At 62.5% G+C, this 55821-nt stretch carries 56 protein-coding genes and 1 tRNA gene (2 of these 57 only partly in view); 43 read left to right on the forward strand and 14 right to left on the reverse strand.

All coding sequences use genetic code 11. From position 1 onward, the window contains the following. From G4223_RS12715 to G4223_RS12785, 15 genes are all read left to right on the forward strand, one after another. Nucleotides 1-621 carry the end of an NCS2 family permease gene (locus G4223_RS12715; protein ID WP_163680138.1) on the forward strand. The gene continues 672 nt to the left of window position 1, outside the view, so only the last 621 of its 1293 coding nucleotides appear in the window; its start codon lies beyond the left edge, outside the window; it ends in the stop codon at nt 619-621. Between the two features lie 299 nt (nt 622-920). Next, nucleotides 921-1004 (forward strand) — tRNA-Leu (locus tag G4223_RS12720). A 23-nt stretch (nt 1005-1027) separates the two neighbouring features. Continuing rightward, complete coding sequence (locus tag G4223_RS12725; protein WP_163680140.1) at nt 1028-2356, forward strand: tyrosine-type recombinase/integrase; 1329 nt, start codon at nt 1028-1030, stop codon at nt 2354-2356. Nucleotides 2357-2534: 178 nt separating this feature from the next. Then, nucleotides 2535-2861, forward strand: a complete 327-nt coding sequence (locus G4223_RS12730; RefSeq protein WP_163680142.1) for a DUF3768 domain-containing protein — start codon at nt 2535-2537, stop codon at nt 2859-2861. Between the two features lie 118 nt (nt 2862-2979). Next, a complete protein-coding gene (locus G4223_RS12735) occupies nt 2980-4674 on the forward strand; it encodes a hypothetical protein (RefSeq protein WP_163680145.1) in 1695 nt (564 codons plus the stop codon). Nucleotides 4675-4904: 230 nt separating this feature from the next. Continuing rightward, nucleotides 4905-6467, forward strand: a complete 1563-nt coding sequence (locus tag G4223_RS12740) for an LA2681 family HEPN domain-containing protein (protein ID WP_241004091.1) — start codon at nt 4905-4907, stop codon at nt 6465-6467. A 229-nt stretch (nt 6468-6696) separates the two neighbouring features. Beyond that, nucleotides 6697-8283, forward strand: a complete 1587-nt coding sequence (locus G4223_RS12745; RefSeq protein ID WP_163680147.1) for an MASE1 domain-containing protein — start codon at nt 6697-6699, stop codon at nt 8281-8283. Beyond that, complete coding sequence (locus tag G4223_RS20250) at nt 8280-8900, forward strand: response regulator transcription factor (RefSeq protein WP_163680150.1); 621 nt, start codon at nt 8280-8282, stop codon at nt 8898-8900. The genes G4223_RS12745 and G4223_RS20250 overlap by 4 nt, the downstream gene beginning before the upstream one ends. 84 nt (nt 8901-8984) lie before the next feature. Beyond that, nucleotides 8985-10544 (forward strand): competence protein CoiA family protein, encoded by a 1560-nt coding sequence (locus G4223_RS12755; protein WP_163680153.1) that lies wholly within the window; start codon nt 8985-8987, stop codon nt 10542-10544. A gap of 111 nt (nt 10545-10655) precedes the next feature. After that, nucleotides 10656-11801, forward strand: a complete 1146-nt coding sequence (locus G4223_RS12760) for a glycosyltransferase family protein (protein ID WP_163680156.1) — start codon at nt 10656-10658, stop codon at nt 11799-11801. A gap of 11 nt (nt 11802-11812) precedes the next feature. Continuing rightward, a complete protein-coding gene (locus G4223_RS12765; protein WP_163680159.1) occupies nt 11813-12142 on the forward strand; it encodes a hypothetical protein in 330 nt (109 codons plus the stop codon). Next, on the forward strand, nt 12133-13743 hold the full coding sequence (locus tag G4223_RS12770; protein WP_163680162.1) for a tRNA guanosine transglycosylase family protein: 1611 nt from the start codon (nt 12133-12135) through the stop codon (nt 13741-13743). The genes G4223_RS12765 and G4223_RS12770 overlap by 10 nt, the downstream gene beginning before the upstream one ends. A gap of 18 nt (nt 13744-13761) precedes the next feature. Further along, on the forward strand, nt 13762-14106 hold the full coding sequence (locus G4223_RS12775; RefSeq protein WP_163680165.1) for a hypothetical protein: 345 nt from the start codon (nt 13762-13764) through the stop codon (nt 14104-14106). After that, nucleotides 14103-14714, forward strand: coding sequence for a 6-pyruvoyl trahydropterin synthase family protein (locus G4223_RS12780; RefSeq protein ID WP_163680168.1), 612 nt, complete (start codon nt 14103-14105; stop codon nt 14712-14714). Before G4223_RS12775 ends, G4223_RS12780 begins: the two co-directional genes overlap by 4 nt. Continuing rightward, nucleotides 14711-15484, forward strand: coding sequence for a hypothetical protein (locus tag G4223_RS12785; protein ID WP_163680171.1), 774 nt, complete (start codon nt 14711-14713; stop codon nt 15482-15484). The genes G4223_RS12780 and G4223_RS12785 overlap by 4 nt, the downstream gene beginning before the upstream one ends. Here G4223_RS12785 and G4223_RS12790 read toward each other — a convergent pair. The 4 genes from G4223_RS12790 to G4223_RS20255 form a co-directional block, all read right to left on the reverse strand. Beyond that, a complete protein-coding gene (locus tag G4223_RS12790; protein ID WP_163680174.1) occupies nt 15481-15948 on the reverse strand; it encodes a hypothetical protein in 468 nt (155 codons plus the stop codon). The genes G4223_RS12785 and G4223_RS12790 overlap by 4 nt on opposite strands. Nucleotides 15949-15956: 8 nt before the next feature. Further along, complete coding sequence (locus tag G4223_RS12795; RefSeq protein WP_163680179.1) at nt 15957-16190, reverse strand: hypothetical protein; 234 nt, start codon at nt 16188-16190, stop codon at nt 15957-15959. Between the two features lie 37 nt (nt 16191-16227). Continuing rightward, a complete protein-coding gene (locus G4223_RS12800) occupies nt 16228-16542 on the reverse strand; it encodes a hypothetical protein (RefSeq protein ID WP_163680183.1) in 315 nt (104 codons plus the stop codon). Between the two features lie 72 nt (nt 16543-16614). After that, on the reverse strand, nt 16615-17244 hold the full coding sequence (locus G4223_RS20255) for a response regulator transcription factor (protein WP_163680186.1): 630 nt from the start codon (nt 17242-17244) through the stop codon (nt 16615-16617). Nucleotides 17245-17576: 332 nt separating this feature from the next. On the opposite strand from G4223_RS20255, the gene G4223_RS12810 reads away from it, so the two are divergent. The 3 genes from G4223_RS12810 to G4223_RS12820 are packed head-to-tail and all read left to right on the forward strand — an operon-like array spanning nt 17577 to nt 19416. Next, the gene (locus G4223_RS12810) at nt 17577-18149 is read left to right on the forward strand and encodes a tyrosine-type recombinase/integrase (protein WP_163680189.1); all 573 of its coding nucleotides are present in this window, start codon (nt 17577-17579) and stop codon (nt 18147-18149) included. A 56-nt stretch (nt 18150-18205) separates the two neighbouring features. Continuing rightward, a complete protein-coding gene (locus tag G4223_RS12815) occupies nt 18206-18952 on the forward strand; it encodes a hypothetical protein (protein ID WP_163680192.1) in 747 nt (248 codons plus the stop codon). Continuing rightward, nucleotides 18952-19416 (forward strand): hypothetical protein, encoded by a 465-nt coding sequence (locus G4223_RS12820; protein ID WP_163680195.1) that lies wholly within the window; start codon nt 18952-18954, stop codon nt 19414-19416. The genes G4223_RS12815 and G4223_RS12820 overlap by 1 nt, the downstream gene beginning before the upstream one ends. Here the strand turns inward: G4223_RS12820 and G4223_RS12825 are convergent. Beyond that, nucleotides 19409-19678 (reverse strand): hypothetical protein, encoded by a 270-nt coding sequence (locus tag G4223_RS12825; RefSeq protein WP_163680198.1) that lies wholly within the window; start codon nt 19676-19678, stop codon nt 19409-19411. The two genes, G4223_RS12820 and G4223_RS12825, sit on opposite strands and share 8 nt — an antisense overlap. Before the next feature lie 977 nt (nt 19679-20655). Here G4223_RS12825 and G4223_RS12830 point away from each other — a divergent pair. Continuing rightward, nucleotides 20656-20949 carry a DUF6626 family protein gene (locus G4223_RS12830; protein ID WP_163680201.1) on the forward strand — a complete coding sequence of 98 codons (294 nt, stop codon included), beginning with the start codon at nt 20656-20658 and terminating at the stop codon, nt 20947-20949. A 319-nt stretch (nt 20950-21268) separates the two neighbouring features. On the opposite strand, the gene G4223_RS12835 is transcribed toward G4223_RS12830, so the two are convergent. Together G4223_RS12835 and G4223_RS12840 are read right to left on the reverse strand one after the other, a co-directional pair. Then, nucleotides 21269-22015, reverse strand: coding sequence for a response regulator (locus G4223_RS12835; protein WP_163680203.1), 747 nt, complete (start codon nt 22013-22015; stop codon nt 21269-21271). Next, complete coding sequence (locus G4223_RS12840; protein WP_163680206.1) at nt 22012-23388, reverse strand: ATP-binding protein; 1377 nt, start codon at nt 23386-23388, stop codon at nt 22012-22014. Before G4223_RS12840 ends, G4223_RS12835 begins: the two co-directional genes overlap by 4 nt. A gap of 166 nt (nt 23389-23554) precedes the next feature. Between G4223_RS12840 and G4223_RS12845 the strand changes: the two genes are divergently transcribed. The 5 genes from G4223_RS12845 (at nt 23555) to G4223_RS12865 (ending at nt 30236) form a co-directional block, all read left to right on the forward strand. After that, the gene (locus G4223_RS12845; RefSeq protein WP_163680208.1) at nt 23555-25228 is read left to right on the forward strand and encodes an efflux RND transporter periplasmic adaptor subunit; all 1674 of its coding nucleotides are present in this window, start codon (nt 23555-23557) and stop codon (nt 25226-25228) included. Nucleotides 25229-25232: 4 nt separating this feature from the next. Continuing rightward, nucleotides 25233-28349 carry an efflux RND transporter permease subunit gene (locus G4223_RS12850; protein WP_163680211.1) on the forward strand — a complete coding sequence of 1039 codons (3117 nt, stop codon included), beginning with the start codon at nt 25233-25235 and terminating at the stop codon, nt 28347-28349. Nucleotides 28350-28390: 41 nt separating this feature from the next. Further along, a complete protein-coding gene (locus tag G4223_RS12855) occupies nt 28391-29122 on the forward strand; it encodes a cytochrome c (protein WP_163680214.1) in 732 nt (243 codons plus the stop codon). 11 nt (nt 29123-29133) lie between these two features. Continuing rightward, the gene (locus G4223_RS12860) at nt 29134-29574 is read left to right on the forward strand and encodes a c-type cytochrome (protein WP_163680216.1); all 441 of its coding nucleotides are present in this window, start codon (nt 29134-29136) and stop codon (nt 29572-29574) included. Between the two features lie 125 nt (nt 29575-29699). Then, the gene (locus G4223_RS12865; RefSeq protein WP_163680218.1) at nt 29700-30236 is read left to right on the forward strand and encodes a Spy/CpxP family protein refolding chaperone; all 537 of its coding nucleotides are present in this window, start codon (nt 29700-29702) and stop codon (nt 30234-30236) included. Nucleotides 30237-30621: 385 nt separating this feature from the next. Here G4223_RS12865 and queE read toward each other — a convergent pair whose 3' ends face one another. From queE to G4223_RS12885, 4 genes are all read right to left on the reverse strand, one after another. Next, entirely contained in the window at nt 30622-31248 is a 627-nt protein-coding gene (queE, locus tag G4223_RS12870) for a 7-carboxy-7-deazaguanine synthase (protein WP_163680221.1), read from the reverse strand. Between the two features lie 232 nt (nt 31249-31480). Then, on the reverse strand, nt 31481-31924 hold the full coding sequence (locus G4223_RS12875; RefSeq protein ID WP_163680223.1) for a hypothetical protein: 444 nt from the start codon (nt 31922-31924) through the stop codon (nt 31481-31483). Between the two features lie 364 nt (nt 31925-32288). Further along, the gene (locus G4223_RS12880) at nt 32289-34151 is read right to left on the reverse strand and encodes a hypothetical protein (protein ID WP_163680226.1); all 1863 of its coding nucleotides are present in this window, start codon (nt 34149-34151) and stop codon (nt 32289-32291) included. 80 nt (nt 34152-34231) lie between these two features. Beyond that, nucleotides 34232-34693: a hypothetical protein gene (locus G4223_RS12885; protein ID WP_163680229.1), complete on the reverse strand. Its 462-nt coding sequence runs from the start codon at nt 34691-34693 to the stop codon at nt 34232-34234. A gap of 220 nt (nt 34694-34913) precedes the next feature. Between G4223_RS12885 and G4223_RS12890 the strand changes: the two genes are divergently transcribed. Beyond that, entirely contained in the window at nt 34914-35528 is a 615-nt protein-coding gene (locus G4223_RS12890; RefSeq protein ID WP_163680232.1) for a hypothetical protein, read from the forward strand. 398 nt (nt 35529-35926) lie between these two features. Here G4223_RS12890 and pdxR (G4223_RS12895) read toward each other — a convergent pair whose 3' ends face one another. Continuing rightward, entirely contained in the window at nt 35927-37399 is a 1473-nt protein-coding gene (gene pdxR / locus G4223_RS12895) for a MocR-like pyridoxine biosynthesis transcription factor PdxR (protein ID WP_163680235.1), read from the reverse strand. Beyond that, on the reverse strand, nt 37396-38151 hold the full coding sequence (locus tag G4223_RS12900) for a hypothetical protein (protein ID WP_163680238.1): 756 nt from the start codon (nt 38149-38151) through the stop codon (nt 37396-37398). The genes pdxR (G4223_RS12895) and G4223_RS12900 overlap by 4 nt, the downstream gene beginning before the upstream one ends. Before the next feature lie 212 nt (nt 38152-38363). Between G4223_RS12900 and G4223_RS12905 the strand changes: the two genes are divergently transcribed. From G4223_RS12905 to G4223_RS12965, 13 genes are all read left to right on the forward strand, one after another. After that, nucleotides 38364-39923, forward strand: coding sequence for a nitrite reductase (locus tag G4223_RS12905; RefSeq protein ID WP_163680241.1), 1560 nt, complete (start codon nt 38364-38366; stop codon nt 39921-39923). Between the two features lie 134 nt (nt 39924-40057). Beyond that, nucleotides 40058-40387 carry a c-type cytochrome gene (locus G4223_RS12910; RefSeq protein WP_163680244.1) on the forward strand — a complete coding sequence of 110 codons (330 nt, stop codon included), beginning with the start codon at nt 40058-40060 and terminating at the stop codon, nt 40385-40387. 25 nt (nt 40388-40412) lie between these two features. Continuing rightward, complete coding sequence (gene cobA, locus G4223_RS12915; protein WP_163680246.1) at nt 40413-41201, forward strand: uroporphyrinogen-III C-methyltransferase; 789 nt, start codon at nt 40413-40415, stop codon at nt 41199-41201. Further along, a complete protein-coding gene (locus tag G4223_RS12920) occupies nt 41198-41527 on the forward strand; it encodes a c-type cytochrome (RefSeq protein ID WP_163680249.1) in 330 nt (109 codons plus the stop codon). The genes cobA and G4223_RS12920 overlap by 4 nt, the downstream gene beginning before the upstream one ends. Next, nucleotides 41524-42669: a cytochrome D1 domain-containing protein gene (locus G4223_RS12925; RefSeq protein WP_163680252.1), complete on the forward strand. Its 1146-nt coding sequence runs from the start codon at nt 41524-41526 to the stop codon at nt 42667-42669. Before G4223_RS12920 ends, G4223_RS12925 begins: the two co-directional genes overlap by 4 nt. 3 nt (nt 42670-42672) lie before the next feature. Continuing rightward, a complete protein-coding gene (locus G4223_RS12930; protein ID WP_163680255.1) occupies nt 42673-43113 on the forward strand; it encodes an Lrp/AsnC family transcriptional regulator in 441 nt (146 codons plus the stop codon). A 5-nt stretch (nt 43114-43118) separates the two neighbouring features. Then, the gene (gene ahbB / locus G4223_RS12935; protein WP_163680260.1) at nt 43119-43634 is read left to right on the forward strand and encodes a siroheme decarboxylase subunit beta; all 516 of its coding nucleotides are present in this window, start codon (nt 43119-43121) and stop codon (nt 43632-43634) included. Continuing rightward, the gene (locus G4223_RS12940; protein ID WP_163680263.1) at nt 43607-44050 is read left to right on the forward strand and encodes an Lrp/AsnC family transcriptional regulator; all 444 of its coding nucleotides are present in this window, start codon (nt 43607-43609) and stop codon (nt 44048-44050) included. The genes ahbB (G4223_RS12935) and G4223_RS12940 overlap by 28 nt, the downstream gene beginning before the upstream one ends. A 1-nt stretch (nt 44051) precedes the next feature. Then, entirely contained in the window at nt 44052-44561 is a 510-nt protein-coding gene (ahbB, locus tag G4223_RS12945; protein ID WP_163680265.1) for a siroheme decarboxylase subunit beta, read from the forward strand. Then, nucleotides 44561-45700 carry a radical SAM/SPASM domain-containing protein gene (locus tag G4223_RS12950; RefSeq protein ID WP_163680269.1) on the forward strand — a complete coding sequence of 380 codons (1140 nt, stop codon included), beginning with the start codon at nt 44561-44563 and terminating at the stop codon, nt 45698-45700. Before ahbB (G4223_RS12945) ends, G4223_RS12950 begins: the two co-directional genes overlap by 1 nt. A 49-nt stretch (nt 45701-45749) precedes the next feature. Beyond that, the gene (gene pdxR / locus G4223_RS12955) at nt 45750-47180 is read left to right on the forward strand and encodes a MocR-like pyridoxine biosynthesis transcription factor PdxR (protein WP_163680272.1); all 1431 of its coding nucleotides are present in this window, start codon (nt 45750-45752) and stop codon (nt 47178-47180) included. 102 nt (nt 47181-47282) lie between these two features. After that, the gene (locus G4223_RS12960) at nt 47283-48353 is read left to right on the forward strand and encodes an FAD-binding oxidoreductase (protein WP_163680274.1); all 1071 of its coding nucleotides are present in this window, start codon (nt 47283-47285) and stop codon (nt 48351-48353) included. Between the two features lie 27 nt (nt 48354-48380). Then, nucleotides 48381-49058, forward strand: a complete 678-nt coding sequence (locus G4223_RS12965; RefSeq protein ID WP_163680277.1) for a M24 family metallopeptidase — start codon at nt 48381-48383, stop codon at nt 49056-49058. Nucleotides 49059-49344: 286 nt separating this feature from the next. On the opposite strand, the gene G4223_RS12970 is transcribed toward G4223_RS12965, so the two are convergent. After that, nucleotides 49345-50250, reverse strand: coding sequence for a DUF3426 domain-containing protein (locus tag G4223_RS12970; RefSeq protein ID WP_163680424.1), 906 nt, complete (start codon nt 50248-50250; stop codon nt 49345-49347). A 122-nt stretch (nt 50251-50372) separates the two neighbouring features. On the opposite strand from G4223_RS12970, the gene ftsE reads away from it, so the two are divergent. The 5 genes from ftsE to G4223_RS12995 all read left to right on the forward strand — a co-directional run. After that, nucleotides 50373-51065, forward strand: a complete 693-nt coding sequence (ftsE, locus tag G4223_RS12975; RefSeq protein ID WP_163680280.1) for a cell division ATP-binding protein FtsE — start codon at nt 50373-50375, stop codon at nt 51063-51065. Then, complete coding sequence (locus G4223_RS12980; RefSeq protein ID WP_163680282.1) at nt 51065-51955, forward strand: cell division protein FtsX; 891 nt, start codon at nt 51065-51067, stop codon at nt 51953-51955. The genes ftsE and G4223_RS12980 overlap by 1 nt, the downstream gene beginning before the upstream one ends. Before the next feature lie 41 nt (nt 51956-51996). After that, the gene (locus G4223_RS12985) at nt 51997-52593 is read left to right on the forward strand and encodes a YdcF family protein (protein WP_241004093.1); all 597 of its coding nucleotides are present in this window, start codon (nt 51997-51999) and stop codon (nt 52591-52593) included. After that, nucleotides 52590-53321, forward strand: a complete 732-nt coding sequence (locus tag G4223_RS12990; protein WP_163680289.1) for a 1-acyl-sn-glycerol-3-phosphate acyltransferase — start codon at nt 52590-52592, stop codon at nt 53319-53321. The genes G4223_RS12985 and G4223_RS12990 overlap by 4 nt, the downstream gene beginning before the upstream one ends. 279 nt (nt 53322-53600) lie before the next feature. Continuing rightward, a protein-coding gene (locus G4223_RS12995) for an adenosylcobalamin-dependent ribonucleoside-diphosphate reductase (protein ID WP_163680293.1) crosses the window boundary here: on the forward strand, nt 53601-55821 show its 5' portion. Its footprint extends 92 nt past the window's final position; only the first 2221 of its 2313 coding nucleotides appear in the window; its start codon is at nt 53601-53603; the stop codon falls past the right edge of the window.

Consider the following 55821-nt stretch of genomic DNA (forward strand, 5'->3'; position numbering starts at 1 on the left):
CCGACCCTGGGACAACTGGACATCAGCGGCGCGCTGGGCCTGGGGCTGGTCACCATCGTCTTCGCCTTTCTGTTCGTCGATCTGTTCGACAACACCGGAACCCTGATCGGACTGGGCCATCGCGGCGGATTGCTGGACGAACGCGACCGCCTGCCGCGCCTGCGCCCGGCCATGGTGGCCAACGGCATCGCCAACATGGCCTCGGGCCTGGTCGGAACCTCGCCGGTCACCAGCTACATCGAAAGCGCCGCCGGCATCAAGGCGGGCGGACGCACCGGGTTGACGGCGGTGGTGGTGGCGGTTCTGTTCCTGGGCGCCCTGGCGTTCAGTCCTCTGGCCGCCTCGATCCCGGCTTACGCCACGGCACCGGCGCTGTTGTTCGTCGCCTGCCTGATGGCCCGCGGCCTGACCGAAGTGGCGTGGGACGACATCACCGAGGCGGTGCCGGCGGTGATCACCGCCATCGCCATGCCGCTGACCTTCTCCATCGCGCATGGCATGAGCTTCGGCTTCGTGTCCTATGTGGGCATCAAGCTCCTGTCCGGCCGCTGGCGCGAGGTTTCGCCCACCGCCGCGCTGTTGGCCCTGGCCTTCGCCGCCAAATACTGGTGGCTCGGCTGACAAAGTTGGAAAAGCGACGAAATCAACGCCGCTTTCCCATTGACCGCGACCAATCCTTGGCTATGATCTCGCGACCAATCCCACGGTGCCCCAGTGGCGGAATTGGTAGACGCAGTCGACTCAAAATAGGTCGCTGCTAGCGCAAATGCGCACGCAAACCGCAGTTTTGCGCGCTTTCTATCCCGTTGACGTTATCGCACACTTATAGCACAATTCCATTTGTGTGCTGTTCGCAGTGTTTTTCCTCTGGCGACGACAAGCGCCTTGTGTTAAATACTTGCGCCGCTGCATACCGCTGTGCCCCGGTGGTGAAATGGTAGACACGCCTGACTCAAAATCAGGTGCTGAGAGGCGTGCTGGTTCGAGTCCGGCCCGGGGCACCAACCTTTAGAGTTGGGTGCAGCACATGCCCAGACGCATTGACGACCCTTGGCGCAAACTGCGCGATGGCAATGTCGTCCTCAAAATCCGCAAAGGCTCATCTTATTGGCAAGCGCATCTGAAGGTGCGCGGCGAATGGATCAGGCTGTCCACCGGCAAGACCGACATCCGCGATGCCGGGCAATGGGCCTGCGACCAATACGACGACATGATGTATCGGGTGCGGCACAAGCAGGTGCCACGCACGAAGCTGATCCGGGACGCCACGGCGCAGTACATCCAAGACCTGGAAAGCAGCAACCTCGTCAGCGCGGACGATTACCGCCGCACGATCAAGAAATGGATCGACCCGCACCTTGGCGGCAAGAAACTCGACGAAATCAGCCCGCAGGACATTATCGGCTGGAACGCCTGGAAGCGCCTGCAACACGGCAAACCGTTCAGCAAATCGACGGTCACCAGCCATAACGCCTGCCTCAGCAACGTCTTCAAGACAGCGGTGCGCTACGGCTGGATGAACGAATGGCAGGTTCCCAAGCTCGTCAATGACGGCGAGCCGGGCATGCGCCGCCCCCACTTCGACGAAGACGAAATCGCGCCCTTGCTGGTCAAGATGTGGGATCTGATCCCCGAAGGCCGGAAGCAGAAAACCCGCGAAATCCGCCAGTTGCTCTACTACTACGTCAGCATCTTGCTGCTGACCGGCGCACGCCCCGGCAAGGAATTGGATAACCTTCGCTGGCGGCAGGTGGACCTTGCCTGGGAACGGGAAGGTCAGAAGTTCGTCAAGATCATCATAACCGCAGGCAAAACCATCAAATACAGCCGGGTACGTCAGCGGGCGATCACCGCACCGGCTGGGGTAGCGGCCCCGCCCTTCAAGGCGCTGATGGCATGGCAAGGCCCCGGCAAGGATGATGACGATTTCGTGTTCCGGCTGCCCGACGGAAGCCGGATCGGCAACATGCAGTCGTCGTTCCGGACGGTCCTGGAAAAGATCGACATGCTGTACGACAAGGGCGACCCACCAACGCGGCGGACCCTGTACTCGTTCAGGCACTCCTACGCGACGACGCAGATCGTCCACGGCACCATGTCGCTGATCGAGCTGGCAACCCACATGGGCACCAGCGTCGCCATGCTGGAACAGCACTACGCCCATTTGGGGCCACTGGCGATTGCCCCGAAGGTGGCGGCGAACGCGGTCTTGATCAGCCCTCACGTTGCGGCTGGTGCGTTCAATGACGGCCAGCCCCACGATACCAGCAAGAAGCGGCAGAAGCCCGAAACCCGCAAAGCATCTCCCGCAATCCCGAAGAGCTTGGCCGCCGCGCTGGCCGAGAAAGAGGATTAATCCTACCTCCGTGCAGCCCTGCCGTGCTCGCACGCTGCTCGTCGCTGTGTGCCCAGCACCAAGGTACTGGGGATGGGAAACGTAGCCCGTAGACGCCCCGCGCATCCCGCCGCTATAGCAGCAGCACCGGGCGCAATGCCCAATCCCGGAAACGTGCCCGCGCAACAGCGAGGGCCGCATGGACCGGACGGAACGTATCGCCGCACTCAACGACCAACTTCGCCGTGACCATAATCGCGGCAAGGTGGTTATCACCAGGGGCATCCAGGCCCTCGGCCATCAAGCCATTCTGGAAGTACTCGCTGCCGTCGCAGCGTTTTCCGATTTCACGCCAGACAACGATCCCTATGCCGAGCACGATTGCGCGGTCATGAATGTTGGCGACCACCGCATCATCTGGAAGATCGACTACTACGACCCGAACCTGAACTTCGCCTCCGATGATCCGGCGAACCCTGCCGTGACCATCCGCGTGCTGACCATCATGCTGGCCGACGAGTACTGAAATTCACCGCCGCCGCCATCGCGAAAATTCGCGAACTTACGTCATGTAAGCTCGTTGCCAATTTCCAAAAATTCCGTAACATCCGCATTTGAATTTTTGTGAATGATGGAGCCATTCGATGGACGGCGCGAACGTTGTGGAACCGGGCTTTGAGGACGCGATCAAGGAAGTCGAGGCCGTCGTCGCCGAGTTCGATGAGCGGACCAAGGACGAGCACCAATCCCAGCGTGAGAAGAACCTCGCCCTCTATGCCGCCTTGGAGCGCGCCTTCGTGTTCCACAACACCTGGGGCGATAAGCCCCAATATGCTGATCTGCTTCAGCGCAAGGGCGTGAAGGCGGCGGCGCGCGGCAAGAAGGCCAGCCGCTTCCTTCCCACCGTGAAGGCGTTCTTCGATCCTGACCTGGATGGCTTTGCCCCCATCGACGAAGACGGAAAGGCCGCGAAGAACCGCCGCCAGAAAGCGGTCAGCACCTATAGCGCCGCGTTGGAACTTGCTGCCGCTAAACGCCCCAACGATGTCGCCGCCTTCATTGAAGACGTGCGCGGCGTTGAAGAGGCACGAAAGCTGTGGGGGCAGCTTCAGAGCGAAACCGACGAAGCCAAAAAGGCCGTGGCCGAGGCCAAGGAAACCCGACAGAAGACCTTCGATGCCGGGCTTGCCGCATTGATGGCGACGAAGACCGCATCCCTTCCCCGCGATGAGGCGTTGAAGGGCAAGGTCGCTTTGGCGGCGGTCTATTTCGACGATGCGGGTGTCGCCCATTTCCTCGGCACGCCCGCCGAGGATGACAGCAAGACGCTGCTTGAGAAATTCGTCATTGCCAATGCGCCGGAAAAGGCCAAGAGCAAGCGTGGGCGCAAGCCGGGCACCCTGAACAGCAACAGCAGCAAGACCGCGCTGGATCGGCTGCTAAAGCTGTTCAACGCCAGCAAGCTGTCCCAGACCAAGGTGATGATCAAGATCATCAACGGGGAGGATGGCTGCGAGGTCCGGGTGTCGCAGAACAGCCGCAACACCTGCATGCTCAAGGCCCGGCTAATCCGCCAGGACTACCTGCCGCCGGGCACCTACTGGTTCGGCACGCGCGCCATCGGCTTCATGAAGAAGTTCGCGCTGCTCGGCAAGTTCGGCGCCAAGTTCACCATCGACGGCCCCAGCGAATTGGATTCCGTCCGCGCCACGGTGGCGATCACCGCCACCAACTACGATGCGGCGGTCGCGGCGTATGACGAGGCCAAGAGCATCAAGTGGTCGGAACGCGACCTTGTTCCCGGAACCACGTCCTACATCACGCGCGGCGAGGACAGCCTGACCGTCCGCTTCGAAACGGTTATCGACAAGATGGCCCGCGTCGAGGTGGACGAGGCGAAATGGGCGACTGTCCCATTGGAGGGTGCGTTCGCCGATTGGTACGCGGCGACGTTGGGGATTGCCAAGGACAAGGCCGATAGCCGTTTGCGGAAGGCCATCCATGGCGAGGCCACATTGATGAAGGTCACCGCGCATGAATGGGCGCTGTTGGACGAGCAGGGGACGATAGAGCCTGTCCACCATTTCACCTCGCCCATCGGTGACGGCAAGCTCGCTACCGAGATCAAGGTTGCCGCTGGCGAAATCCAGGCGGCGATCAAGAGCGTCAAGGAACTGGCCCCTGGTGGCGAGGTCACGCTGTCCTTGGTCAACAAGCTCGTCCGCGTCAGTGCGGCGACGGACAGGAACGCGGCGGAAATCTTCATTCCGTCCCAGACCAACAACAAGCGGCATGCGGAATACACGGTGTTTGAGCCTGTGCCTGTTGCTTCAACGTAGTAGTGGTTTGACCGATTTGCGGGGAGATGCTCTTGCGCCGCTCCCTTGCCTGCCGCTTGCCCCGAAGCTTCCTGGCCGTCGCCATCGTCCTCGTCCCTGCTGTCGTGTTCGACAGGGGAATTGAAGGTCGCCGCCGAGTCGGTGCTAAGGCCGGTCCTTACGCGATTGCTCCCAATCCTATTTACGCAATAACATCCTTGAGGCGTGCGATCTGCTGTTGGATCAACTAAATGACTGAAGAGCTGAAGCGGCTGTCTGAGCGGTCAATTCGGAAATTGAACAACGAGGAGGCATTCGACCATATAGGTCGACTTATTGATCTTTCAGGGGATGCCGCCTTTGCTCGTGGATTAGAGCGCGCCCTTACTTTGCTCGACGAGTTGGAAAAGCGCGATGTGACGATCGGACAGGGCGCTGTGATCCACTATTTCCGGGCCAATGTTTGGAGCCTCAAGGCTGAACTCGCCGGTCATAAACGGTCTTGGGCTTGGGAGCAGCCTGAAACGCAGCAAGAGATTTTGTCTCTGTCGCATGCGGTGTCGCACGAAGGCTTTGAAAAACTGCATCCGATACGGCAATGCCAAATACTTACAAATCGGGCCAATCTTCTTAACGGCGTCGGTCGTTTCGTTGATGCGTTAGAAAGTTGGGATCGTGCGCTGCGGATACTGCCGAAATTTGCGATGGCACTTGGCAATCGCGCCCGGGGGCTTGGCTTTTACGCACGTGCCCTGCATGACCCTGGCCATCAAGGGCTTTTCTGGCTGCATGCTCACGACGCTGCTGTAAAGGCAGGCGCTGATGATGCGTTGTTCGACAGCTTTTACCCTGGGCTGAGTGAGCAATTCGGAGCGATGGCGGTCAGTATCGCACAGAATGTCCCTGTGGACATGATCCGCGAGAGCCAGAACCTGGATGGGTTTTCACTTGGCCGCAGCAAGCGCGAGAAAGCTTATCGGCGCTGGTGTTTGGAGGAACGTTTGTTTCTCAACCCCCTTAATGACTTAGGCGCACATTCAATCGCAGCCAACGATGTTCTGACCCTGCCATCGCTAACAGAGATCAAGCCGCCAACGCGGCCCGGATTTGCGCCGCCGATTATTGGTTTTTTCAATCAAATGAAGCAGGAGTTTGCGTCGGCGCGTTTCATGCTGTTCGAAGGGCTGATCGCTGAAGGCGTTCATTTCTCCGACAAAGATGTGCTCCTCTATAATACCCTGGATTATCCTAGTTACTCTCTTGCTATGGAGCGCGTGCGAACAAGCTTTCGTATCGCTTATTCATTGCTCGATAAGACTGCCTTCCTTATCAATGACTATTGGTGCCTGGGGAAGCGACCGGATCAAATAAACTTTCGTAACGTGTGGATGGTGGAAGGCAAGAAAACTCTGCTTCCGGCTTTCGAGGAATATGAAAACTGGCCCTTGCGCGGTTTGTTCTGGCTTTCCAAGGAAATTCATAATGAGGCTCTGAAGGGTGCGACCGCCCCTGATGCTCGGGAGTTGCATGATTTGCGTAATCACCTTGAGCATAAATACCTACAGGTGCATGAGGGATGGGCTGTGGCAGGGTTTGTGGACGCCTTTGCCACCGGCGAACTCGGCAAATCGCTTTCGAGCCACGAAATGGAAGCGAAGGCGCTGAGGGTCATGAAGATCGCGCGGTCTGCCCTCTGCTATCTTTCGCTCGCAATCGGCCGTGAAGAGGAATTGCGCGACAGCAAGCGGCCAGACGGCCCGGTGTTCTCGATGCCACTTTCCACATGGGATGATGCTTGGAAGCGTTCCCGGTAGGGTGGCAAGGGGGGGCTCCAGGCATCAGCAAGAGCAAATCCACCCCGGCTGTGGCTGGTTTGTGCCGTTGGCGAAGTCGCCCCAGCAAGCCGCGACGGCGGCGCCTCGGAACGGGCGCGGCCGTCCCCAATGTTCTTGTGCGGATTGGTGCGACCAGCTCATGACAGGCCAACTTACAGCATGTAAGTTTGCGGCCTGGGGTTCAGCGGGAAAATCATAGAGGTCGTTCATGGTGCCGCCGTCGAACCGCGATGAGCTGCGCAAGGCAGTTATTATTGCGCTTTACCCCGTTGTCTGGGTTCTGGCCCACAAGGCGGCGGTGGCGATGAATGTTGGCCCCGGCGTCAGCATTTGGTATCCGCCCGCTGGACTGACCTTCGCCTTTCTTCTCCGCTTTCCCCGGTTCTGGCCGCTGGCCTATATGGGTATCGGATATGTGGTGCTGCTTGGCCCCTATGCCGTCACCACGCCCGGCGCTTGGCTGTCCTGGCTGATCCCGCCAACCGGCTATGTGGTTGGTGTTGCACTGCTGCGGCGCTGGCTTGGCGAGCCGCTGGACCTCAGCCGTCAGGCCCATATCCATCGCTTCATCGCCGCATCACTGGCGACGCCCGCCATTGTTGCCGCCGTCAACGTCCTCAACTTCTGCGCCGATGGCGCCATCCCGTGGTCGGAATACGGCCCGCTGGCCGCCCGCTTCTTCATTGGCGACGCGCTGGGCATCGTTACCCTCGCGCCCACCTTGTTGCTGCTGAATCGTCCGTGGCGTTCTCATTTTCGTCAACGGGATGGGCGTGTGCTGTTTGTCGGTCTGCTGGCGACCGCCTTGATCCTGTACCTGGAAGTGGCGGAACTGCTGCTGGGGCATGACCAGGGGCGCTTCTCCTATTTCGTCATGCTGCCGGTGGCGTGGAACGCGGTGGCCTTCGGCGTGCTGGGTGCGGCCTTGTCTACCTTGCTCGCCAATGTGTCGATCACGGCGGCCAGCCTGTTGCGGCCCGACCAATCCATCCTGGCTGGTGCTCCCTATTTCATGCTGTCCATCGGCTATCTCAGCCTGATCATCGCTGGAGCAATCGAGGACCGCGAAGGGGCGTTGCGCAAACTGCGCAAACAGGAAACAGCCTTGGACAAGGCATACCGCCACTTCACCACGCACGAAACGGCGTCCAAGCTGGCGCACGAGATCAGGCAGCCCTTGGCCTCGGCCTCCACCTATGCGCAGGCGCTGCACACCATGGCGGAACGGGGACGCGTCGATCCGGTGGAACTGCCGGAAATCACCGGACGGCTGGAGCGCGAGGTACTGCGGGTGCGCGAGATCATCGCCGCCAACCAAGCGCAGTTCGACCAGGCCACCGGCAGACGTGAAATGCTGACGTTGGCGGCGGTGATGGGCGACGTGGTGCCGCTGCTGCGCCAGATTTGCGACGACAGCGGGGTATCGGCTCAATTCGAGTTGGGCGGCTGCACGGCCAAAATCTTGGGCGACCGCGCCACCCTTCAGCAACTGGCGGTCAATCTGGTCCGCAATGCCTGCGAGGCGATGGCCGCTGTGTCGCAGCGGGCATTGCTGGTTGCGCTGACGGAAGAGAGCGGCAAGGCCGTGCTGCGCGTGCAGGACAGCGGCCACGGCTTTGCGGAAGAAACGTTGCGCAACGGCCATGCCCTGTTCGCCTCGGCCAAGCCGGGCGGCAGCGGCTTCGGCCTGCCTATCGCCCGCGCCATTCTGACCGCCCATGGCGGCGATCTTGAGATCGCCAACAACCCCGATGGCGGCGCCTGCGTCACCTGTTGGCTGCCGGTAGCGGCATGACCGAAACGCCCTTTGTTGTGGCTGTCGTCGATGACGACGCCAGCTTCCGCGAGGCCATCGTGTGGTTGTTGCGGACCAACGGCTACGACGCCCGCCCCTACGGCGATGCCGACAGCTTCATCGCCCAGCACAATATCCGCGCCATCGGCTGTGCCCTGGTCGATCTGCGCTTGGGCGAGGATTGCGGCATAGAGGTATTCCTGCGCTCACGGGCACACGGTCACGACATGCCGGTGATCATGATTTCCGGCCACGGTGATATTCCCACCGCCGTCAAGGCGGTGCAGCAAGGCGCGATGGGATTCATCGAAAAGCCCATCGACAACGCCAAGCTGCTGGCCGATGTCGCCAGCGCCAGCGTCTACCATCGTGATTTCTGTGCCCGCTATGGCCGGGCGGTTGATGCGATGCGGCTTTACGGCCTGTTGACCGTGCGTGAGCAGGAGGTGTTCTGGCTGCTGGTCAATGGCAAGGCAACCAAGGAAATCGCGAGCGAACTAGATATCAGCATTCGGACTGCTGAGGTGCATCGAACGCGAGTTTTTGAAAAAATGCGAGTGAACGGATTGGCTGACTTAGTCGGCATGTCAAAGCATTGCACTCGGCAGGCAATCTAGAATTGGCCACAAACGCACAGTTTCAATTTTTTAGGTGTGGCGTGTAAGCTATAGGCTCTGATTAACTCCGTCGGCTCCCCTCTCATGCCCCAAACTGCGTTCCATGGCGATGACCTTCTTGTCGCGGCAGACATCACCGATCCTTTGCAATGGGAACGGGTGCGGAAATGGAGCAAAACCAATCAGCTATTAACGAGTTGCTGCCGGACGCGCGCTACAGCCGTGCAAAATGAAAACGGCTTTAGGTTCTTCCGCCACCATACTGCTCCGAAAAATTGCGAAGCCGGCAAGGAAAGCATTGAGCACGAAAAGTTAAAGGCGGAAGCTTACCTTGTTGCCAAGCGATGTGGCTATCTTGCGCAAATGGAGGCCTCTGGCCCCAACTGGCGTGCTGATGTCCTTGTTACGCACCCCGTGACAGGAGAGCAGTCGGCGATTGAGATACAGAAATCTGACCAGAAAAATCACGAGACTCGTGAACGCGTCGAACGTCACAACGCTTCGGGTGTCAGGAGCGTTTGGTTCTTTCTACGAAAGCAGGATTATGAAGAAGTTCCGCCAGACCTTATCGGGCAAGGACTCCCTGCTTTCCTTCTTCGGGAGAAGAGCACGGAGGAACGGATACGTGAACTCGGAGGTCTTCTGACTGCCCTATTGAAGGGAAGCATGGTTTATGACAAAGGCAGCGATCTCGCCAAGGTTCCGCTTGCATTAATTGGATACAACTATCCTTGCGGACACTGTGGCCAGCAGTGGTTCCGAACGACATTCGCGGTGGCCTATCCAAACCGTGTTCGCGGAGGGAACAAGCCTATGGCCATTCCCTTAGCAGAGGCTTCATTCGGGGAGCAGGCACTAAGCAAGCTTCGTCAGTTGACCCAGCTAACTCCCGGAAAGACGCTTAAAGTCGCCCCCAACGTGGAACAAAACTTGATCTGCCCTCATTGCGGGGCCATGCCAGATCGTGAATTTCTCACCGAGGATGTCGCGCTTCAATGCCCGTACCCTAACTTTGTCGGTGCCATCGATATTCGACAACACTTAGGGTTCAAGCCAGGATGGCGCAAGGTTCGCCCACCAGAGCCTGAGGCAACGATGCCCGTTCAGCAATGGCAGCAAATTATTCAAGAACGGTTGCGGAATATTACTGATGAAAGGGAGCGGCAGGCACAGGAGCGGGAGCGCCAGAGGATAGTGCGTGAGGAGCAGGCTCGCCGCCGCCGCGAGCAAAGGACAGAGGAGCTTTGCAAACGCGAGTTAAGCGCCCTTGAACATCGACTGACCCCCTTAATGTCAGGGACTGAAATTACGACTTGGCTCAACCAGCCCAGTCAAGACCTAGCTGGCCTCTGCCCAATCTCTTCGATCAGAGAACATGCAAATAAACATTGGCAAGAACCATCGGCACCCCAAAGCGAGCCTGTTCGCATTATATCGTCAATTGCGGACGGTTCATTGCAAAATAATGCCGGTATTCTCGGCTTAACCGAAGAACAACAGCTACTTATTCTCCGCAACAGCAGACATCAGCGGCGCGCGCAGCGCCTTGCGTCTGCCGAAAATTTTGGCTCGAAGGTCACTGCATTTGGCGGCCTCCTTATAGGAGCGGCGATCGACAAGATACGCTTCCGCGCAAAAAAGTAGCGGGCGGCGCGCTGGAGCGCCGTCCATTCGTAGATTCCCCCAATATCCGGCCTATCCCGACCGTCATAGCGTGCCCGCCCGAAGCAATTGCCACCAGGGCGGCACGCCACCATGCACACCATCTGGATATTGTCGCTGGAACCCATCGAGACGCGCTACACGGCGCAGTGGTTCGCGGGCGTTCCCCGGCAAATCGCGGCCCATGCCGAGGCCAACGGGATCGTGGCGCAGGTTCACATGGACCCGATGGGCTTCGGCCAGGAAGCCATCGACAGCGGTATGCTCAACATCGTCAACGTGCCGGGTGATGGCGGCACGCAGCGTGCCAGTGCCGGGGCATTCCTCAACTTCGCCACCACCAATCTGTGGAAGAACCAGCAGGTCAACCGCTTCATCGGCATGGTCGAGGCGGGCTTAGTCCGCGATGGAGACAAGGTGCTGGTCACCGATGCGTGGCACCCCGGTATCCTGCAACTCGCCTACATGCGGAACTTACTTGATGTAAGTTGGGAAATTTCGGCGATCTGGCATGCGGGTTCCTATGACCCTTGGGATTTCCTCGGGCGCGCCATCACCGACAAACGATGGTCCTACGCCACCGAGCGGGCGATGTTCTGGGCCATCGACCGCAACTTCTTCACCACCTCGTTCCATTGGGGGCTGTTCTCCCGAGTCCTCAAGATCGATGACGACGAGATGGGCGACCACGCCGCCTATAGCGGCTATCCCAACGAATACCTGTGGGACGAACTGGCGCCGCACCGCCTGCCGCCCGAGCAACGCCCCAATCTGATCCTGTTCCCCCACCGGCTGGCCCCGGAAAAACAGCTCGACATTTTCAAGGACTTGGCCGCCACCCTGCCGCAATACGAATGGGTCGTGTGCCAGGAACAGGCCCTGAGCAAGCTGCAATACCACGCGCTGCTGGGCCAAGCCAAAATGTCGTTCAGCGCCGCGCTGCAAGAGACGCTGGGCATCGCCCAGGCCGAGGCCACCATCGCCGGGGCCATGCCGCTGTCACCCCGGAGACTGGCCTATAACGAGCAATACAGCGCGCCGTTCCTGTATCCCAGCGACTGGACGGCCAATTGGGAAGCCTATCGGGCCAACAAGGACTTCCTGGTCTCCTATATCCGCACGCTGATGGACGATTACGACACGCCCAGGATGCAGGCGGAAATCGCCCGGCAGGAGCAGGCACTGAAGGCGCGATACCTGACCGCCACGCCCCTTTACCAGCATCTCGTGGGGGCATGATGGCGCGGCGCATGATCTATGTGACCTTCCGCAAGCGCGGCCTGCACCGCTATGCCGGTGCCCCCGCCGAGGTCGATTATCTGGCCCACACCCACCGGCACACCTTCTGGTTCAAGGTGTCCATTGAGGTGCGCCACAACGACCGCGACATCGAATTCCACCTTTTCCAAGACTGGCTGGAATCGCTGTACGACGCCCGCACCCTCGGCCTCGACGGGCGAAGCTGCGAGATGATGGCAGAGGAACTTTATACGCGGATCGCCGAACGCTATCCGGGCCGCGCGGTGGAAATCGATATCAGCGAAGACGGTGAAAACGGAGCGGTGTTGTCATGGGCATAGAGATCGATCCCAGCCTGGATTACCGGCATTGGCGCAAGGATTTCGCCTCGGTCTTTCCCGCCATTCACAGCAGCTTCTATGCCTATTCCAAACGGGATGACGTGTTCCAAGCCATTAAGGAGCACGGTTTCCGTTCGTTCGACCAGTTCAACTACCTCAGTGATGAGGGGCTGTTTCGGTACGATGCGGCGCTCTACAGCGCGGGCGGAGCGTCCACCCTCGACGTGGAGCGGTCAATGGTCAACGACGCGCCCCTTTATCGGCGGCGCAAGGACACCACAGTCATCAGCGACAGCGGCGGCTTCCAGGTCTACCAGGGGATTTGGACCCCGGACGAGTACCACGGCAAGCGTGCCGAGATCCTGGCATGGCAGGAAGCCATCAGCGATATCGCCATCGCCATGGACGTGCCCACCGGCAGCGTCCACAGCGACAAGGCGGATTGCATCGACAGCTTCGAGGAATGCCTGACCTGGACCAAGCTGAATTGCGATTGGCTGATCCAGAACCGCGATCCCCGCAAGGCCCGCATGCTGAACGTCATGCAGGGCTTGTCTGTGGACGGCCCCGATGGTGCGCTTGCTTGGTACGAAGCGATCAAGGGCTATTGCGACCGTAGCAAGTGGGGCGAGCAAGCCTTCGACGGCTGGGCCTTCGGCGGCATGGCCGTGCGCAATCGCAGCGCCATCCTGCGCAGCGTCGCCCGCATGCTGCGTGACGGCGTTCTTGGACCGGACAGCAACCAGCGTTGGATACATATGCTGGGCATCACCGGCCCCGAGGACGTGGCGTTCTTCACCTTGCTGCAACGGGCCTTGCGCAAGGTGCTGAAGGATGACGGCTTCACCGTGAGCTGCGACGCCTCCAATCCCAATTCCGAGATGGGGAAGCGCCGCCAGTATTATGCGGAGGGCGCGCAGGGCATCAAACTGCGCAAGGCGCTGGAGATGGAGTTCTTCGACTATCACGGAGGCGACACGCCCGATCTTGCCCAATTCGTCCGCGATTGGGTCGGCATGCACCCGGACGCGCTGACCTTCGACATCGGCTGGTTCCGCGACCACATGGAACTGCTGGATTGGGATTTCGACCTCAGCCGCTGCGCCGAGGACGACGAGATCGAGATCGGCGCTGAATTCGTGCAGGACAGCCCGGACTTCCTGCTGGCCGCCTATGACCGGCTGGTCGAGGTGCCAGCCTTCAAGGCGTTTGCCGTCGAACGGCTGAACGCCCATCCCGGTTTCGTCGAGTTTATCCTTGATCGAGTGGTGGATAGCGCCAAGGCCCTGGGCACCAGCGCGCTCGCCGAGCATCTGACCACGGAGAATTACTGGAAGCTGGTCGAGATGAAGTCGCCACGGAGCGGCGCGGCGGCGGCGACCGACGACGATTCCGACGTGGAAGACGGCACGAGGCCGGATCGCCTGACCCCCATGGGCTACATCGTCCACACCTGTATCAGCCAGGAAATTTACCTGCGCTACACCTACGAGGGCGCGGCGGCGGAAATCGAGAAATGGCCGGAGCTGGCCGATGAGTTGGCGGACGCCCTGGTCAGCGAGACGCCGGATACGAAGCTCTCCACCCTGCTTGTCCCCTGACCACACGGAGTTGATGGCATGTTCGCGAACGCATTTGGCGCCAAGAGGCCGACCAAGGCCGAGTTGACCCGCATCCAGCGGGAATTGAAGCGCGATCCCACCTCGAAGTTCTCTCGCGAGATAGTGGCCCCATATGGCGAGACGGTCGAGACCAACGACGTTTTGCGGGTCTTGGACGCATGGTGCGTCAAGAACGGAGAACCGATCCCGAGCTGCCGCGTGGAGAATGACTTCACCGGGGCCGTGACATCGGTCTTTTGGGAAAGCGTGGACCGTTATGGTCTGCGCCGACCGGGAGAGACTGACGCCCAAGTTCTTGAGCGTATCCGCGACGAAAACAAATCCTTCAACGACGAACTATGATCATCCGCAAGCTGTTCCGGTTCGAGAACGCCCATGTGGTGCGCAACTGCTCGACCCGCCGCTGCGCCCTCAGCCTGCACGGTCACAGCTATCGGGTGGAACTGCTGCTGACCGCCTCACGGTTGGACAACGCCGGGATGATCCTGGATTTCGGCCTGCTCAAGGGCGCGATCAAGGAACTGATCGATTCCTGGGATCATGCCGCCTGCTTCTGGGATCGTGATGACCCCGAGTACATCGCCTTCATCCAGCGGCACAGCGAGCGGTGGGTGTCCGTGCCGGTGAACCCCAGCGCCGAGCAGTTCAGCCGGGTGTTCTTCGCTCTGGTCGATGCGGTGCTGACCGCGACCGAATTCGGCAATGGGGAGCAGGGCGTGTCGCTCGACAGCGTTATCGTCCACGAAACCGATACGGGCTATGCCCAATGCTGGCGCGATGATGCGTTCAGCCCCGATATGGGCGGTCCCATCGCGCTGGACCAGATCGTTTTCAGCGATGCTATCCGCGAGGAATGGAGCGATCCGCATCTGTGGGCGCGGGTCGTCGATGCCCGCAAGCACGGCACAGCGTTGTTCTGTCACCCACTGCCCGAGCAGCAAGTCCGATGAAAGCGCGCATCATCTCCTACATGGGCGAAGGCGAGGAGCTTCAGCGCAAGCGCCTCGCATGGCACAACCAGCAACTCGACTGGCTGCTGGAACGTGGGCTTGAGGTCGTGGTGTTTGACCAGGGCTACCGCGAGAACTGGTATCGCACCGATCCGGCCATCACCTATGCCCGCTACAAGGGGCCGTTGCTGCGTCCTGGTCCCGCCCGCAATCCACTGCTGGAGGACTTTTACGCCAGCGGCGAGACATGGACGGTGATGGCCGACAACGATGCCGTCCTGCTCGACCAGATGGACGGCCATGCGATCTTCGGCCTATTGCCCGAGGTGGCGGAAAACATCCACATCTTCAGTCCGATCAATGGCGCGGTGCGGGGCTATCCCTGGAAGGACGAACCCGCGTTCTTCGAGCATTACCTCGTCTTCGAGCGCTATGTCGAATTGAAGGGCAGTTTCTGGTTTCTGCGTCAGCCGCCAGCCCCACTTTGGTTTCGCGACATGATGATCGGCGAGGATGGTGATTTTGTCTTTCAGGCCGTCATGGCGGGGCTGGGCGTGTTTCAATGCCACAATATCGCCTTGCGGGAATTCGCCGGTCAGGCATCGACGCTGTTCGACGCCGAGACGCGCAGGCGGGTGCATGCCGAGGGCAAGGCGTTCTTCGCCGACACCTATCCCGGCATGCGGTTCGAGAAGGGTAAGCTGCACAAGAAGGATTTCATCACCCGCTATTGGCAAGGACCGCGCAGCCATACCATCCGCAAGCCCTAACGCCAGCCCCCGATGGGAATGTAGGAAAAGCCCTCATATTGGTAAGCGCGCTCGCAGCGCCGCCTGCCTTCCGCCAGTACGGCTTCCCGGTTGATGCCGGGCAGGGGGATGACGGCATCCTGATAGACCAGATAGGATTCGCAATCGGCGCTGACCGCCAGCGCCCGGCAGGCGCGTTCCGCCTCGGGATCGTCGTCGTTGTAGGCCCGGATGGCGTTGACCATGCGCTTGTCGTAGCGGTCGGCCTGCTGCGAGAATTTCATGAACGCCTGGATATCTGTCTCCGCGTCGATCTTCAGGTTGATGTCACGGGTGTACAGGTGCCACTGAAGCCTCTGGATGAGCTGCTGATAGATCGGGTTGAGCACCAGGCGGTGTTCCTCGCAGAAGCCGTTGGTGGCATGGGCTGTGTTCGCCGCGAAACAAATCATCATTGCGCAGGCAGCACCGGCAACCTTGGACATGTCCCCTCCTATTCGACTTCGATCCAGCCCCGCCGCAAATACGCATTGCGTACGATGATCCTGGCGAAGAACGGGTAGACCAGCCACGAAACCCCGCTGGTAAGGATCGCGGCGATACCAGCGATGACGGCGTGCTTCCAAATACCCTTTACGGCGAAATAGAGCGCGCCGAAGAGCAGGCACCACAGGAACGGGGTACTGGCCCGTTCCTGGTAGCCGTTGGCGGGGTTCTCGAAAAGCATCGCCCCTCCTTCTGGGACGTTCCCGCAGTAAGTGCGCCTAGGGCCTTTTGAAGCTTACTCGGGCCTTGTCGCCTTCGATGACTGCGTAGCAGGGGAAGCGATCGCTCATCGCGTAAACCGGCACGATGATTTCAAAACGCTTTGCTGCAATATCTTGCGCAGCTACTTCGACATTCCTCTCATCGTCAATGCCTGCGTTCTTGTATGAAAACATATCCGTCAGTTCATTCCCGCACCTTGCTTTGGCCTTTTTGATAGCCTTATCCAAGATTTCCTCTTTGGACTCGCCGCAACCCGCCAACGCGATCGTGCTTACAAGGGCAACAACGGTACAGACCGACCAACGCGACATTCGTTTCGCTCCCCATACTGTGCAGATAGCGGCACGGTACGAGCCTGCGTCCGGGAGAGGTATAGTGGAAAACTACGGATAGACGGGGTTTCGGGCCAGAAAGTGCGCGGCCTTGTGCAGGTCGGACAAGCTGCCCGCGCTCATCTTCTCGAACACGCGCGAGCGGTGGATTTCCGTTGTCCGAGTGCTGATGCCCAGCGCCTTGCCGATTTCCTTGGTCAGCAGGCCGTCGATTATCGACCAGAACACCTGCCGTTCCCGGCTGGTCAACTGACCATACCCTTTCAGCGCGTTGATCGCCCGGCCATGCTGGCGGCACTGCTGCTGGTGTGCCGTGCAGGCTGCCGCCACGGTGGCGAGCAGCTTGTCGTTGTCCACGGGCTTTTCGATGAAGCCCGCCGCGCCCAGCTTCACTGCCTTGACTGCGGTTGGAATGTCGCCGTGTCCCGAGATCATCAGCACGGGCGCGTCAAGGCCGCGCCGCCGCGCATCCATGAAGGTGTCGATGCCGCAGGCGTCATCCAGGCGCAGATCGAGCAGCACGCAGCCAATAAATGTTGGATCATGACCGGCGAGGAATGACGGGGCGTCACCATAGCCACGCACCACATAGCCGTTGGCCTTGAGCAGCCAGCCAATCGCGTCCCGAAATCCGGCATCATCATCCACGATTGCGACGACGAAGGGTGGTTCTTGCTGCATCTCGACCTTCTGTGGCCCACCACATCCGGCATGGCCGGGGGCGAATATGTACTTCTGTGCGTTTCATTAGGTTTTCCTGGCCCAAGGGCGCGGCAACCAACGCGAGACGCAGTCGCTCGGAAAAAGCGCGTGGGGCGCCATGGCAAGAGTTCGCGCAGCATCATCTTGGAATTCATTGCTGATCACCCGACTTTATCTTATTTACAAACGCACATTTTCTTATGTTCTGGCTATCTTATTGAAATAATGCGCGGATCAACGCCGTTGCGACTTCGGGCAATCGGCGTTTATAACGTTTTATGTGTTGGCGTTGATTTCTCAAGGTTTCAGCCATGAAGCAGGCCAAGGTTCTGAGCGAGAGCGAGCTGAAGCGTGTGCTTGCCGTCATCGCCAGCAGGAAGCACGCGGCCCGCAACCGCGCCGCCCTCATGCTCAGTTTCTATGCCGGGATGCGCGTAGGTGAGATCGCCGCCCTGACCGTCAAGGACGTGCTGACCGGCGACGGCCAGGTCAAGGATCAAGTCCTGCTGCGCGGCGCCATCACCAAGACCGGCGAGGCGCGGGCGGTGTTCGTGGGCGACAAGCTGCGCAAGGAACTGGAACGCTATGTGGCCGCGCTGAAGGTGGCCCAGCGTCCCGGCGACACCCCGTTTCTGCTGACGCAGAAGCAAACTGCGTTTTCGCCCAACACGCTGTGCCAGTTGTTCACCAACCTCTATGCGGCGGCGGGCATTGATGGGGCCAGCAGCCACAGCGGACGGCGCTGGTTCATCACCCGGCTCGCCCATTCCGGCGTGTCGGCCAAGGTGATCATGACGCTGGCCGGGCACCGGCACCTCAGCACCACGCAACGCTATATCGAGGTCAACGACGCCATGATGCGGGCGGCGGTGGAAATCCTCTGAATGGGCGCGCCGATAAATACCGTGGTCATTAACACTGCGGATTTCGAGGCGCTTCCATGAACACCATTACCGACAACCCCACGGCGGCGGCACGCCGGTTTCTCCAAGTCTGGACCACCATGTTGAACCTGACGGATCGGCCCGACCGTCCCCGCGTGGAGCAACTGGTCAAGGACGCATACCGCGCGGCGGGGCTGCCACATCCCCGGCACATAATCTGGTGCGCCTCACCCCTGACCATGGCGTGGGCACGGTCTCTCTTCCCGCTGGTGGCCGACAACCCGGTGGGGCCGAACGTGGCGGATCAGCTTGTCCATGCGCCAATGCAGCGGGCACGGTCTGCCGTCCACGTGGAAACGGGCGAATTGGCAATGCTCTGCGGGGAATTGGAGAACGGTGTGTTGGCCGCGACCAAGCCTCGGGAACAAGCCCTGTGGGATGCGTTGGCGCGCGACGACCTGCCGTTTCCCGATCAGCCTTCCTGGATCAAGGGCGCGGTGGCCGGAACGGTCACGTTGCACACGCAGTGCAGTGCCGCCGAGGTCATGGCCGCTGCACCGCGCTATCAGGGCATCGGTGATGCCGTGCTGGGCGCGACGACGCCGGGAACCATCTCGCTGTCGTTCCTGCGCCGCCGCATTGGGCTGGTGGCCGAGACCCAGGCTGTTGCCCCGTTGCTTGATTTGCTGATGGAGACCCACATGCTGATCGCCCACGCAAATGTCTGCTACATCAGCGAAGCCCCGGTTCTGATCGACGAGCAGGGCATGTATTACGTCGATGGCTGGGAATTGGCCTGCTGATGGCCGTTCTCTATCTCGATATCGACGGCCCATTGCTGCGCAGTGCCGTACCCGGCGCGGTATGGAACGCGGGATGGGAAATCGCCCCACATGCTGGCGCATTTCTCCGCTGGGCCGTTGAACACCATACGCCGTACTGGCTGACCACCCGCGACCGCTCGGGATCACATGCCGGGATCGTCAGGGCGTTCCGCGAATGCTCCAATTGGGATGACGCGCTGGAGCCGCTGTTGCTGCGGATAACGCCCCTCCGCTGGGACGCATCTAAGGCCGCCGCCATCAACATGCAGGCCGATTTCTATTGGATCGATGACGATCCAGGCCCGTTCGACCTCATGCTGTTGGAACAGCAGGGGCGGCGTGACCGCTGGATCGAGGCCAATACGGACGTATTTCCCGATGCCCTGCTGGCGGTCATGGCCGTTATCGACGTGCTGACCAACGCCTATTTTGCGCCTACCTGACTTGACCTCGGCACACGCCATTAGATTTCGCCCTGGCCTTGGCTCTCGCCGTGCGCTTGGGTGCCTGCGCCAAGAGCGCCGTCAGCCAACTGGCCTGCTTGATCTTGAGCGTGACCTCTGTCTTGCCCCGCAGCCGATTATCCATATCCACCAGGAACTTCTGCTCCTTCGGCTGCAATGAACGTCCGTGGTGCAATGCCACGTCATCGATTGCCTGGAGAACTGCCTTGATGTCATTTGCCGTCAATGTGTAGTGATTCATGTGTGGTGTCCTTGAATGGGTTTGACGCTCAACTGGCGTTGAGCGGCATCAGCTCAGCGTCATCCCAGCTTTGCTGGTCTGCGCTTTCACTGCTGCGATCTATGAAAAGCATCTGAATCAATTAATTGAACGAAGTGAACTGAACTGCATTTTCCCGAGCAGTCACATTTCTCCCCCCGCTGACAGACTTCGAGAACTAAGACGCACGCGCGGTTGCGCGATACGTCCCCCGAGAACTTCAAAATCGAAAGCGACTTTGAAGCATCTGCCAGCGGGAGGAGAGGTAGCGGTATTTTCCGTCGAGTTGTGTAATTCGTTCCAGTTAAAGCGGCGCCCGTGTTTCTTTACCTATTGGAACGCCTCTCCAGGGCGATTAAGCCCAGCGCGGTTATGCGATTGCTCGCAAGCAACTACGGCAGCCAACACATAGCATTCGCGGAGAAGTCTGTTTCGGCGACTTTCCATTCAACGCATTGCACGTCAGCCCGTTCCCGGCGGCCCTTCCCGTGTTGTGCCCAGCGCGCTCACACTCATACCGTAGTCTCAGCCGTCCATCACGTGACCCAGATGTCGGCTGATCCTTTGTACACATGGGCCGCCGCCCGGTGGGTATTGCGCGTATTGGGTCAGCGGGGTTCTCCTACTGTTTTTTTCGGAGTGGCTCTTTTTCTTCTGTGTCGCAGCCCCTGATGTGGACCCTATGGTGTGTGCCGTCTCCAGCACTATTGAATTTTAAGCGATCCGCTGTTGGATCGCCAAATTCGAAATCGTCTAAGGATGGCGGTTCTTTGCCGCAGCAAGAGTGCCAGCAATGGCCGCCTCGATGACTTTCTGTAACGTTGCTGGCTTCCTGTCGAAGCCCAGCGTAATGGTTCTCGATCTTTTCATATTCCGCACTCCCTTGGGTTGCTGCGTGTGCAGTTATTTATGACAGACAGCATAAATAGTTGCATGAGCAACGCATTGGAGACGCACACATGATCCTCATCGAAGCCCGCGATATCCTCATGGACCTTGGCCTGACCGATTCCCAACTGGACTTCTCATCCCGGTGGCTCGGCAAGCAGCCGTCCTATATGTCCTGCGTTGTGGCGCGCGGTCAGAAACCCAGCGCGGAAGCGTTGTTGGCGTTGGCCGGGCGTGTCACCCGCAAGGCCATGCAAATGCGCCGCGTGTTCCGGCATACCGAAGCGACTGCCCTGGATGCGCTGAGCGCCAAGGTGTGGAACGAACTGCTGTCCCGCTATGCAGGGCAGCCCGAGGCGGCGTGACCCAAAGCTTGGCATGAACTTACATCAAGTAAGTTCACAGAATGCCGCTGCGCAGCCCGATCGCGTCCATACAGTGCTCGCGGCCATTGTGCCCGCGATCAGCGCATTGGCCTCGGATGAGCTTTACCATTGGCAGGAATCCCAAGATAAACCCTGGGACATGAATTTTCAGTCCACTTCTATCCCAATGGATGCGTGAGACGATGTTGACTGCTTGATAGAGACGCTCTAACTGAGAACTTATATTTGCCGCCTCGTAGTGTGGCGCACCTTTGCTGACCTTCCCCTCGTCCCCTGCTGGTCCAGCAATAAAATGGCGTTATGTGCGATGAACCTCGGCCGCCAGCACATATCCGCCGCCCCGCACGGTCTTGATCAGTTCAGGGTTTTTGGGGTCCGCTTCCAGTTTTCGTCGCAACCGTCCGACCTGGACATCGATGGTGCGGTCCATGGGGCCCGCCAGACGCCCGCGTGTGAGGTCAAGGAGTTGGTCGCGGTTAAGCACTCGCTGCGCGTTAAGCAAAAAGGCCAGCAGAAGATCGTATTCGCCACCGGTGATCTCGACCAGCACGCCGTCGGGGGAACGAAGTTGGCGGCGGCCTGCATCCAGTGTCCAATCGGCGAAGCTTAGAATGTCGCGGTGGGCGGTATCTCGGGGGGCGGCCAGGGCTGTTTCTCCCGCAGGCGCGTCATGATCGCCGACCCGCCGCAGCACCGCCTTGATACGGGCCAGTAATTCGCGGGTGCTGAACGGTTTGGCGAGATAGTCGTCAGCGCCCATTTCAAGCCCGACCACCCGGTCGGTTTCGTCGCCCATGGCGGTCAGCATGATCACCGGCAGGCGGGTGGTGTCGTGCAGGAAGCGGCACAAGGCCAAGCCGTCTTCGCCCGGCAACATGAGGTCGAGGATGACCAGATCAATGGTTCCGACATCCATCGCCTTGCGCATGGCCGTACCGTCGCCGACGGTGGTGACCATGAACCCCTGCATTCCCAGGAACTCCTTCAACAAGGCGCCGATTTCCAGGTCATCATCGACGACAAGAATGTGGGTTGGGTTGCTCATGCCGTCTCCCCTTGAGGAATGCTGACCGTTGCTCGCAACCCTCCTTCCTGTCTGTTCGCCAGTTGAATGTACCCCCCATGGGCACGAATGATGGTGCGGACGACGGTCAGGCCAAGGCCGATGCCGCCGGTCTTACGGTTGCGCGAGTTCTCAAGGCGATAGAAGGGGGTGAAAACCTTTTCCATTTCGTCCTCGGGGATACCAGGGCCGTCATCGTCGATGGTGACGACGATATCGCGCCCCATATGACGGGCATGAACGACCGCACGACCGCCATAGCGGGCGGCGTTTTCCACCAGATTGCTTAACGCCCGCTTCATCGCCAGCGGTCGGCATGTGCAGACCAATCGCCCCGACCAGTCGAATTCCGCCGGTAGCCCCATGTCGGTGGCGTTGTCGCACACTGCTTCCAGGGTGGCGGCAAGGTCGATAACCTGAGACATTTCCACGCTTGCTTCGCCGCGTGCGAATTCCAGCGTGGAGGTCACCATTGCCTCCATTTCAGAGAGGTCGGCCAGCATCCGTTCGGCAGTCTCGCTGGCGGGCAGCATCTCGGTGCGCAGCCGCAATCGGGTGATAGGACTGCGTAGGTCGTGAGAAATAGCCGCCAACATTCGGGTTCGGTCATCGACGAAACGCCGAATTCTATCCTGCATCTCGTTGAAGGCGGCAACCGCCTGACGAACTTCACGGGGGCCGGTTTCCGATAGCGGTGGGGCGTGGACGTCGCGGCCCAGCCGGTCGGCGGCACGAGCGAAGGTGGCAAGGGGGGCAGAAGCCCACCCCGCCGCCCAGTAGCCCAGCACAAGGATAGCCGTGATCATCACCAGTGCCGACAAAATCGAATGCGGTGTCCACCAGGTCGGCGGAGTGGGCATGGTCAAATCGAAGGTCGCCCAGACACCGTCATTCAACCGAACGGCCACCAGCAAGGCATCCTCGTCGGGAAAGCCGTGCAACACGCGCATCCAGAACGATAAGGGTTCACCATCATGACCGTGACGCTGGCGGGTGACGTGCAGACGATCATGGCCCAGCGGGCCGAAATAGGCTTCCAGCGATTGCCGTAGCGGAAGAATTTCCACCTCGTCGCGATGGGACAGTGAAACGGCGGGGGCGGCACCCAATGTCACGGTCAACAGCGGACTGCCCAAATTGCTGGCCAGCCGGTCGCGTTCGCCTTTCGGCGCCTGATCAAGAAGACGGGAAAACACGCCGACCCGGTCGGATGACAAGTTGTCGCCAGTGGTGGCGATGGCGTCATGGCGGTCGGACGACAAAATAGTGGTGCTGGCCAAATGGGACAACGTCAACCCCACCAATAGCACCAGCAAGGTCCGTCCGGCGATGGAATCGGGAATCAGTCTCCGCATTGATGACCTCTGTCTTTGATCCGGCGGGGCCGATTGTGACAGGAGATCGGGGAATCGGCATCCCCGGTTCTTACTTTGTTACACTACTTTACAATCACCTAGCCGGGTTCCGCGCTATATCGACAAGGTCCGCAGATCGCGGAGTTGTGGAAGACGGAGCATCAGGATGGGTGGCGATTTGCGGCTAATTGGACGATGGCTTCGGACGCATCTCCAGCGCTCCGGCATTGCCGCTCTGGTTCTGGCAGTGGTGCTGCCCTCGGCGGTGTTCGCTCATGGCGGCGAGGACCACGGCGCCCCTGCCGCCGCGCCGGTGCCGGTGGTCACCGAGCAATCCGGTTTCGGGGCTGAAGGAACGGCATTCCAAGTCGCGCTTTATCCGACCGATGGCAAAAGCGTCCTTTATCTGGCCGATGCCGACACCAACGCACCTGTAGGTGGCGCCACAATCGACGCCGAGGCCAGCGACTGGCAAGGTCAGGCGAAGCCGACATCTGAACCCGGAATCTATGAACTCGCGTGGACTACGCCCGAGGCTGGGGCTGACATGACCTTGATCGTGTCCGCTGCCGGTAAGGATGATCTGATCTTGGTCCAAGCGACCGGGCGCAAGGGGGGCATCCAGCCGATTGCGGCCAAGGCCGAGGGATCGAACTGGAAGGCGTTCGGTGTGGCCGGTGGTGCCGGTGCGGTCCTGCTGATTGGCGGCCTTGCCCTGATCCGTCGTAACCACAAGGCTGCCGCGGCCATGCTGGCTCTGGGCCTGCTGGGGCTGGCCGAGCCGGTCCGGGCGCATGGCGGCGAGGATCACGGCGACGCACCCGCCACCCAAAAGCCACAGGTGCAGCCGGGCGCCCCCATCGCCATGTCCAAGCCGACCCAGTTCCTGCTGGGCATCCGCACCATCAAGGTCGAACCGCAGCAGGCCGCCGATACGGTTCGCGTCGTCGGGCGCGTCATCGCCGATCCGTCTGGCTATGCGCGCCTGCAACCGTCGCAGCCTGCGCGGGTGGTTTTCGACCCGGCGCATCCCATTCCGGTGCCGGGACAGGTCGTGAAGCGCGGGCAGGTGCTGGCGGTCCTGGAACCGACCCTGTCCACCCTGGAGAAGGGCGACAAGCGGGCAACCCTGTCCCGCGTCGATGGCGAGATCGCCATCACCGAGCGCGAATTGGCCCGCCAGGAAACCTTGGGCGGATTGGTTCCTGCGAAACAGGTGGAGACCACCCGCATCCGGCTGGATCAGTTGCGCAAGGAACGCGGTCAGATCACCGGAACCGCCTTGGGACGTGAGTTGCTGACCGCTCCGGTGGACGGCATCATCACCGACGTCCATGTGGTTCCCGGCGAGGTCGTCATTTCCGACCGCGTGCTGGTGGAAGTCGTCGATCCGTCTTTGCTGCGGGTCGAGGCGGTCATCCATGACATCGGCGTCTCCAGGCGCATCTCGGGCGCCACCGCCGCCAGCAAGCTGGTGCCGGACCAAAGCTTCCCGCTGAAATTGCTGGGTGTCAGCCCCAAGATCGACATGATCGACCAAGGCGTCCACGCCATCTTCCAAGTGGCCGCCGAACAGGCCGGGCATTTGAGCATTGGCATGCCCATGGACGTGTACCTGGAGACCGGGGCCACCTCGGTGCGCACCGCCGTTCCCCGCGATGCCATCGCTGAGGTGGGCGGCCGCCGTGCGGTATTCGTCCGCACCGCGCCCGAGACCTTCGAGGTCCGTCCGGTCAAGGTCGCTCGCACCATCGGCCCGCTGGCCGAGATCGTCGAAGGGATCAATCCCGGTGACCGGGTGGTGACCCAGGGCATCGAGCAACTGAAGGCGGGGAGGTAAGCCGATGTTCGACAAGATCATCGAATTCAGCCTGAAACATCGGCTGTTCGTGCTTGCCTTCGCCCTGGTTCTCACGGTCTACGGCACCTTCACCTTGACCACGCTGCCGGTGGACGTGTTCCCCGACCTCAACCGTCCGACCGTCACCATCATGACCGAAGCCTCGGGACTGGCGCCGGAAGAGGTGGAGACCCTGGTCACCCGCCCCATCGAGACCGCCATGAACGGCGCCCCCGGCGTCACCCGCGTGCGCTCGACCTCGGGCGTCGGACTGTCCATCATCTATGTCGAATTCGACTGGCGCACAGAAATCTACCGCAACCGACAACTCATCGCCGAACGGTTGGCGACCACCAAGGAACAATTGCCCCAGGGCATCACCCCCACCATGGGGCCAGTGACCTCGATCATGGGCGAGATCATGCTGGTGGGCATGCGGTCGGATACCGGCGTGACCTCGCCGATGGAGGTCCGCACCTTGGCCGATTGGCTTGTGCGTCCGCGCCTTTTGTCCATTCCCGGCATCGCCCAGGTCATTCCCATCGGTGGGCAGGTCAAGCAGTATCAGGTGCTGGTGTCGCCGTCGCGTCTGTCCGCCTTCAATCTGTCCTATGACGATCTGTCCAAGGCGTTGGCTGGTTTCGCCCGCAACACCACCGGCGGCTTCCTGGAGCAGCGCTCTTCCGAGTTCCTGATCCGCAATTTGGGTCAGACCACCAGCGTGGATGACCTGAAGGATACCGTGGTCGCGTGGCGTAACGGCGCCGCCATCACCGTCGGTCAGGTTGCCGACGTCCGTTTCGGTTCCGGCATCAAGCGCGGCGACGCCTCGGTCAACGCGGCGCCAGCGGTGATTCTGGCGGTGCAGAAGCAGCCGGGCGCCAACACCGTCAGCTTGACCCGCGAGGTGGAAAAGGCGCTGGACGAGCTGAAGCGGGGCCTGCCCGCCGACGTGAAGGCCGACCACATCTTGTTCAAGCAGGCGGACTTCATCGAACGCGCGGTGGAAAACGTGGTCGAGGCCCTGCGCGACGGTGCCATTCTGGTGACCATCGTGCTGTTCGCCTTTTTGATGAACATGCGCACCACCTTCATCTCGCTGACCGCCATCCCGCTGTCCATCGTGGTTACCGCCCTGGTGTTCCAGCAGATGGGCTTGTCCATCAACACCATGACCCTGGGGGGTCTGGCGGTGGCCATCGGCGAGTTGGTGGACGACGCGGTGGTGGACGTGGAGAACATCCTGCGGCGCCTGCGCGAGAACGCCCACAAGGCGGTTCCGCTGCCAGTGATCGACGTCATCCGCAATGCCTCGTCCGAGGTCCGCAATTCCATCGTCTACGCTACCATCATCGTCGTTCTGGTGTTCCTGCCGCTGTTTGCACTGTCGGGCATCGAGGGCCGTCTGTTCACGCCGCTGGGCATCGCCTATGTGGTGTCCATCATCGCCTCGCTGCTGGTGTCGCTGACCGTCACCCCGGCTCTCAGCTACTACTTGCTGCCCAAGGCTAAGGCCGTCGCCCACGGCGATTCCTGGCTGGTGCGTAAACTGAAGGCGGCGGACACCCGTATGCTGCACTGGTCCTTCGCCAATCCGCGCAAGGTCATCATGCCAGCGGTGGCGCTGGTGGCGCTGGCGGCGGCTTCGGTGCCGTTCCTGGGCCGCGCGTTCCTGCCCGCCTTCAACGAGGGCACGGTGACGGTCAACGTCATGCTGCCGCCCGGTTCGTCGCTGTCGGAATCCAACCGCATCGGCACCATCGCCGAGAAGTTGCTGCTGGAGGTGCCGGAAGTCATCTCCACCGGACGGCGGACAGGTCGCGCCGAACTGGACGAACACGCCGAGGGGGTCCACTACACCGAGATCGACGTGGACCTGAAGCCATCGAAGCGGAGCCGCGAGGAAATCCTGGGTGATCTGCGGTCGCAGCTTGCTCGCATCCCCGGCATCGTCACCAATATCGGCCAGCCTATTTCGCATCGCCTGGACCATCTTCTGTCGGGTGTGCGGGCCGAAATCGCCATCAAGATTTTTGGCGACGATCTGGACACTCTGCGCGGCTTGGCCGAGAACGCACGGAGCCGCATGTCTCAGGTGGCGGGCATCGCCGACCTTCAGGTGGAAAAGCAGGTGCTGATCCCGCAATTGCAGCTCCGTCTCGACCGCGCCGAGGCGCGGAAATACGGCCTGACCCTGGACCAGTTGACCGAGACCCTGGAGGCGGCCTTGAACGGCAAGACCGTCAGCCAGGTCCGCGACGGCCAGCGCACCTTCAACGTGGTGCTGCGTCTGGCCGAGGATTGGCGCGCCCACACCGCCGATTTCCGCCAGATACTGGTGGACACTCCGGCGGGCAAGGTGCCGCTGTCACTGCTGGCCGAGGTGGTGGAAACCTCCGGCCCCAACATCATCAACCGCGACAATATGCAGCGCCGCATCGTGGTCCTGGCCAATTCCCAAGGTCGCGATATGGCCGCCATCATCGCCGACGTCCAGAAAACCCTGGGCGAGATGGCAATGCCCCAGGGCTATTACGTCACCTACGAGGGCCAGTTCAAAAGCCAGCAGGAAGCCAGCCGCCTGATCGCCATGCTGGCGGTGCTGTCTCTGGCCGGTATCTTCGTGGTGCTGTACAGCCACTTCAGGTCGGCCAAGTTGGCGGCCATCATCATGGGCAACATCCCCATGGCCCTGGTGGGCAGCGTCGCCGCAATCTGGCTGACCGACCAGACGCTCAGCGTCGCCAGTTTGGTGGGTTTCATCACCCTGACCGGCATCGCGGCACGCAACGGCATCATGAAGGTCTCGCACTACCTGCATCTGGTGGAACATGAAGGCGAGGTCTTCGGGCCGCAGCTGGTTGTACGCGGCTCGCTGGAGCGTCTGACCCCGGTGCTGATGACCGCCCTGGTGGCGGCGCTGGCTCTGGTGCCGCTGGTGCTGGCCGGGGGTGAGCCCGGCAAGGAGATTTTGCATCCCGTCGCCGTGGTCATCTTCGGCGGCCTGATGAGTTCCACAATCCTCGACACCATCGTCACCCCGGTCGTCTTTCTGCTGGTGGCCCGTTCCTCGGTGGAACGGGTGGCCGCCGATGCCCGCCTCCAGGGGGCGATGGCATGATTTTCCTTAATTCCAGTCCCCTCATTTCGGAGAAGAAGACCATGAAGAGCTTTGCGGCGGTCGCTGTTGTGCTCGCGCTTACTGGAACGGCGGCTCCCGCCTTGGCCCACGGTACCGTCGCCGCCTGGTTCGGCGGCCAGATCACCGAGACTGCCGACGAAAGCCGCATCGAGTTCGCGGTGCGTGACGGCGGCATTCGGGTGTGGGTGCGCGACCATTCCGACCGGCCGCTCACCGCCTCGGGCAAGGCGACGCTGCTGGTCAACGGCAAGAAGCAGGATGTCGCCCTGAAGGCCGATGGCGAGATGCTGAGCTCCGATGCCGCCATCACCAGTGCCGACAAGGTGGCCGCCATCTTGTCGCTGACCGTGAACGGCAAGCCGGTTTCCGCCCGCTTTTCCCAGGAAGCGGTGGTGACGCCGCAGCTTTCGGCCCAAGCGGCTGCCGGTAAGGTGGCGTTCGAGCAGGTGTGTTCCAAGTGTCACGGCACCGCCTTGCGCGGTTCCGATTCCGCCCCGCCGCTGCTGCATCAGTTCTATCAGTTGGGTTCGGGGCACGGTGACGACGTCATCCTGGCCGCCGCGACCTCGGGCGCCAAAAGCCACATGTGGAAATTCGGTGACATGCCCAAGCCCGAGGGGCTGAAGCCAGGTCAGGAAAAGGACGTGCTGGCCTTTATCCGCGCTATGCAGGCAGCCAATGGGTTTGCCGGAACTGGCGCCGGCATGCCGGCAGGCATGCCGATGGATCATTCCGGCCACATGTCGCATTAAGCGAGGTTGAGATGAAGGGATTGCAGGCCCATCTGACGAAGTTGGCGGTGATCGGAATCCTTGTTGGCGGCGTGGGTCTGCTGGTCTCGAACATGTTCACCACTTCCTCGGGGCCGCAGGAGGCGGCCTCCCAACTGCGTCTGCCCGATTTGTCGCGGGTGGCCGCAGCCGGAAAGCGCGCCTTCGACGCCAATTGCGCGCAGTGTCACGGCGTCAATGGTACAGGCAGCGAAAAGGGGCCGCCACTGATCCACCCGATCTATAATCCCGGCCATCATGCGGACGAGGCCTTCTTCCGGGCCGCCCGCGACGGTGTGCGCCGTCACCACTGGAACTTTGGAGACATGCCGCCGCAGCCACAGGTCACCAAGGCGCAGATCGAGGAAATCATCGCCTATGTCCGCGAGATACAGATGGCCAATGGTATTGTTTACGAGCAGCACCGGATGTAGTTCGGCCGTTTACACTTCTTTACGTTGGCCGACACACCCCGGATACATGAAGGTGGTTATATAAGGTTGTCTTCGAATTCATGCGGTGCGGCAGGTGCCCGCCGCCGGATCAAAGGGGAACCGCCATGAAACGCATCGCCATGACAATCGCCGCCGCCACCGCGTTGGGTGTGGTCGGCCTGTACGGTGTTCATGCCTTAGCCCAGGGTATGGGCTATGGCATGGGACCGGGCATGATGATGGGCGGCCAGGGACCGGGGTGGAGCCGGATGATGGGCGCTTATGACCAGGGCTGGTTTGACGCGCTGAAGAAGAAATTGGCGATCACCACGGCCCAGGAACAGGCGTGGAACGCCTACGTTTCCGCCGCGCAGGCCAACGTCCAGTCGATGACCGACACCCACAACAGCATCGATTTCGACGCCGTGCAGAAGATGGCCCCCAAGGATCAGGTCGATTTCATGCGCAAGATGCATGAACGCCGCCTGGACCAGATGACGACGGTCCTGGAAGCCCGCGACACCCTGTTCAATGTGCTGGACGACAAGCAGAAGGCCATCGCGCAAACCGCAGTCGGCGGCTACGGGATGGGTTTCGGCGGCATGATGGGGAGCGGCGGCATGCCCTGCTTCGGCCAGCCGCCGTCGCCGGTCGTTAAATAAACAAAAGCCGCCACGGCTTTTCTCGACTGGTGCCAATGAACGTCTCTCTGCCGTGCGTGGCGACATGCACGGCAGAGAGAACGCGTTACGCGGACTTACAGGGCTTCTTGCGCGCCGCCAGAGCCGCCTTCATCGCCGCATCCAGTTTGCCCGCCTTCACAGCGTCGCTAACAATCTGGGTCGTAGACACCAGCTTACTCTCAGCGCCAAAGCATGGAGCAAACTGTTGGTGCGCCTACGCGGGACAGCCCGAGGCTGCGTGACCAATAGCTGGCAGCGAGCTTACTTCAGGTAAGCTCGCAAAATGCCTCTGCGCAGCCCGATTGCGTCCGTACAGTGCTCGGCCCTGCCACCCCAGCTACTCATGGGGCAAAAGCCTGTACTCTCAACGCAATCCCAGAATTTTGTGCAATTGCAGGCCCAGTCGCCATTGCGGGTGCTTCAGGCAATATTCCGTAGCTGCAACCGTGTTTGCGGCGACATCGTCTCCATCCATGGGCTGGAGGAAGAAGTGCTTGAAGGCCAAGCCAACGAAACGTTGAGGATCGACGCCGGGTTGGGGGAAGACCAATTTCAGTTCGTCGCCTTCGGCCACCTGTAGCGGAGCATTGGCTTTGGGGCTGACACATAGCCAATCGATGCCAGGACAACGTGGCTGTGTGCCGTTGGTTTCTACCGCGATCTCAAACCCAACAGCGTGAAAAGCGGCGCACAGCTTTTCGTCCAGTTGCAACAACGGTTCGCCGCCGGTACAGATGACCAATGGACGGCCACCTTCGGCATGCGACCAAAGAGACATTGCCGCAGCGGCCAAATCATTCGGGTCGGTAAAGCTGCCCGCGTCAGCACCGACGAAATCGGTGTCGCAGAATTTGCAGATGGCTTTCTCCCTGTCGGAGTCTCGACCAGACCACAGATTGCAGCCCGTGAAACGGCAGAACACAGCCGCGCGTCCAGCTTGCGCGCCTTCGCCTTGTAACGAGTAGAACATCTCTTTGGTTGCGTATGGCATTTATTGATCCGAAGAGTGCTTTGTGCATTTGCCGGTAGGCGTGGCGTATAAATTCGCCCCCACCAGATCGCAAGCACCGTACATATCCTCTTCCAAATCTCTCGCGATGCGGGACAAGACGTATTTTCATGGATGTGCGGAACCTGGGGAGCGTCCAAATAGCCACGGCCAATTCAGCTCTGCCCGTCATGAAACTGCCGTGCATGTCGCCACGCACGGCAGGGAGGACGCGTTACGCAGACTTGCCGGGCTTTTTGCGCGCCGCCAGCGCGGCTTTCATCGCCGCATCCAACTCGCCCGCCTTCACGGCGTCGATGGCGGTCTGGATCGTCGGCACCAGCTTGTCCTTGGTCCCGATCTCGATGGCGTTCTGATCCTTGCCCAGCGCCAGAACGGTGTTGGCATAGCGGAGTTCGATGAACCACTTGCCGGTCAGGTCGTGCCAGTACCAGGGGCGCAGACGCTTCTCGCGCTCGACGGTGACGGTGGTGCCGCCTTCGCCCTTTTCCCGCACGGTGCGGGTGGCCTTGTAGGGGCGGCCTTCGGTAAGGGCGGTCGCCATTTCCAACTGCTCGGTCAGATGTACGACCATGCGGTTGCGCATGCGCTCTTCCGGGGTCTCCTCGACCGGCTTGCGGGAGGCGTTGGCGAGCTTCAGCTTGGTCAGGGTGGACATCGGTCGTTCTCCGTGTGTTTCCGTTAACCACACGCTAGCGACCGATTTTCGGTAAGTCTGCCGATTTATCTTTTCAAATCAGGTCCGTAGACGCTTGCGTCTATGGAGTTGCACAGTGCATTTGCCGAACCATCAGCGGGCCTGCGGGCGTCGAACTTACTCGAAGTCAGCTCGTGCGGATTAGCGGCCACGTTAAAGCACATTTTGCAGCACACATGATCGATGGTGTAATTTATTCATTTTATATCAATGCACTATATAGACACTGTCTACTCAAAATCGACCGCCGCAAGGCTTGCTGGTTCGAGTCCGGCCTGGGGCACCATCGGGATGGGGAAGACGCTTCCCCATCCGCCAACGGTCCTCACAACATCCCCAATTCCCGCCCCAACGAGCGCGTCAGCGTATCGCTGTCCTGTTCTTTCAGCACGTCGGCGAAAGCCTGGGTGGTCTTGGGGCCGATCCAGTTGTCCACCTTGAGGTTCTGGCCGAAGCCGTTGAGCGCCATCTGCAACGCCCCGCCTTCCACCTTGGGGGCTTGGTCGTCCTTGTGCAGCAGCGGCCCAAAGATGGCGTGGGTCTTGTTCTCCAGCCCCTCGGCGTTGCCGCTGGACTGGGCAGCGCGAGCGAAGGTGTTGAAACGGCCCAGGGCCAGGCCGTCCTCGACCTTGGCCGGACCCAGCCGGGCGGTGGCGTGCTTGAGGGCGAAATCGGTCTGCGGTCCATATTGGCCGTCTTCGTCCACCGGCCCCAGTTTGGTATAGGGGCCATAGGCGGCGGAGCGCGCGGGCAGCGGGTTGGCGTTGTTCAGCATGTTGAGACCCCGCTGCAATCCCTGCACCGTCTGGGCATAGCCGTCCATTCCGGCGGCGGCGGCCAGCTTGCCGCCAAGACGGGCGGTAGCCTGCCACAAATCCTCGCCCTGGGGCGTGGTGTGTGGGCTGGGCTGTTCGGGGATGGGGCGGATGGGCATAGGCTCGATGGGCTTGCCGCCGTCATTGCCCTGCGGCTGGTCGCCATAGATGCTGGCATGCCAGTCCTGCACCTTCTCATAGGTGTGCGCCTTCAGTGGATCGCCCGACCGCCAGCCACGGTAATCGCCCTGGGCCGAAGCGATCATGTCCATCATCTCGCCCTCGGTCAGCTTCTCCACCGGCTTCAGCAGCGCCGAGCGGCCGGGATTGGCAACCGGCATCGCGGCCATCTCGGTCATGGCGGACACGCGCGGATCGGCAGGCGCTTCGGACTGCTTTTGTTCCCGCTCCGGGGCGGGTTGGGGTTCCGGCTGCGGTGATGGTTCGCCCTGATCCACCGCGTCCTGCGGACGCGGTTCCGGACGCAAGGTTGACAGTCCGGTATCCTGGGGCGGGCCATATTGGGGGAAAGTCTCGGGGAAAGTATCCCGGTAGCGTTTGGCGTCTGGGCTTGCCTCGGATTGCCGCAATTGTTCGCGCTGCTGCTGCGTCCAATCCTCCAGCGGCCCACTGGCGAGGTCAGCCTCGGTCTTGCGCCGTTCCGCATATCCTTTGCGCTTGGCGCCTCCCTCGGGCGGATTGGAGCGATAGAGAATTTCCTGGCGCAGGGCAACAGGATCACCGTCCAACATGGCGCCGGTAGCCTTGGGCGTGGGGACGCCATTATAGGCCAGCGAGGTCAAGGCGATTTCCTGTTGCGATCCTTCCAGGGATTTGATGTAGGCGTTGGTTTCATCCTTGCTCCAGCCGCGTGCCTTGGCCTGTGTGCGCACGGTTTGTATGGCGCGATCCCGATGGACGGTCCACGCCGCCTCCGCCTGCTTGGCGATGCGCTCATCACTAAGGGTGAAGCCGAATTTGTTGCCGTCGACTGTCGTTTCGCCGGGCTTGTAGGGCGGGATGAGTTTTTGGGCCTCACTTTTGCGGACCCGATCGGTGAGTTGTGAATCGTTCAGCTTGCCCACCGTATCGTTGAGCAGTTTCGCCTCTTCGGCGGTGAAGCGATAGGGCTTGGCCGGGTCGCCGCTGATCTCGGCGCCGATCTCGTTCAGATCACGCAAGACAAAGATCTTGTCCTGGTTTTTAGCGGCCAGGGCAACGCCGCTGCCCATGGTCGGGATACCGTCATCGTCGGTATAGATACGCGGCACCACGCCTTCATAGGTCTTCAGATGGTTGCCGACCGCGCGGCGATAGTCCTGGGGCGATAGTTTAGTCGGAGCCATGGGACTGCGTCTGGATGTATCGGACATGATGACCTCCTGCGAAAAGAAAAAGGCCAGTTCCGGGATGGAACGGGCCTGCGGGTTGAAGCGGATTCAGTGGTGGTCTGCTATTCATTTTTTTCCATTATGAGCAACTGATCTAGCGACGCGACATCACCTTCCTCAATGTAATAACTCACCTCTAGATAGCATTTGTCTTTTGGGTGTTCCGCAATAGCCTCAAAATCCGTCTCTGCAATCAGCTCTTTCTTCCCATTTAGGCCAATAAAGGAACCATCCCATTGGCGAAACTTGTACTGCCGCTTGAATGCCATCTTCTTCTTGCCGCCGAACCACACCAGGACAGCCTTATCCTTGCCGATATGGGCTTCCATGATCAGGCCGTCCCACCCCGGCGACGGCGCCACCGGTTCCGCGTTGCCGTATTTGTCCGTGATGTAGGCCGTTTTCCAACTCCCGTACACCGGAGGACAAGGCGGGACTTTCTGGACGAAAGTTTCCGCCTGGGCCAGCGGGGCCATGGCTACCCCAGTCAACGCCAAAGCGAGAGTAAGTGCGACAGCCTTCATTCCAGTCCCCCCACATGACAACGCCCGCAGCCGTTTTCAGACTCCGGGCGCAAGAACGGCGTTGCCAGAACATGGATAGAACAAAAGGCCACTTTCGGTCAAGCGCGAGCTTACAGGACGTAAGCTCGTTCAACACGTTCCCGTATCCGGGTAGGGCTGTTCTTTCACTCCCTCATTTTCTTTCAAATGGGCGCGCATGCGCTGTTTCAGGGTATCATCCATGGAAATCTCCTTCAGGGTTGGAGAGGGACAAATGCGTTTATTGGCGATATTTCTGGCGGCGCTGACGCTCACTGCCGCTCAGCCAGCTTGGGCCTATCTGGAAACCCTGCCGGGTGACGCGGAATGGCCGGAAATCCCCGACCGAGCAGGAATCAAGGCGTTCCTGGGAAAATGGCTCCCCCAGTGCAACAACGGTGCACTCCTAGATGCTGGCGACATGACCATCCACGACGACGGCCGCATCAGTTACGAGCGGGACGAGATATGGCCGACGGGCTATCGGGTGATCGAGGAGACGCCCTATTACGTGGTGGCACTGGTGCGGGCGCCGACGTTCGAGCCGGGAAAAATCAAAGTTGCCTTTTGGGCGTTACGTCCCCTGGGCAAGTCGTTCCGCCCCCGTGGCGACACCGACATGAGCACCATGGGGGTGAACTATTGCCTGATCCGCGCCGATGTTCCTCGCGCGGAAGCCGTCTGGAACTTCACCGATGCGGAACTGGCCGAATTCTGGAAAACCAACAAGGATTGCCATCCCGGCCTGACCAGGAAGACCGTTGCCGACGATTACTGGGGCGAGGGCTGGAGTCAGAAGTGCTATTACGCCCGTTGACAACATGGCTTGGCGCCGCCGTCGCTCTAGCATTTGCCACGGGCGGCCGACCCTAAAAGGCAACGCCCGCAGCCGTTGATGGCCTGCGGGCGCATTTGTGATGTTGATGGAAACATTAATAGAACAAACAACGCCTTCAGTCAAGAATGAGCTTACATGACGTAAGCCCGCACAGGGACCGGGCGTATAAAGCACAGCTTGTCGCACACAACTTCAAGAACGCCTCATTATCCTGTTATTTCAATATATTGCATAAGAACTCTTTACTCAAAATCGACCGCCGCAAGGCTTGCTGGTTCGAGTCCGGCCTGGGGCACCAATCTCTCACAATCCCTTGATGTCGTTTTGAAACAATCCGCCCCACCGGCATGCTATCGGGGATGGGGCATTGGCCGTGCCTATCGACCCGAAACCGGGAAAGCCTGGGACAGGGCCACCACCGCCTTGCGGATACGGTGGACATCGAGTCCGGCATAACCGAACAACACCGTCCGCCGCTGGGCACGCTCCGGCGATACCACCGCCACGTCGTCGGGGGCGTAAAGGCCGACTCCGACCTCGGCCGCGCGGCACACGCATTCGTCGGCATCGGGAAAATGGCGCGGCAGATGCCACGCCAGATGCATGCCCGCCTCGTTGCCGCTGACCGACAACGGCCCGAAATGCGATGCCAGCGAAGACAACAGGACGTCGCGCTGTTCGCGATACAGGCGGCGAATGCGCCGCAAATGGCGGGCATGTTCCCCCGAGGCTACGAATTCCGCCATCGCCGCCTGGGTCAGCCAGCAATGGCCGTTGTTCAGCAGGCTTTTCGCCGCCACCATGGGCGCCACCAGTTCCGGTGGCGGCACCACGAACCCCAGACGCAGCCCCGCCCCCAGCGACTTGGAGAAGGTTCCCAAGTAAACGCAGCAACCGCGCCGGTCCAGGGCGGTCAGAGCCGGCAACGGCGGCCCGTCGTAGCGGAAGTCGCTGTCGTAATCGTCCTCCAGCAACCAGGCCCCGCTGTCGGCCGCCCAGTCCAGGATTTCCCGGCGGGCCTGATGGTCGAGGGTGTGCCCCATGGGAAACTGGTGGGACGGCGTCAGATAAGCCATGTCGGCGCGAGCCGGCAACCCGGCGAAACCGTCCGAGGTCGAAGCCACCGGGATCATCCGTGCCCCAAGACTGTGGAACAGCCCATGAGCGCCGCGATAACAGGGGTCCTCGACCACCACCTGCCCGCGCGCGGGCAACAGGACGCGGGCGGCCAGATTCAGCCCCTCCTGGATGCCGGCGACGGTAATCACCTGTTCCGGCCCGACATGGATGCCGCGCGCCGTCCGCAGATGCTGGGCGACGGCGTGCCGGAACTCGTACAAGCCGGCGGGGTCCATGTACTCGGCCATTTCCCAGCGCGGCATGCAGAGTTTGGCTTCCATGATGCGGTTCCATACCCGCCACGGGAAATAGGCCAGATTGGGCCGCCCCAGGGCGAAATCGAACGGCAGCACCCGCCGCCGCGCCAGATTGTGGCCGTGGCCGCCATAGCACGGGGGAAAACGCTGGGCGTGGCGCACGGTGTCGCCATCCCGCCCCGCCGCCGCCGCCGAAACGCCAAGGTAACGGTCGGGCACCCCCTCGACGACGAAGCCGACCCGGGGATGGGCGCGGACATAGCCTTCGTCCACCAACCGCTCCAGCGCCGCCAGCACCGTGTTGCGCGACACCCCCAACGCCTCGGACAGTCCGCGGATGGACGGCAGGATGTCCCCCGCCCCATAGAGGTCGTTGGCGATCTGGTCGCGCAACTGCGCGAATATCTGCCGCCAAAGCGGCGTGTCGTCGCTCCCGTGCACGAGAATCGGCGAGACCTGACGGATATTGCTCATGACACCCCCCCTTTTGGCCGCACCATCGCCGCCCGCGCCATGCCGACCACCAGACGGGCCAAGCGGTTTGGTTCGGGAATCCACCGCAGCAACCGGAAGGGTCGGTCCCTTCCCCCGCCTTGCCGCGCCAATGCCGGAAGGTCGCGGACATGGTTGCCGCCTTCCAGGAACACCGGCATCAGCAACACCTCGTCGCCGCCGACCAACTCGGACCATCGGGTCAGGGACGGAACGCCTTCCACATAGGCAGCGCGCACGTCGGCGAAAACGCCATGCCCCCGCATGCGATCCGCCATGGCATCGACGGCACCGCCCATCCCCCGAGAAGAACCATGCCCGACCAGAACCAGGGATTGTCGCCAGGGAGCAGCCGCCTGGGACAAAGCCTGACGCCACAACATTCCGCCCACGCCGCGATGCCGCCCCAGCGGCAAGCCGTAGACCACGGGGAAAGTCCGCTCCGCCGCCAGTTCCAGACGGGCCGGAAACAATTGGTCGCACAAGACGCCGTGGTCGATCAGACACGGAAGAACGAACACCGGCGAATCGTCGGCCCATTCCGCGGCCTCGGCGGACAGTGGGCGGATTCCGTCGGTCCAGGTGCGGTGGACCACCCGGCGGAACCATCCGCCGCGCGCGATCTCGTCCGCCAGCGTCCGGCCCATCTCACCCGCCCTGTTGCGCCCGCGCGAGCCGTGGCTGACCAACACAAGCGACACGCCGCGCAAATCCGTTTCGGAAACACAGGCCATGGGGTCGTTCGTATCCGTTGTCCGGCAACAGGCTAACGAACCGCCCCCCCCTCTGGACCACCCAGAATCCGAAATCCGGATGGTCCAGGATTTCAGCCCTCCCTGTACCCATAGGATTTCACGCCCCTGGCCCTAACACCGGCCGAAGCGTTGCCCCGAAGCTGTCCGGGCCAAGCACATGCGTTGCTCCGTGCACCTTTAGGGGGATTACCATGCCATCTTCCAACTTCATCCGTTCCTGCCGCCTGGGCCTGTGGACCACGGCCTTGTCCACCGTGCTGGCCGCCAATGTCCTGGCCGCCGACATCGACGCGGAAAAGCTTTTTCAGGACAATTGCGCCACCTGCCATGGCGCCCACCGCCAAGGCTTCATCGCACCGGCCCTGACCAAGGAGCGTCTGCAATCCAGCCCCGCCGCGTTGCGTTCCATGATCATGAACGGCGTCGGCGGCACGCTGATGCCGCCGTGGGTCGGCCGTCTCAGCGACCCGCAGATCCGGGCCCTGGCCAGCTACATCAAGACCTCGGCCCCGCAACCGGTCGATTTCACCGCCGACCAGATGCGCGCCAGCCTGAGCGTCCTGGTGGACGAGAAGACCCTGCCGTCCAAGCCCACCTACGCCATCGACAAGATGGACGACCTGATGGCGGTGATGGTACGCGGCCGCTACGCCAAGGCCCCCGAATCCAAGACCGTGTTCTTCGACGGCAAGACCAACCGGATGGTCGGCGAGGTGCCCACCGGCAACGCCTCGCACGTTCTCGACTACCATCCTAAGAACGAGCGGTGGGCCTATGTGAAGACCGACCAGGCCGAGGTCTACAAGATCGACCTCTATTCCATGCAAGCGGTGCGCAAGATCAAGACCGGCCTGAACGGCCCCGGTCTGGCGGTGTCGTCGGACGGCAAGTACGTCATGGCCTCGTCCTTCGTGCCGCCGCGCGCGGTGATCCTGGATTCCGACACCCTTGAAGTGGTCAAGGTACTGGACCTTCAGGGCGTCGATCCCGACGGCAAGAACGTCCGTTCCGAAGGCGGTTCCGTCACCGCCTCGCCCTATGGCCCCTATCTGATCCTGGCCCTCGAACGGGCCGGCCAGGTGTGGATCATCGAGACCGACAAACCCGACCTGCCGGTGACCAAGATCACCGATGTCGGCCGCCACCTGCACGATTCGTTCGTGTCCAAGGACGGCCGCTACTACATGGTCGCCTCGTACGCCGACAACAAGATCGTCGCCATCGACCTCAAGGAAAAGAAGGTGGTGCGCGACATCCAGGCCGGCTGCCAGCCCCATGTGGGCGGCGGGTCCATCTTCCGCCAGGGCGACAAGTACCTGGGCGTCGGCACCAACATCGGCCAATGCGACCGCGGCAACGTGGTCACCATCTGGGACATGAAGGATTTCAGCGTGGTCAAGCAGGTTCCGGTGGCCGGTCCCACCGAATCGCCGGCCGCCCATCCCAACGCCCCTTATGTCGCGGTGGACATCGTCGGCACCGGACCCGAGGCCAGCCAGATCCAGTTCATCGACAAGAAAACCCTGGAAGTGGCCAAGACCATCGAGGTGGGCGGGCACGCCTATTTCCCGGAATACACCGCGGATGGCCGCTACCTCTATGTGTCGGCGGGCTATTCCGGCGACAAGCTGATCGTCCTGGATTCCAAGACGCTGGAAAAGGTCGCCGAGCACAAGCTGCAAGCTCCGGGAGGCATCTTCTCCCACGCCCGGCCGCGTTTCCTCACCCGCGGTCTGGAACAGAACTTCTAAACCGGCCCCCCAGCCGACACCGCGCAAACGGTGTCGGCACCCAGCGGTCCGGGTCCCCTGCCCGGCCGCCCTCCCCGACCGGCCCCGCGCAAGCGGGGCCGGTCCCCCGGAACCATCACAGCACCGAGGCCGCCATGACCGCCAATCGTCTGATCCTGTCCTTGTCCACCTTGGCCATCCTGGCCCAGACCACTTTCGCCATCGCCGCCGGCGATTCGATCCAGGAAGCGCAGCAACTGGTCAACGACCTGTGCGCCACCTGTCACAGCGTCGACGGTGTCAGCGCCGACGACGCCTTTCCCAACCTTGCCGGCCAGAAGCACGGCTATCTGGTCAAGCAGTTGACAGATTTCCGCAGCAAGGCACGGGACAACGAAACCATGGGTCCCATCGCCGAGACCCTGGACGACCGCATGATCGACGCCCTTGCCACCTATTACTCGTCGTTGCCCGCCGGGAAATGACGCCAGCGAAAAGGGGGGACACGCCATGCTCACACACGAGATCGGTTCGGTAACGCTGGTGGGGGCGGGGCCGGGACATCCCGACCTGATCACGGTCAGGGCTGTTCGCGCCCTCGCCCAATGCCAGGCCGTGGTCTACGACCGCCTGGTGGGGCGCGAGATTCTTGACCTTGCCCACCCCAAGGCCAAACGCGTCTACGTGGGCAAAAGCTGCGGACGCCATGCCGCCACCCAGGACGAGATCAACGCGCTTCTGGTTGCCCTGGCCCGTCAGGGACTGGACGTGGTCCGCCTGAAAGGCGGCGACCCCTTCGTATTCGGGCGCGGCGGCGAGGAAATGCTGCATCTTCGCGCCGCCGGTATCGCCTGCACCGTGGTTCCCGGCGTCACCGCCGCCTTCGGCTGCGCCGCCGAATTCGACTTCCCGCTGACCCATCGCGGCATGGCCAGCGGCGTGCGCTTCGTCACCGGCCACATGAAGAACGACGAGGACCTGTCCCTGGACTGGCGCGGACTGGTGGACCCCCACACCACCTTGGTCGTCTATATGGGGGTGTCGGGCCTTGCGGCCATGCTGGACGGATTGACCGAAGCCGGCCTGTCGAAAGAAACCCCGGCCGCCATCATTCAAAACGGCACCCGCGCCGGCCAGCGCATGGTCTGCGCCACCGCCGCCACCTTGAACAAGGCGGCCCGGAACCTGAACCACGGCATGCCGGCCCTGGTGGTGTTTGGCGAAGTGGTCACCCTGTCGCCGTTGTGGGACGCCCAGATGGCCGAACTGACCCTGCCGCCCCTGTGCGCCGCCCAATGACCGCCGCCCTTCGCCTTGTGGCCATGCTGGGGGCGGTGGCGCTGTCCGTGCCAGCCGTCGCCGCCGAACCGCCGCCGAACCGTCAGGCCGAGTTGCTTGCCCTGCTGCACCAGGATTGCGGGTCATGCCACGGCATGACGTTGCGCGGCGGCCTGGGCCTGCCCCTGACGCCCGAGCGCATGGACGCGCTGTCAGTCGAAAGCATCAGCGAAACCATTCTGTCCGGCCGTCCCGGCACCGCCATGCCGCCCTGGGCGCCCTTCATGACCGCCGACGAGGCGCGATGGCTGGCGACCCAGTTGCAAACCGGAGGAAACCCGCCATGAAGACCCTGCTTCTCGCCGTTCTGGCCGCCCTGTCCCTGTCGGCCTGTGTTTCGGTGACCGCCACTGGCGATTTGGGGGTGGTGATCGAGCGGGCCGACGGCAAGGTGGCCGTGGTCAACACCACCGAACGTACGGTATTGGCGGAAATCGACGGCCTGGGCGACCTGTCCCACGCCTCGGTGGTGTTCAGCCGCGACCAGCGTTTCGCCTTCGTCTTTGGCCGCGACGGCGGGTTGACCAAGGTCGATTTGGTCACCCAACGAATCGCCGGACGGGTTCTGCAATCGGGCAATTCCATCGGCGGCGCCATTTCCCAGGATGGCCGGCTGGTGGCGGTGTCCAACTACGAACCGGGTGGCGTGCGGGTGTTCGACGCCGACAGCCTGGAGATGGTCGCCGACATCCCCACCGGGTCCAAGGTGGTCGGGCTGGTGGACGCCCCCGGCCGCCGTTTCGTGTTCAGCCTGTTCGACGCCGGTGAAATCTGGATGGCCGATTTCAGCCAGGGGCCGTCCCCCCGCATGACCCGTTACGCGAATGTCGGGAAGCAACCGTATGACGCCCTGATCACCGACGACGGCCGCACCTACATTGCCGGCCTGTTCGGCGAGGACGGCTTCGCCCTGTTGGACCTGTGGCACCCGGAACGCGGCGTGCGCCGGGTGCTCGACGGCTATGGTCGTGGCGAACAGCCTTTGCCGGTCTACAAGATGCCCCATCTGGAATGGCTGACGGTATCGGGTGGGCTGGCCTATCTGCCGGCCATCGGCCGCCACGAGGTTCTGGTCATGGACACCGCCACCTGGCGTCAGGTGGGGGCGGTACCGGTGCTGGGCCAACCGGTCTTCATCGTGGCCCAGCCCGACAAGCGCCGGCTGTGGGTCAATTTCGCCTTTCCCGACAACGACAAGGTCCAGTTGATCGACGTGGAAAGCCGCAGCGTGGCCGCGACCCTGACCACCGGCAAGGGAACGCTGCACCTGGAGTTCACCCCGCGCGGCGAGGAAGTGTGGCTGTCCCTGCGCGACGAAGACGCGGTGTCGGTGTGGGACGTGGCGACCCTGACCCCCATCACCCGGCTGAACATCGCCAAACCCAGCGGCATCTTCTTTACCCCGCGCGCCTACAAGACCGGGATGTAAGCCATGAACGCCGCCGCCTGGGGCTGTCTGGCCCCGTTCGAACGGGACTTTCCCATCCATCCCCGGCCATTCGCCGAGATCGGCCGCCGCCTGGGCATGACCGAAGCCCAGGTGCTGGAGATGATGCGACAGGGCGTCGCCCAAGGCGTGGTCGCCCGCGTCGGCGCCACCTTGCGCCCCCACGTCCTGGGAGACAGCACGCTGGCCGCGCTGGCGGTGCCCCCAGAACGGCTGTCCGAGGTGGCGGCCCTGGTCTCGGCCTTCGACGCGGTGAACCACAATTACGAACGCGAAGGACACTACAATCTGTGGTTCGTTGTCACCGCCGCCTCGGTCGCCGAGGTAACGGCGGTGCTGGAGGCCATCGAGCGTCAGACCGGCCTGCAACCGCTGGACCTGCCGATCACCACCGCCTTCCACATCGACCTGGGGCTAAGGCGATGACCCGCATGGACCTGCCCCTCCCCTGGGAGAACGTCGCCCGCCGCCTGAGCGCCGAAGGTTTGCCGCTGACGGCGCGCCCCTATCGCGACCTTGGCCGCAGCCTGGGGCTGAACGAGGCCGAGACCATGCGGGCGGTCGCGGCGTTGCAACACCTGGGCGTGGTCAACCGTTTCGGCGTCATCCTGCGCAACCGGGCCTTGGGGTTCACCGTCAACGGCATGTGCGTGTTCGACCTGCCCGACGTCCGGCTCGCCCAGGCCGGGACGCAGGTGGGCGCCTTGCCCTTCGTGTCGTTGTGCTATGCCCGCCGCCGCCAACCGCCGGTCTGGCCGTTCAACCTGTTTTGCATGATTCACGGCCGCGAGCGCGACGTGGTAACCCGGCAATTCCAGCAAGTGCGCGAGCTTTTGGGCACGGACGTTCCCGCCGACATCCTGATCAGCCGCCGTTGCTTCAAGCAACGGGGCGCAACCTATGCCCCGGAGGCCACGCCATGGACGCCATCGACCGGAATATCGTGAACGGCCTGCAAGGCGGTTTCCCGCTGTGTCCGCGACCGTTCGCCGTTGCCGCCCAGGCGTTGAAGCTGGACGAGGAGGAACTGATCACACGGTTGACACGCATGGTCGCGGAAGACGTGCTCAGCCGTTTTGGCCCTCTTTACCATTCCGAACGCCTGGGCGGCGCCATGACCCTGGCCGCCATGGCGGTGCCCGAGGCCGATTTCGACCGGGTCTGCGCCATCGTCAACAACTTCCCCGAGGTGTCGCAGAACTACGAACGCGACCACACACTGAACATGTGGTTCGTGGTCTCGGCCGAGCGGCCCGAGCGGGTCGGCCAAGTCCTGGACCAGATCGCCCAGCTCACCGGGCTGACCGTCCACGACATGCCCAAGCGACGGGAATTCTTCATCGACCTCAAGCTGGAGGCCTGACATGGCACCCATCGATGCCACCGACCGGCGCCTGATCCAGGCCACCCAGGGCGGATTACCCCTGGTGGCCGCCCCTTATCAGACGGTGGCCCGCATGCTGAACATCAGCGAGGCCGAAGTAATCGAGCGCCTGTCGCGCATGCTGGATGCCGGCATCATCCGCCGCATCGGTGCGGTTCCCAACCACTACCGCCTGGGCTACCGCCACAACGGCATGACGGTATGGCAGGTGGATGAAGCCGACCTGGAAACCTGTGGCGCCGCCATCGGCGCCCTGCCTTTCGTCACTCATTGCTATCACCGCCCGCCGCATCCGCCGCTCTGGCCGTACAACCTGTTCGCCATGATCCACGCCCGCGACGCGGACACCGCCGAATCCTACGTCCAGACCATCCGCCGGACCCTGGGCGGACGCTGTCGTGCCGGTCAGGTGCTGTACAGCCGCCGCATCCTGAAAAAGAGCGGATTCCGCCTGTCGGCCCAATCGCCTTCGCCGGAAGGAACGCCCTGATGCTCAGACTCTCACGCCTATTGCGCAGCATCTGCCTGGAGGGGGCCGAGCCCCCGGCCAAACGTTCGCCGCCATCGGCACCGGTGGTGATCTGGAACCTGACCCAGCGCTGCAATCTGCATTGCCGCCAATGCTATGCCGCCTCGGCCGACCGCGATTATCCCGGCGAACTGACGACCGCAGAGGCATTGGACCTGCTCGACCAACTCCACGGTTTCGGCGTGCGCTTCCTGATCCTGTCGGGAGGGGAGCCGCTGATGCACCCCGACCTTTTCACCATCGCCGCCGAGGCCAAGCGGTATGGCTTCCACCTCAGCCTGTCGAGCAACGGCACGCTGATGTCGGAAGCCATGGTGGCAAGGATCGCCGCCGCCGGTTTCGACTATGTGGGCGTGTCGCTGGACGGCCTGAGCCACGAGCACGACTTCATCCGCGGCAAGGAAGGAGCCTTCGCCGCCACCATGACGGGCATCCGACGCTGTCGGGCCGCCGGGGTGGATGTCGGCTTGCGCACCACCCTGACTTCGGTCAACGCCGCCTTGTTGCCCGAAATGCTGGGATTGTGCCGTAAGGAAGGCGTGAGAAAGTTCTATCTGTCCCATCTGAACTTCGCCGGTCGGGGCAAGGGCAACAGCACCGACGCCCCTTCTCCGCGCCAAAGCGCCTGGGCGGTGGACCAGTTGATCGAATACGCCTGGGCGACGGCCCAGGACGGAACCGGCGTCGATATCGTCACCGGCAACAACGATTCCGACGCCGTGCGCCTGCTTGACTGGACCGGCCGCGTCCTGCCCGAACGTCACGACGCCATGCGCCGGGCCTTGCTGGCCTGGGGGGGCAATTCCTGCGGCTGCGGCGTCGCCAACATCGATCCGCGCGGCAACGTCCACCCCGATACCATGTGGGGGTTCGCGTCCTTGGGCAACGTCCGCGAGCATGATTTCGCCCGCATCTGGACGGATGGCGACAACCCGTTGCTGGCCCGGTTGCGCCAACACCCCCGCGCGGTGAGTGGCCGCTGCGCGAGTTGTTCCCATCTGACAATCTGTAACGGCAACAGCAGGGTCCGGGCGTATCGCACCGATGGCGACCTGTGGGGAGAAGACCCCGGCTGCCACATGGAGCAGGCGTTTCCGTAACCGCTTAAAATGCCTATCCTGGCACCACCGGGTGAACGGGAGAACGGACATGCTGCGGCCCTGGAACCTGAAGATCGAGATCGACCGCGCCGCCGCGCTGTCGATCCAGTTGCAGATCGTCCACGCCATCACCCGTGAAATCCATCGCGGCCGGCTGGCGCCGGGAACCGCCTTGCCCGGCAGTCGCGATTTGGCCGCCACCTTGGGGGTGAACCGCAAGACAGTGATCCTGGCTTACGAGGAACTGGTCGCCCAGGGCTGGCTGACCGCCGAGGGCAAGCGCGGCACCTTCGTTTCCCCCCACCTGCCGTCATTGTCGCCCGAGCCGTGGCAGCCCGCCGCCGCGGAAATGCCGGCCGCGGCGCCGCCGGCCGCACGCGCGGCCATCGAATTCAGGGACGGAACCCCGGATACCCGCCTGATCCGTTTCCAGGGCTTGTCCCAGGCCTTTCGCCACGCCTTGCTGTCTTCAGCCCGCTCCAACCGCCTGGGCTACGACGACCCGCGCGGTTTGCCGCCATTGCGACGGGCCGTGGCGGCAATGCTGGCCATGGAGCGGGGGCTGGTGGTCGATGCCGACGGCGTCTGTCTGGTCCGCGGCAGCCAGATGGGGATCTTCCTGGCCGCCCGCCTGTTGGTGCGCCCCGGCGACGCCGTGGTGCTGGAACACCTGACCTATCCCCCGGCCCGCGCGGCATTCAGATCGTGCGGCGCCGACATCTTGTCGGTGGAAGTGGACCGGCACGGCCTGCGCACCGACCAGTTGGAGGACATCTGTCGCCATCGGCGGGTTCGTGCCGTCTATGTCACCCCGCACCACCAATACCCCACCACCGTCATGATGTCCGCCGAACGGCGCCTGAACCTGCTGCGCATGGCCGAACAATACGACTTCACCCTGGTCGAGGACGATTACGACCACGAGTTTCATTATGCCGGCGGCCCGGTCATGCCCATCGCCAGCCTGGACCGCTCGCGGCGGGTGGTCTATGTCGGCTCGCTGTCCAAGGTCCTGGCCCCCGGCCTGCGCCTGGGATACCTGGCGGCCCACCCGGCCTTCGTCTCGCGCTGCGCCGACGACATTACCCTGATCGACCGCCAGGGCGACACCGTCACCGCACTGGCGGTCGCCGAACTGATGACCAGCGGCGAGGTCAAACGCCACATCTGCCGCGCTCTCAAGGCTTATGACGAGCGCCGCCGCCTGCTGGCCGACCTGTTACGGACCCATCTGGGACGGCATCTGGACTTCACCATGCCCGATGGCGGGCTGGCCTTCTGGGTCCGGGTGGTCGGACCGGCCGACGTCACCCGCCTGACGCAACGTGCGCTGGCCCACGGCGTCGGCCTGTTGCCGGGGGCACAGTTCACCGATTCCAACGCGCCGGTTCCGGCGTTCCGCATGGGCTTCGGCAACCTGAACGCCGAGGAGATCACCTCTGGAATCGAACGGCTGCGGCGCGCCTTCTCCGATCTCTGATCCCTTTCTGGACCATCCGAATTCCCTGAACTGGCTGGCGTCAGGGGACCAACAACACCCTAGCATCCCGTCCCAGGTCAACAACCTGAACGGACGTGCGAAATGCGGTCGAGTGCTGTTGCGGAACGCTTCGCGTTCCGGGTCGTGGAAAAACAAAAGGTATCGCCGTCGGTGGTGCGTCTGGCGCTGGCGCCCGAGGAAGGGCGAGCCATGCCCTATGACGAAGGACAGTTCCTGTCCATCCAACTGCCGGACGGGCAGGCGCGGTGCTATTCCATGGCCCGAGCCTGGGACGCCGACGGCACGGTCGAACTGCATGTCCGCATCCATCCCGGCGGCCTGTTTTCCGACAGGACGCTGACCAAGCTGGATCATGGCGCCGCCGTGGCCGCGCTGGGACCGTTCGGCGGCTGTGTCTGGGTTCCGTGGGACGGCCCGACGCTGATGCTGGCGGTGGGAACGGGAATCGCCCCCCTCAACGCCATCGTCGAACGGCTGGCCCGTTCCGGGCATGCCGCGCCGGTCCACCTGTATTGGGGTGTCCGAACAACGGACGACCTCTATCTCGCCGACCATCTGCGGGATCTGGCCGAACAATTGCCGTGGTTCCATTTCGTACCGGTGCTGGAACAGCCGCCGGCCGGCAGCGCCTACCGCCAGGGCTTCGTCCAGGATCAGGCGGCCCGCGACTTCCCCTCGCTGGCCGACGCCCAGGTCTACGCCTGCGGCGTTCCGGTGATGGTCGAGGCGGCGCGGCACCTGTTCGTGGGAAGCCACGGGTTGCCCGCCGACCGCTTCCACGCCGACCCGTTCTCGCCGCCACAGGAAGAAGAGGCGGCAACCACCGCCGTCGCGCCCCTGACCGTCACCGCCATCGATGGCGACGGCAACGCCCACACGCTCGCCGCCAGTTCCGGCACCTCCCTGCTGGCGGTCCTGCGGGCGGCCCACATGCCGTTGCTGTCGGTCTGCGGTGGCAAGAAATCCTGCGGCACCTGCCGGGTCGCCATCGCGCCCGAACACTTTCCCCGCCTGCCCAAGGCCGACGCCGACGAGGCCCGCCTGCTGGCCGCGCTGGACGATCCCGCCGACAACCACCGACTGGCCTGCCAAGTGCTTTTGTCACCAGCCCTGGACGGGTTGCGGGTGGTTCTTCCCCGTGAAATCCCCTGACCCTCAACAAGAGAGAACCTGACGGAAATGACCCTGATTCATCCCCTGGAAAATGTCGGAACCGCCTTTGACCGCGACAAGATGCTGGAAGTGCGGACCCTGGTCCGCCAAGCGGTCGACGACATCGCCGCCAACGTCCGCCCCGGCATGGTCGAAGAGGACGCGGTCGCCATGGCCCGCACCCTGTTGGCCGAACGCGGCATGGTGCGCAACTGGCACGACGTCTACGTCCGCTTCGGCACCAACACCACCAAGACCTTCGGCGCGCCCTCGGATGCCGGCGTGGTGCTGGGTGAAACCGACGTGTTCTTCGTGGACATCGGACCGGTGTGGAAGAAATGGGAAGGCGACGCCGGCGACACCTTCGTCGTCGGCGACGATCCCGACATGCGGCGTGGGGCCGAGGACGCCAGGACCATCTTCCATCTGACCCGCCAGGAATGGCTGCGTCGCCCGGCAAGCGGCCGCGAATTGTATGAATTCGCCGCCCGTCAGGCGGCGGAGCGGGGATGGAAGCTGAACCTGGACCTGTCCGGCCACCGTCTCGCCGATTTTCCCCATGCGGCGATCCACGACGGCCCGCTGGCCGAGGTGGACTTCCATCCGTCCAGCCTGTTGTGGGTGCTGGAAATCCATCTTCTGCACCCGCAGCGCCCGTTCGGCACCTTCTTCGAGGACATGTTGCTGGAAGACAGCTTCTTCTGAGTTCAAGGCCCTCGGACCACCATCCGGAGGCCTTTTTCGGATTCATCGCCGGATTCCGGGACGCTGCTGTTCAATTCGCGTCACTCTGGCCAAGCGTAGCGCGAGCCGGGGTGACGCCCTGTTGATGGGCCCTTCCCCGCAAATCGGCGAAGAACCCAAAAAAGCCCGAAGCCTGCGCCTCGGGCATTTTCTCTCATCTGATGGGCTTCTCTCATCTGATGGGTGCAGGGAATCCTGTTTTCACACAGGCTCAAAGCCGCCCTTTTGGTCAGTGCGGACTTGCCGCCTATTTCGCTTCCTCGCGCGGGTCGACGAACAGCACGTTGACCTCGACCGCGTTGGGATCGGGACGTTCCAGGATGATGCGGAAACCGGCGGTGCCGCCGGGGTCCAGCGCGGTGACCGGGGGCGGCGCCTGCTTTTCCTGGACCACCGCCTTGTCACGGTCCAACAGCACCAGCTTCATGGTCGGCACCGAACGCTCGCGGTCCGAGATGTTGGCGATGATGCCGCGCACGATCAGAACTTCGACGTCATTCTGGACGAACCGTTCGGGAGTGCCGGCATTGCGCAGTTCAAGACCGGCGCCGGGCCGTTCGTTGCGCAGCCCCGCCTTGGTCAACAGCTCGTGGGCCGGCGGCCACAAATCGACCACCTTGTCCTGGAAATAATAGATTCCACCGGCGCCACCACCCAACAGCAGCACCAGCAGCAGGAACCACAAAAGGCCGGTGCCCTTGCGTCCGCCCTGGCCCGTGAAAATGTCGGGAACCGGCTGAGGCGCGGAATCGGGATCGATGTCGGCTTCGTGCGAGGGAGCGCCGGTGTCCACCTTGGCCCTGGGGCCGAAATCGGGAATCGGCGGGTCTTCCATGTCCAGGTCGAGACCGCTGTCGGCCGGGGCGGACACGGACGCCGCCATCATGTCGTCGTCAGGTTCGGACGCGGAGAAAGCGGGACGCCGTACCGGCTCGAAATCCGGTTCTCTATCGAAGGTGGGTTCGGGTGCCGGGACCGGACGCGGCGGCGGCGGGAACGAACTTTCGTCCAAGGCGAAATCGCTTTGCGGCTCTGGCGGCGACTGGAACCACTTATGGCCGCATTTGGCGCATTTGAGCGTCCGCCCCGACGGCAGCAACGCTTTGTCGGGAACCGAGAAATTGGTGGCACAACTGGGACAGCTGATCAGCATGGGACGGCAGGCCCTAGCCCAAGACGACCTCCGTTATAGGACTATCGCAAAAGCAACACAAGCGCGCGCTGGACGAAAGCCAATGCCGCGTGTCATCCTGCGGCCCGTCGGGAGAACCTATTGTGCGCCGTCGCCCTCGTGGGGAACATATCATTCGGCTCGATGGGGTCGGATTGCGCTATGGCCTGGGACCTGAAGTGCTCCAGGACATCAGCTTTGCCTTGCCGGCGGGGTCCTTTCACTTTCTGACCGGGCCTTCGGGTGCCGGCAAGTCCTCGTTGTTGCGCCTGATGTACTTGGGGCTGCGTCCGACACGCGGCCGCGTCATGCTGTTCGACCGCGACATCGCCCAGACCAAGCGCTATGAACTGCCGGCACTCAGACGCCGGATCGGCGTGGTGTTCCAGGATTTCCGCCTGCTCGACCACCTGTCGGCGCTGGACAACGTGGCCTTGCCGCTGCGCGTGCGCGGGGTCAAGGAATCCGAGGTGCAAAAGCACGTTCCCGAGTTGCTGGGCTGGGTGGGACTGGCCGACCATCTGAACGCCAAGCCATCCACCTTGTCCGGCGGCCAGAAACAGCGCGTCGCCATCGCGCGGGCGGTGATCGGCCGTCCCGACCTGTTGCTGGCCGACGAACCGACCGGCAACGTAGACGACCATATCGCCATGCGGCTGTTGCACCTGTTCGAGGAATTGAACAAGCTGGGCACCACGATCGTCATCGCCACCCACAACGAAGGGCTGGTGCAGCGTTTTGCCCACCACAAGCGCCTGCACCTGGAACACGGCACCGTGTCTAAGGTCGAAGAGTAATGCTGCGCCGTCGGTCAGATCTGCCGCTCAAGGGCGACGCCACCTCGCGCTTCCTGCCATGGCTGGTCGCGCTGATGGTCTATCTGTCGGCGGTGGCAGTGGCCGGAACGTTCGTTCTGGCCGGACTGGTCAGCCGCTGGGACCACGACGTCGCCGGCACCCTGACCGTTCAGGTCGCCCCCGTCCCCGGAGAGGCCGGAGAGATGCTGACCGAGGACCGTGTGCGCCAAGCGGTGGAACTGCTGCGGCGGACACCGGGGGTCAAGGCGGCGCGGGCGCTCGACAAGCAACAGCTCATCGCCCTTCTGGAACCGTGGCTGGGCAACGCCGACGTGGTGCGCGACCTGCCGTTGCCGCGTCTGGTGGACGTCTCGGTCGATCCCGATTCCCGCCTGGACGTGGCGGAACTGGCCGAACGGTTGTCCGACACGGTTCCTGGCGCCAGCTTGGACGACCACCGGGTGTGGCTGTCGCGGCTGATCAACCTGTCGCTCACCACGCAATGGGTGGCCATCGGCATCGTGGTGGTGATCGGCGGCGTCACCTCGGCCACCGTGGTCTACGCCACCCGCACCGGCATGGCCGTGCACAAGGGCGTGATCGAGGTGCTGCATCTGATCGGCGCCCATGACGACTACATCGCCCGCCAATTCGCCGACCGCGCCTTTTCCCTGGGCTTTTCCGGCGGGTTGCTTGGCCTTGCCCTGGCGGTGCCGACCCTGGGAGCCATCGGCATGGCGGCGCGACGAATCGAAGGCGGGTTCCTGCCCAGCCTGTCGCTGCCGGTGACCGGCTGGGTGGTGATCGGCCTGCTGCCGCTGATCGCCGCGGTACTGGCCATGTACACCGCGCGGCTGACCGTGCACGGCACCCTGGCCCGCATGCCATGAGCACCCAGGAAACACCATGCCGCCGCTGTCGGCGGAGGCTGTTGAAAGTCGGAGGTTTCGTTCTGGCCGGACTGCTCGGGCTGGCCGCATTGTGGGTGGCGGGGTTCGTGTGGTTCGCCACCACCTTGCCGGCCAGGGTCGAGGACGAGCATAGCCACACCGACGCCATCGTCGTGTTGACCGGCGGCAGCGAAAGGCTGACGACCGGGCTGGCGCTGTTGCAGGCGGGACTGGCGCGGCAATTGTTCATCTCCGGCGTGCACCGGGGCGTCGAGATCGCCGACATCCTGAAACTGGCCAACAACGCGCCACCCGAACTGGCCGCGACCATCGCTCTGGGCCATGTGGCCGGCGACACCGTCGGCAACGCCGCGGAAACCGCGCAATGGGCGACCAGACACGATGTCCGCTCGCTGCGTCTGGTCACCGGCGCCTACCACATGCCACGCAGCCTGACCGAACTGGGCTACGCCATGCCCGATGTCGCCATCGTCCCCCACCCGGTGTTCCCCGAAGGGGTGAAAAGCCAGGAATGGTGGCGTTGGCCGGGCACGGCGGCACTGTTGGCCACCGAATACACCAAATATCTGGCGGCCGTGGCCCGCCACTGGTTCCTGCCGAGGAAAAGCGCCCCGTGACCCAAATCCGCTCCGCCCTGTTCGCCGCCCTGTTCATCGCGTGGACGCTGGTCCTTGGCGTCGTCTACCTGCCCCTGCTGCTGAGTTCGCCGCGCGTGGTGGCACTGGCCGCCCGCTTCTGGGTCAAGGGGGCCTTCGTGCTGCTGCGGCTGACATGCGGCCTTGCCTACCGTGTCGAGGGCGAAGTGCCGAAGGGCGCCGCCCTGGTCGCCTCCAAGCACCAATCGACGCTCGAGACCTTCGCCTTCCGCCTGATCCTCGACGATCCGGCGGTGATCCTGAAAAAGGAATTGCTGCGCATTCCGTTCTTCGGCTGGTACCTGGGCAAGACCGGCGTGATCGCCATCGACCGCGCGGCCGGCATGAAGGCGCTGAAATCCATGGTCAAGGGGGCCGAGGACGCTGCGGCAGAGGGCCGCCAGGTGCTGATCTTCCCCGAAGGCCACCGCCACGACGTCGGCGCCACGCCCGAATATCATACCGGCGTGGCCATGCTCTATGCCGGAATGGGATTGCCCTGCGTGCCGGTGGCGCTCAATTCCGGCCTGTTCTGGGGACGCGGTTCGCTGGCCAAGCGGCCCGGCCAGGTAACCATCCGCTTCCTTCCGCCCATCGAGGCGGGGCTGGACCGCAAGACATTCATGGCCCGGCTCGAAGACGCCATCGAGACCGCCTCGGCGGAATTGGCCGCCGACGCCCGCGCCCGCTGGCCGCACCTGCCCCGCTGAGCTTCGGCGCAAGTGATCGCCATGCTGTGGATAAGATTGTGGAAGCGCGTGTGCGGTTTTCGTTCTCCTGTTGTGGATAAGCAGGATAACCAGCCAGAGCCAAGGGGAATCAAGCACTTGCTCTGTGCAAACAAAAAAAGAACAAATTCTTGACGCCGCACCGGGCGCGGCCCTAGACTCCGCCCCTTCAATCCGGCAGAAAACTTCACATTTGTACTATTTTCAAGGACGCGCGCCGGGGCGCGGCCGATGGTGCGATTTTACGGTAAAGGAACGGGCATGACGCAGGTTGCCGCCATTTCCCAACAGATCTGGGACATGAAGTATCGGTTCAAGACGGCCGAAGGCGAGCCTGTGGACAAAACCATCGCCGATACGTGGCGTCGCGTGGCTGTTTCCTTGGCTTCCGTGGAAAAAGACGCCGATCTTTGGGCCGAGCGTTTCCATGACGCCATGGCCGACTTCAAGATGTTGCCGGCCGGCCGCATCATCTCGGGCGCCGGCACCGAACGCCGCGTCACCATGTTCAACTGCTTCGTCATGGGCGACATCCCCGACGACATGGAAGGGATCTTCGAGCACCTGAAGCAGGCCGCGCTGACCATGCAGCAGGGTGGCGGCATCGGCTACGACTTCTCCACCATCCGGCCCAAGGGCGCGCCGGTCAAGGGTGTGGGCGCCGACGCCTCGGGCCCGCTGTCGTTCATGGACGTCTGGGACGCCATGTGCCGCACCATCATGAGCGCCGGCTCGCGCCGTGGCGCCATGATGGCGACCATGCGCTGCGACCACCCCGACATCGAAGCGTTCATCGACGCCAAGCGCGAGGCCGGGCGGCTGCGCATGTTCAACCTGTCGGTGCTGGTGTCCGACGCCTTCATGCAGGCGGTGAAGGACAATTCCGATTGGGAACTGGTGTTCGACGGCACGGTGTACAAGTCGATGCCGGCCCGCGCGCTGTGGGACAAGATCATGCGCGCCACCTACGCCTATGCCGAGCCGGGCGTGATCTTCATCGACCGCATCAACCGCCTGAACAATCTTTGGTATTGCGAAAGCATCCACGCCACCAATCCCTGTGGCGAACAGCCCTTGCCGCCCTATGGCGTGTGCCTGTTGGGCTCGATCAACCTGGCCAAGCTGGTGTCCGACCCGTTCGAGGGCAACGCCCGCATCGACCTTGACCGCCTGGGCAGCCTGGTGCGGACCGCCGTGCGCATGATGGACAACGTCATCGACGTGTCGCGTTTCCCGCTGCCCATGCACGAGCACGAGGCCAAGTCCAAGCGCCGCATCGGCCTTGGCATCACCGGTCTGGCCGACGCGCTGATCCTGTGCGGGGCGCGCTATGGCGGCAAGCAGGCAGTGACGCTGACCAAGCAATGGCTGGCCGCGGTGCGGCGCGAGGCTTATCTGGCCTCGGTCGAACTGGCCAAGGAAAAGGGGGCGTTCCCGCTGTACGACACGGAAAAGTACCTGTCCGGCGAGAACATCCAGACGTTGGACGCCGACGTCCAGGCGGCCATCGCCGAGCACGGCATCCGCAACGCGCTGCTGACCTCGATCGCCCCGACCGGCACCATTTCCCTGTTCGCCGACAACGTCTCGTCGGGGCTGGAACCGGTGTTCTCGTTCACCTACACCCGTCAGGTGCTGCAACCCGACGGCACGCGGCGCCAGGAAGAGGTGAGCGACTACGCCTACCGCCTGTTCCGCCGTCTCAAGGGCGAACAGGCTCCCCTGCCCGCCGCCTTCGTCGATGCCCAGTCCCTGACCCCGGCCGAGCATGTGGTGATGCAAGCCGCCGTCCAGACCTTCATCGACAGCTCGATCTCGAAGACCATCAACGTCCCCGAGAGCATCGCCTTCGAGGATTTCCGCGACGTCTACGAAAAGGCCTATGAGTTGGGGTGCAAGGGCTGCACCACCTATCGTCCCAACGACATCACCGGCTCCGTGCTGACGGTCAAGAAGGACGAGAAACCGGCCGAGCCGGAACTGCCGCTGAACGCCCCAAAGCCCCAGGCCGAGGACTTCCTCGAGGCCGGCGGCGTGGTGCACCTGACCAAGCCGCTGGACCGGCCCGAGGCGTTGCCCGGCTCCACCTTCAAGGTGCGCTGGCCGGACAGCGAACACGCCATGTACATCACCATCAACGACATCATCCAGGACGGCCGCCGCCGCCCGTTCGAGGTGTTCATCAACTCCAAGAACATGGAGCACTTCGCCTGGACGGTCGGCCTGACCCGCATGATCTCGGCGGTGTTCCGCCGTGGCGGCGACGTCGCCTTCGTGGTCGAGGAACTGAAGGCGGTGTTCGACCCGCGTGGCGGCCAGTGGATGCGCGGCCGTTACGTGCCGTCGTTGCTGGCGGCCATCGGCGACGTCATCGAGCGGCACATGATCAACATCGGCTTCCTGCCCGATTCCAAGACCGCGCGCGACGAACCCGATCGGGTGGCAGAGCCCAAGCAGGTGGTGAACCTGGGCGAAAGCCGGC

Origin of the sequence: Magnetospirillum aberrantis SpK, from assembly GCF_011022235.1 — a bacterium.
In the GTDB taxonomy this organism is placed as follows: Bacteria; Pseudomonadota; Alphaproteobacteria; order Rhodospirillales; family Magnetospirillaceae; genus Magnetospirillum; species Magnetospirillum aberrantis.

Bases quoted from the DNA above. Each gene is read 5' to 3' on its own strand.
- G4223_RS12725 (WP_163680140.1), top strand. From the start codon at position 1,028: ATGCCCAGACGCATTGACGACCCTTGGCGCAAACTGCGCGATGGCAAT.
- G4223_RS12730 (WP_163680142.1), top strand. From the start codon at position 2,535: ATGGACCGGACGGAACGTATCGCCGCACTCAACGACCAACTTCGCCGT.
- G4223_RS12735 (WP_163680145.1), top strand. From the start codon at position 2,980: ATGGACGGCGCGAACGTTGTGGAACCGGGCTTTGAGGACGCGATCAAG.
- G4223_RS12740 (WP_241004091.1), top strand. From the start codon at position 4,905: ATGACTGAAGAGCTGAAGCGGCTGTCTGAGCGGTCAATTCGGAAATTG.
- G4223_RS12745 (WP_163680147.1), top strand. From the start codon at position 6,697: ATGGTGCCGCCGTCGAACCGCGATGAGCTGCGCAAGGCAGTTATTATT.
- G4223_RS20250 (WP_163680150.1), top strand. From the start codon at position 8,280: ATGACCGAAACGCCCTTTGTTGTGGCTGTCGTCGATGACGACGCCAGC.
- G4223_RS12755 (WP_163680153.1), top strand. From the start codon at position 8,985: ATGCCCCAAACTGCGTTCCATGGCGATGACCTTCTTGTCGCGGCAGAC.
- G4223_RS12760 (WP_163680156.1), top strand. From the start codon at position 10,656: ATGCACACCATCTGGATATTGTCGCTGGAACCCATCGAGACGCGCTAC.
- G4223_RS12765 (WP_163680159.1), top strand. From the start codon at position 11,813: ATGATCTATGTGACCTTCCGCAAGCGCGGCCTGCACCGCTATGCCGGT.
- G4223_RS12770 (WP_163680162.1), top strand. From the start codon at position 12,133: ATGGGCATAGAGATCGATCCCAGCCTGGATTACCGGCATTGGCGCAAG.
- G4223_RS12775 (WP_163680165.1), top strand. From the start codon at position 13,762: ATGTTCGCGAACGCATTTGGCGCCAAGAGGCCGACCAAGGCCGAGTTG.
- G4223_RS12780 (WP_163680168.1), top strand. From the start codon at position 14,103: ATGATCATCCGCAAGCTGTTCCGGTTCGAGAACGCCCATGTGGTGCGC.
- G4223_RS12785 (WP_163680171.1), top strand. From the start codon at position 14,711: ATGAAAGCGCGCATCATCTCCTACATGGGCGAAGGCGAGGAGCTTCAG.
- G4223_RS12790 (WP_163680174.1), bottom strand. From the start codon at position 15,948: ATGTCCAAGGTTGCCGGTGCTGCCTGCGCAATGATGATTTGTTTCGCG.
- G4223_RS12795 (WP_163680179.1), bottom strand. From the start codon at position 16,190: ATGCTTTTCGAGAACCCCGCCAACGGCTACCAGGAACGGGCCAGTACC.
- G4223_RS12800 (WP_163680183.1), bottom strand. From the start codon at position 16,542: ATGTCGCGTTGGTCGGTCTGTACCGTTGTTGCCCTTGTAAGCACGATC.
- G4223_RS20255 (WP_163680186.1), bottom strand. From the start codon at position 17,244: ATGCAGCAAGAACCACCCTTCGTCGTCGCAATCGTGGATGATGATGCC.
- G4223_RS12810 (WP_163680189.1), top strand. From the start codon at position 17,577: ATGAAGCAGGCCAAGGTTCTGAGCGAGAGCGAGCTGAAGCGTGTGCTT.
- G4223_RS12815 (WP_163680192.1), top strand. From the start codon at position 18,206: ATGAACACCATTACCGACAACCCCACGGCGGCGGCACGCCGGTTTCTC.
- G4223_RS12820 (WP_163680195.1), top strand. From the start codon at position 18,952: ATGGCCGTTCTCTATCTCGATATCGACGGCCCATTGCTGCGCAGTGCC.
- G4223_RS12825 (WP_163680198.1), bottom strand. From the start codon at position 19,678: ATGAATCACTACACATTGACGGCAAATGACATCAAGGCAGTTCTCCAG.
- G4223_RS12830 (WP_163680201.1), top strand. From the start codon at position 20,656: ATGATCCTCATCGAAGCCCGCGATATCCTCATGGACCTTGGCCTGACC.
- G4223_RS12835 (WP_163680203.1), bottom strand. From the start codon at position 22,015: ATGAGCAACCCAACCCACATTCTTGTCGTCGATGATGACCTGGAAATC.
- G4223_RS12840 (WP_163680206.1), bottom strand. From the start codon at position 23,388: ATGCGGAGACTGATTCCCGATTCCATCGCCGGACGGACCTTGCTGGTG.
- G4223_RS12845 (WP_163680208.1), top strand. From the start codon at position 23,555: ATGGGTGGCGATTTGCGGCTAATTGGACGATGGCTTCGGACGCATCTC.
- G4223_RS12850 (WP_163680211.1), top strand. From the start codon at position 25,233: ATGTTCGACAAGATCATCGAATTCAGCCTGAAACATCGGCTGTTCGTG.
- G4223_RS12855 (WP_163680214.1), top strand. From the start codon at position 28,391: ATGAAGAGCTTTGCGGCGGTCGCTGTTGTGCTCGCGCTTACTGGAACG.
- G4223_RS12860 (WP_163680216.1), top strand. From the start codon at position 29,134: ATGAAGGGATTGCAGGCCCATCTGACGAAGTTGGCGGTGATCGGAATC.
- G4223_RS12865 (WP_163680218.1), top strand. From the start codon at position 29,700: ATGAAACGCATCGCCATGACAATCGCCGCCGCCACCGCGTTGGGTGTG.
- queE (WP_163680221.1), bottom strand. From the start codon at position 31,248: ATGCCATACGCAACCAAAGAGATGTTCTACTCGTTACAAGGCGAAGGC.
- G4223_RS12875 (WP_163680223.1), bottom strand. From the start codon at position 31,924: ATGTCCACCCTGACCAAGCTGAAGCTCGCCAACGCCTCCCGCAAGCCG.
- G4223_RS12880 (WP_163680226.1), bottom strand. From the start codon at position 34,151: ATGTCCGATACATCCAGACGCAGTCCCATGGCTCCGACTAAACTATCG.
- G4223_RS12885 (WP_163680229.1), bottom strand. From the start codon at position 34,693: ATGAAGGCTGTCGCACTTACTCTCGCTTTGGCGTTGACTGGGGTAGCC.
- G4223_RS12890 (WP_163680232.1), top strand. From the start codon at position 34,914: ATGGAAATCTCCTTCAGGGTTGGAGAGGGACAAATGCGTTTATTGGCG.
- pdxR (WP_163680235.1), bottom strand. From the start codon at position 37,399: ATGAGCAATATCCGTCAGGTCTCGCCGATTCTCGTGCACGGGAGCGAC.
- G4223_RS12900 (WP_163680238.1), bottom strand. From the start codon at position 38,151: ATGGCCTGTGTTTCCGAAACGGATTTGCGCGGCGTGTCGCTTGTGTTG.
- G4223_RS12905 (WP_163680241.1), top strand. From the start codon at position 38,364: ATGCCATCTTCCAACTTCATCCGTTCCTGCCGCCTGGGCCTGTGGACC.
- G4223_RS12910 (WP_163680244.1), top strand. From the start codon at position 40,058: ATGACCGCCAATCGTCTGATCCTGTCCTTGTCCACCTTGGCCATCCTG.
- cobA (WP_163680246.1), top strand. From the start codon at position 40,413: ATGCTCACACACGAGATCGGTTCGGTAACGCTGGTGGGGGCGGGGCCG.
- G4223_RS12920 (WP_163680249.1), top strand. From the start codon at position 41,198: ATGACCGCCGCCCTTCGCCTTGTGGCCATGCTGGGGGCGGTGGCGCTG.
- G4223_RS12925 (WP_163680252.1), top strand. From the start codon at position 41,524: ATGAAGACCCTGCTTCTCGCCGTTCTGGCCGCCCTGTCCCTGTCGGCC.
- G4223_RS12930 (WP_163680255.1), top strand. From the start codon at position 42,673: ATGAACGCCGCCGCCTGGGGCTGTCTGGCCCCGTTCGAACGGGACTTT.
- ahbB (WP_163680260.1), top strand. From the start codon at position 43,119: ATGGACCTGCCCCTCCCCTGGGAGAACGTCGCCCGCCGCCTGAGCGCC.
- G4223_RS12940 (WP_163680263.1), top strand. From the start codon at position 43,607: ATGGACGCCATCGACCGGAATATCGTGAACGGCCTGCAAGGCGGTTTC.
- ahbB (WP_163680265.1), top strand. From the start codon at position 44,052: ATGGCACCCATCGATGCCACCGACCGGCGCCTGATCCAGGCCACCCAG.
- G4223_RS12950 (WP_163680269.1), top strand. From the start codon at position 44,561: ATGCTCAGACTCTCACGCCTATTGCGCAGCATCTGCCTGGAGGGGGCC.
- pdxR (WP_163680272.1), top strand. From the start codon at position 45,750: ATGCTGCGGCCCTGGAACCTGAAGATCGAGATCGACCGCGCCGCCGCG.
- G4223_RS12960 (WP_163680274.1), top strand. From the start codon at position 47,283: ATGCGGTCGAGTGCTGTTGCGGAACGCTTCGCGTTCCGGGTCGTGGAA.
- G4223_RS12965 (WP_163680277.1), top strand. From the start codon at position 48,381: ATGACCCTGATTCATCCCCTGGAAAATGTCGGAACCGCCTTTGACCGC.
- G4223_RS12970 (WP_163680424.1), bottom strand. From the start codon at position 50,250: ATGCTGATCAGCTGTCCCAGTTGTGCCACCAATTTCTCGGTTCCCGAC.
- G4223_RS12980 (WP_163680282.1), top strand. From the start codon at position 51,065: ATGCTGCGCCGTCGGTCAGATCTGCCGCTCAAGGGCGACGCCACCTCG.